This is a genomic window from Paenarthrobacter nitroguajacolicus (assembly GCF_007786235.1).
GTDB classification, from domain to species: domain Bacteria; phylum Actinomycetota; class Actinomycetes; order Actinomycetales; family Micrococcaceae; genus Arthrobacter; species Arthrobacter nitroguajacolicus_A.
In genome coordinates this window covers 115,344-171,703 of the sequence record NZ_VNFK01000008.1, presented here as the reverse complement: position 1 = coordinate 171,703, position 56,360 = coordinate 115,344, and the positions used below count along the sequence as shown (strand labels likewise).

At 63.3% G+C, this 56,360-nt stretch carries 54 protein-coding genes and 1 pseudogene (2 of these 55 cut by a window edge); 34 read left to right on the top strand and 21 right to left on the bottom strand.

The features are described 5' to 3' along the window. The 9 genes from FQP90_RS12520 to FQP90_RS12480 form a co-directional block, all read left to right on the top strand. On the top strand, positions 1-365 hold the 3' portion of the coding sequence (locus tag FQP90_RS12520; RefSeq protein WP_144650817.1) for a TlpA family protein disulfide reductase. The gene continues 241 nt to the left of window position 1, outside the view; 365 of the gene's 606 nt are visible here — the last part of the coding sequence; the start codon falls outside the window, past its left edge; it ends in the stop codon at positions 363-365. A 5-nt stretch (positions 366-370) separates the two neighbouring features. After that, a complete protein-coding gene (locus FQP90_RS12515; protein ID WP_144650814.1) occupies positions 371-1,126 on the top strand; it encodes a cytochrome c biogenesis CcdA family protein in 756 nt (251 codons plus the stop codon). Beyond that, the gene (resB, locus tag FQP90_RS12510; protein ID WP_144650811.1) at positions 1,126-2,835 is read left to right on the top strand and encodes a cytochrome c biogenesis protein ResB; all 1,710 of its coding nucleotides are present in this window, start codon (positions 1,126-1,128) and stop codon (positions 2,833-2,835) included. Before FQP90_RS12515 ends, resB begins: the two co-directional genes overlap by 1 nt. Beyond that, positions 2,835-3,902, top strand: coding sequence for a c-type cytochrome biogenesis protein CcsB (gene ccsB, locus FQP90_RS12505; RefSeq protein ID WP_144650808.1), 1,068 nt, complete (start codon positions 2,835-2,837; stop codon positions 3,900-3,902). The genes resB and ccsB overlap by 1 nt, the downstream gene beginning before the upstream one ends. A 174-nt stretch (positions 3,903-4,076) precedes the next feature. Further along, on the top strand, positions 4,077-6,077 hold the full coding sequence (locus FQP90_RS12500; protein WP_144650805.1) for an Hsp70 family protein: 2,001 nt from the start codon (positions 4,077-4,079) through the stop codon (positions 6,075-6,077). Between the two features lie 3 nt (positions 6,078-6,080). Next, complete coding sequence (locus FQP90_RS12495) at positions 6,081-8,153, top strand: LuxR C-terminal-related transcriptional regulator (protein WP_144650802.1); 2,073 nt, start codon at positions 6,081-6,083, stop codon at positions 8,151-8,153. Positions 8,154-8,328: 175 nt separating this feature from the next. Continuing rightward, positions 8,329-9,525: an IniB N-terminal domain-containing protein gene (locus tag FQP90_RS12490; RefSeq protein ID WP_144650799.1), complete on the top strand. Its 1,197-nt coding sequence runs from the start codon at positions 8,329-8,331 to the stop codon at positions 9,523-9,525. A 130-nt stretch (positions 9,526-9,655) separates the two neighbouring features. Continuing rightward, positions 9,656-11,545, top strand: a complete 1,890-nt coding sequence (locus tag FQP90_RS12485) for a dynamin family protein (protein ID WP_244296748.1) — start codon at positions 9,656-9,658, stop codon at positions 11,543-11,545. After that, on the top strand, positions 11,542-13,017 hold the full coding sequence (locus FQP90_RS12480; protein ID WP_144650797.1) for a dynamin family protein: 1,476 nt from the start codon (positions 11,542-11,544) through the stop codon (positions 13,015-13,017). Before FQP90_RS12485 ends, FQP90_RS12480 begins: the two co-directional genes overlap by 4 nt. Here FQP90_RS12480 and FQP90_RS12475 read toward each other — a convergent pair. Both FQP90_RS12475 and FQP90_RS12470 read right to left on the bottom strand, forming a co-directional pair. Beyond that, positions 12,998-13,600, bottom strand: coding sequence for a hypothetical protein (locus FQP90_RS12475; protein ID WP_144650794.1), 603 nt, complete (start codon positions 13,598-13,600; stop codon positions 12,998-13,000). The genes FQP90_RS12480 and FQP90_RS12475 overlap by 20 nt on opposite strands. A gap of 6 nt (positions 13,601-13,606) precedes the next feature. Beyond that, positions 13,607-14,011, bottom strand: coding sequence for a PLDc N-terminal domain-containing protein (locus FQP90_RS12470; RefSeq protein ID WP_144650791.1), 405 nt, complete (start codon positions 14,009-14,011; stop codon positions 13,607-13,609). Positions 14,012-14,098: 87 nt separating this feature from the next. Here FQP90_RS12470 and FQP90_RS12465 point away from each other — a divergent pair, with 87 nt between their 5' ends. Next, positions 14,099-14,410 carry a DUF4229 domain-containing protein gene (locus tag FQP90_RS12465; RefSeq protein WP_144650788.1) on the top strand — a complete coding sequence of 104 codons (312 nt, stop codon included), beginning with the start codon at positions 14,099-14,101 and terminating at the stop codon, positions 14,408-14,410. Positions 14,411-14,470: 60 nt separating this feature from the next. Here FQP90_RS12465 and FQP90_RS12460 read toward each other — a convergent pair whose 3' ends face one another. From FQP90_RS12460 to FQP90_RS12440, 5 genes are all read right to left on the bottom strand, one after another. Further along, on the bottom strand, positions 14,471-15,352 hold the full coding sequence (locus tag FQP90_RS12460; protein ID WP_144650785.1) for a 1,4-dihydroxy-2-naphthoate polyprenyltransferase: 882 nt from the start codon (positions 15,350-15,352) through the stop codon (positions 14,471-14,473). A 60-nt stretch (positions 15,353-15,412) separates the two neighbouring features. Continuing rightward, entirely contained in the window at positions 15,413-16,552 is a 1,140-nt protein-coding gene (locus FQP90_RS12455; RefSeq protein ID WP_144650782.1) for an AMP-binding protein, read from the bottom strand. A gap of 9 nt (positions 16,553-16,561) precedes the next feature. Further along, on the bottom strand, positions 16,562-17,524 hold the full coding sequence (locus tag FQP90_RS12450) for a 1,4-dihydroxy-2-naphthoyl-CoA synthase (protein ID WP_144650779.1): 963 nt from the start codon (positions 17,522-17,524) through the stop codon (positions 16,562-16,564). Positions 17,525-17,545: 21 nt separating this feature from the next. After that, positions 17,546-17,983, bottom strand: a complete 438-nt coding sequence (locus FQP90_RS12445) for a VOC family protein (protein WP_144650776.1) — start codon at positions 17,981-17,983, stop codon at positions 17,546-17,548. A gap of 67 nt (positions 17,984-18,050) precedes the next feature. Beyond that, entirely contained in the window at positions 18,051-18,779 is a 729-nt protein-coding gene (locus FQP90_RS12440; protein WP_144650773.1) for a CPBP family intramembrane glutamic endopeptidase, read from the bottom strand. Positions 18,780-18,830: 51 nt separating this feature from the next. Here FQP90_RS12440 and FQP90_RS12435 point away from each other — a divergent pair, with 51 nt between their 5' ends. Genes FQP90_RS12435 through FQP90_RS12425 form a run of 3 tightly spaced genes read left to right on the top strand, consistent with a single transcriptional unit; the run spans position 18,831 to position 21,372 of the window. After that, a complete protein-coding gene (locus FQP90_RS12435) occupies positions 18,831-19,775 on the top strand; it encodes a metal ABC transporter substrate-binding protein (RefSeq protein ID WP_144650770.1) in 945 nt (314 codons plus the stop codon). Beyond that, complete coding sequence (locus FQP90_RS12430; protein ID WP_144650767.1) at positions 19,772-20,506, top strand: metal ABC transporter ATP-binding protein; 735 nt, start codon at positions 19,772-19,774, stop codon at positions 20,504-20,506. Before FQP90_RS12435 ends, FQP90_RS12430 begins: the two co-directional genes overlap by 4 nt. A 2-nt stretch (positions 20,507-20,508) precedes the next feature. After that, positions 20,509-21,372, top strand: coding sequence for a metal ABC transporter permease (locus FQP90_RS12425; RefSeq protein WP_144650765.1), 864 nt, complete (start codon positions 20,509-20,511; stop codon positions 21,370-21,372). Between the two features lie 15 nt (positions 21,373-21,387). Here the strand turns inward: FQP90_RS12425 and FQP90_RS12420 are convergent, their stop codons facing one another. The 4 genes from FQP90_RS12420 to FQP90_RS12405 are packed head-to-tail and all read right to left on the bottom strand — an operon-like array spanning position 21,388 to position 24,563. Next, on the bottom strand, positions 21,388-22,176 hold the full coding sequence (locus FQP90_RS12420; protein ID WP_144650762.1) for an ABC transporter permease: 789 nt from the start codon (positions 22,174-22,176) through the stop codon (positions 21,388-21,390). Continuing rightward, the gene (locus FQP90_RS12415) at positions 22,173-23,147 is read right to left on the bottom strand and encodes an ATP-binding cassette domain-containing protein (protein WP_144650759.1); all 975 of its coding nucleotides are present in this window, start codon (positions 23,145-23,147) and stop codon (positions 22,173-22,175) included. Before FQP90_RS12415 ends, FQP90_RS12420 begins: the two co-directional genes overlap by 4 nt. A 43-nt stretch (positions 23,148-23,190) precedes the next feature. Continuing rightward, entirely contained in the window at positions 23,191-24,054 is an 864-nt protein-coding gene (locus tag FQP90_RS12410) for a DUF4097 family beta strand repeat-containing protein (protein ID WP_144650756.1), read from the bottom strand. After that, positions 24,054-24,563 (bottom strand): histidine kinase, encoded by a 510-nt coding sequence (locus FQP90_RS12405; RefSeq protein WP_144650753.1) that lies wholly within the window; start codon positions 24,561-24,563, stop codon positions 24,054-24,056. The genes FQP90_RS12410 and FQP90_RS12405 overlap by 1 nt, the downstream gene beginning before the upstream one ends. Positions 24,564-24,765: 202 nt before the next feature. On the opposite strand from FQP90_RS12405, the gene FQP90_RS12400 reads away from it, so the two are divergent. The 5 genes from FQP90_RS12400 to FQP90_RS12380 all read left to right on the top strand — a co-directional run bounded on the left by FQP90_RS12400 (position 24,766) and on the right by FQP90_RS12380 (position 31,360). Then, positions 24,766-26,415: an ABC-F family ATP-binding cassette domain-containing protein gene (locus tag FQP90_RS12400; RefSeq protein WP_144650750.1), complete on the top strand. Its 1,650-nt coding sequence runs from the start codon at positions 24,766-24,768 to the stop codon at positions 26,413-26,415. A 137-nt stretch (positions 26,416-26,552) separates the two neighbouring features. Further along, positions 26,553-26,900: a molybdopterin oxidoreductase gene (locus tag FQP90_RS12395; RefSeq protein WP_144650748.1), complete on the top strand. Its 348-nt coding sequence runs from the start codon at positions 26,553-26,555 to the stop codon at positions 26,898-26,900. Further along, the gene (locus FQP90_RS12390; protein WP_244296747.1) at positions 26,900-27,856 is read left to right on the top strand and encodes an NAD(P)/FAD-dependent oxidoreductase; all 957 of its coding nucleotides are present in this window, start codon (positions 26,900-26,902) and stop codon (positions 27,854-27,856) included. The genes FQP90_RS12395 and FQP90_RS12390 overlap by 1 nt, the downstream gene beginning before the upstream one ends. Before the next feature lie 128 nt (positions 27,857-27,984). Continuing rightward, a complete protein-coding gene (locus tag FQP90_RS12385) occupies positions 27,985-29,679 on the top strand; it encodes an FG-GAP-like repeat-containing protein (protein ID WP_144650745.1) in 1,695 nt (564 codons plus the stop codon). Between the two features lie 217 nt (positions 29,680-29,896). Next, the gene (locus FQP90_RS12380; protein ID WP_144650742.1) at positions 29,897-31,360 is read left to right on the top strand and encodes an amino acid permease; all 1,464 of its coding nucleotides are present in this window, start codon (positions 29,897-29,899) and stop codon (positions 31,358-31,360) included. Between the two features lie 130 nt (positions 31,361-31,490). Here the strand turns inward: FQP90_RS12380 and FQP90_RS12375 are convergent, their stop codons facing one another. Next, positions 31,491-32,261: a DUF559 domain-containing protein gene (locus FQP90_RS12375; RefSeq protein ID WP_244296746.1), complete on the bottom strand. Its 771-nt coding sequence runs from the start codon at positions 32,259-32,261 to the stop codon at positions 31,491-31,493. A gap of 324 nt (positions 32,262-32,585) precedes the next feature. Between FQP90_RS12375 and FQP90_RS12370 the strand changes: the two genes are divergently transcribed. The 10 genes from FQP90_RS12370 (at position 32,586) to paaZ (ending at position 42,431) form a co-directional block, all read left to right on the top strand. Then, a complete protein-coding gene (locus FQP90_RS12370; protein ID WP_144650737.1) occupies positions 32,586-33,044 on the top strand; it encodes an SRPBCC family protein in 459 nt (152 codons plus the stop codon). After that, positions 33,044-33,700, top strand: a complete 657-nt coding sequence (locus tag FQP90_RS12365; protein ID WP_144650734.1) for a pentapeptide repeat-containing protein — start codon at positions 33,044-33,046, stop codon at positions 33,698-33,700. Before FQP90_RS12370 ends, FQP90_RS12365 begins: the two co-directional genes overlap by 1 nt. Positions 33,701-33,840: 140 nt before the next feature. Then, positions 33,841-35,067: a thiolase family protein gene (locus tag FQP90_RS12360; protein WP_144650730.1), complete on the top strand. Its 1,227-nt coding sequence runs from the start codon at positions 33,841-33,843 to the stop codon at positions 35,065-35,067. Next, a complete protein-coding gene (locus FQP90_RS12355) occupies positions 35,067-35,870 on the top strand; it encodes an enoyl-CoA hydratase/isomerase family protein (RefSeq protein WP_144650727.1) in 804 nt (267 codons plus the stop codon). Before FQP90_RS12360 ends, FQP90_RS12355 begins: the two co-directional genes overlap by 1 nt. Then, entirely contained in the window at positions 35,867-36,733 is an 867-nt protein-coding gene (locus FQP90_RS12350) for a 3-hydroxyacyl-CoA dehydrogenase family protein (RefSeq protein WP_144650725.1), read from the top strand. The genes FQP90_RS12355 and FQP90_RS12350 overlap by 4 nt, the downstream gene beginning before the upstream one ends. A gap of 26 nt (positions 36,734-36,759) precedes the next feature. Further along, positions 36,760-37,356 carry a GNAT family N-acetyltransferase gene (locus tag FQP90_RS12345; protein ID WP_144650722.1) on the top strand — a complete coding sequence of 199 codons (597 nt, stop codon included), beginning with the start codon at positions 36,760-36,762 and terminating at the stop codon, positions 37,354-37,356. 145 nt (positions 37,357-37,501) lie between these two features. Next, positions 37,502-38,398, top strand: a complete 897-nt coding sequence (locus tag FQP90_RS12340) for an SGNH/GDSL hydrolase family protein (RefSeq protein WP_144650719.1) — start codon at positions 37,502-37,504, stop codon at positions 38,396-38,398. 53 nt (positions 38,399-38,451) lie between these two features. Beyond that, the gene (locus FQP90_RS12335; protein ID WP_144650716.1) at positions 38,452-39,180 is read left to right on the top strand and encodes a tyrosine-protein phosphatase; all 729 of its coding nucleotides are present in this window, start codon (positions 38,452-38,454) and stop codon (positions 39,178-39,180) included. Then, positions 39,177-40,193, top strand: coding sequence for a glycosyltransferase family 2 protein (locus FQP90_RS12330; protein ID WP_244296745.1), 1,017 nt, complete (start codon positions 39,177-39,179; stop codon positions 40,191-40,193). The genes FQP90_RS12335 and FQP90_RS12330 overlap by 4 nt, the downstream gene beginning before the upstream one ends. Positions 40,194-40,331: 138 nt before the next feature. Further along, entirely contained in the window at positions 40,332-42,431 is a 2,100-nt protein-coding gene (paaZ, locus tag FQP90_RS12325; protein WP_144650713.1) for a phenylacetic acid degradation bifunctional protein PaaZ, read from the top strand. 39 nt (positions 42,432-42,470) lie between these two features. On the opposite strand, the gene FQP90_RS12320 is transcribed toward paaZ, so the two are convergent. The 5 genes and pseudogenes from FQP90_RS12320 to FQP90_RS12300 form a co-directional block, all read right to left on the bottom strand. Further along, on the bottom strand, positions 42,471-42,692 hold the full coding sequence (locus tag FQP90_RS12320) for a hypothetical protein (RefSeq protein WP_144650710.1): 222 nt from the start codon (positions 42,690-42,692) through the stop codon (positions 42,471-42,473). A gap of 23 nt (positions 42,693-42,715) precedes the next feature. Next, a pseudogene (locus tag FQP90_RS12315) lies at positions 42,716-42,923 on the bottom strand (transposase); the annotation flags it as partial. 245 nt (positions 42,924-43,168) lie between these two features. Then, positions 43,169-43,771 carry a TetR/AcrR family transcriptional regulator gene (locus FQP90_RS12310; protein WP_144650707.1) on the bottom strand — a complete coding sequence of 201 codons (603 nt, stop codon included), beginning with the start codon at positions 43,769-43,771 and terminating at the stop codon, positions 43,169-43,171. Between the two features lie 37 nt (positions 43,772-43,808). Continuing rightward, on the bottom strand, positions 43,809-45,158 hold the full coding sequence (gene paaK, locus FQP90_RS12305) for a phenylacetate--CoA ligase PaaK (RefSeq protein ID WP_144650704.1): 1,350 nt from the start codon (positions 45,156-45,158) through the stop codon (positions 43,809-43,811). A 7-nt stretch (positions 45,159-45,165) separates the two neighbouring features. Next, the gene (locus FQP90_RS12300) at positions 45,166-45,624 is read right to left on the bottom strand and encodes a hotdog fold thioesterase (protein ID WP_144650701.1); all 459 of its coding nucleotides are present in this window, start codon (positions 45,622-45,624) and stop codon (positions 45,166-45,168) included. Positions 45,625-45,732: 108 nt separating this feature from the next. Between FQP90_RS12300 and FQP90_RS12295 the strand changes: the two genes are divergently transcribed. Then, complete coding sequence (locus FQP90_RS12295; protein ID WP_144650698.1) at positions 45,733-46,311, top strand: GNAT family N-acetyltransferase; 579 nt, start codon at positions 45,733-45,735, stop codon at positions 46,309-46,311. Here the strand turns inward: FQP90_RS12295 and FQP90_RS12290 are convergent. Both FQP90_RS12290 and FQP90_RS12285 read right to left on the bottom strand, forming a co-directional pair. Beyond that, a complete protein-coding gene (locus FQP90_RS12290) occupies positions 46,304-47,857 on the bottom strand; it encodes a putative bifunctional diguanylate cyclase/phosphodiesterase (RefSeq protein WP_144650695.1) in 1,554 nt (517 codons plus the stop codon). The two genes, FQP90_RS12295 and FQP90_RS12290, sit on opposite strands and share 8 nt — an antisense overlap. Before the next feature lie 2 nt (positions 47,858-47,859). Further along, a complete protein-coding gene (locus FQP90_RS12285; protein ID WP_144650692.1) occupies positions 47,860-48,912 on the bottom strand; it encodes a hypothetical protein in 1,053 nt (350 codons plus the stop codon). A gap of 107 nt (positions 48,913-49,019) precedes the next feature. On the opposite strand from FQP90_RS12285, the gene FQP90_RS23305 reads away from it, so the two are divergent. Next, complete coding sequence (locus FQP90_RS23305; protein ID WP_017199100.1) at positions 49,020-49,190, top strand: hypothetical protein; 171 nt, start codon at positions 49,020-49,022, stop codon at positions 49,188-49,190. A gap of 157 nt (positions 49,191-49,347) precedes the next feature. Here FQP90_RS23305 and FQP90_RS12280 read toward each other — a convergent pair whose 3' ends face one another. Next, positions 49,348-50,988 carry an ATP-binding protein gene (locus FQP90_RS12280; RefSeq protein ID WP_144650689.1) on the bottom strand — a complete coding sequence of 547 codons (1,641 nt, stop codon included), beginning with the start codon at positions 50,986-50,988 and terminating at the stop codon, positions 49,348-49,350. 213 nt (positions 50,989-51,201) lie between these two features. Between FQP90_RS12280 and FQP90_RS12275 the strand changes: the two genes are divergently transcribed. Beyond that, positions 51,202-51,585 carry a DUF7793 family protein gene (locus tag FQP90_RS12275; protein ID WP_144650686.1) on the top strand — a complete coding sequence of 128 codons (384 nt, stop codon included), beginning with the start codon at positions 51,202-51,204 and terminating at the stop codon, positions 51,583-51,585. 19 nt (positions 51,586-51,604) lie between these two features. Further along, on the top strand, positions 51,605-52,417 hold the full coding sequence (locus FQP90_RS12270) for a class I SAM-dependent methyltransferase (protein ID WP_144650683.1): 813 nt from the start codon (positions 51,605-51,607) through the stop codon (positions 52,415-52,417). Between the two features lie 4 nt (positions 52,418-52,421). On the opposite strand, the gene FQP90_RS12265 is transcribed toward FQP90_RS12270, so the two are convergent. Beyond that, positions 52,422-54,641 (bottom strand): S9 family peptidase, encoded by a 2,220-nt coding sequence (locus FQP90_RS12265; protein WP_144650680.1) that lies wholly within the window; start codon positions 54,639-54,641, stop codon positions 52,422-52,424. A 196-nt stretch (positions 54,642-54,837) separates the two neighbouring features. Here FQP90_RS12265 and FQP90_RS12260 point away from each other — a divergent pair, with 196 nt between their 5' ends. Next, positions 54,838-55,635: a glycosyltransferase gene (locus FQP90_RS12260; RefSeq protein ID WP_144650677.1), complete on the top strand. Its 798-nt coding sequence runs from the start codon at positions 54,838-54,840 to the stop codon at positions 55,633-55,635. Continuing rightward, positions 55,632-56,360, top strand: the 5' portion of a protein-coding gene (locus tag FQP90_RS12255) for a glycosyltransferase family 4 protein (protein WP_144650674.1). The gene runs 714 nt beyond the window's last position; only the first 729 of its 1,443 coding nucleotides appear in the window; its start codon is at positions 55,632-55,634; its stop codon lies beyond the right edge, outside the window. Before FQP90_RS12260 ends, FQP90_RS12255 begins: the two co-directional genes overlap by 4 nt.

The window sequence follows — 56,360 nt, the reverse complement described above, 5'->3', positions numbered from 1 at the left end:
ACCTGCAGGGCAAGGTCACCGTGCTCAACTTCTGGTTTGCCGCCTGTGCTCCCTGCCGCATCGAAGCCCCTCAACTTGAGGCCCTCCACCAGGACTTCAAGGACCAGGGTGTGCAGTTCTTCGGGGTAAACCTGCGCGACGAGCAGGCCACTGCCGAGGCTTTCGATAAGACCTTCAACATCACCTACCCGAGCTTCAACGACAAGGACGGGGCAGTGCTCCTGTCCGTGTCCGGCATCGTTCCGCCGGGCGCCGTGCCCACAACCCTCGTCCTGGACAAGGAAGGCAGGGTTGCCTCCCGCGTGCTCGGCGAGATCGAGAAGGGCACCCTGAAAGCCCTCATCACCTCAGCCGTGGCCGAGTAGCACCCATGAACAGTCCCTTCGCCGAGACGATCCTCAATGGATCACTGCTGCTGGCTGTGCCGGTGGCTCTGCTGGCCGGGCTGGTCTCGTTCCTTTCGCCGTGTGTGCTGCCCCTGGTCCCCGGTTACCTGGGCTACGTCACGGGGCTGACCGGCGTCGACCTTGAGAAGCAGCGGCGCGGCCGCATGCTGGCCGGCATCGGCCTGTTCGTCCTGGGATTCTCTGTGATTTTCGTCCTCCTGGGCGGTGCCTTCGGACAGCTCGGAACCCTCCTGACCGGTCCGCAGAACGCGTGGATCACCCAAGTGCTGGGCGTCCTGGTGATCATCATGGGCGTTGTGTTCATGGGCGGGTTCGGGTGGCTGCAGCGCGACGCGAAGATCCACGCCAAGCCACCTGCAGGGCTCTGGGGCGCTCCGCTCCTGGGGCTGACCTTTGGCCTCGGCTGGGCGCCCTGCATTGGTCCGACGTACTCCGCGGTACAGTTGCTGAGCTTGTCCGGCGGTTCGTCGGCAGCGAAGGGCGCACTCCTGGCGTTCGTTTACAGCCTTGGCCTGGGCATTCCCTTCCTCCTGATCGCCCTGGCAGTCCGCCGGGGCATGGGGGTCATGTCCTTCTTCCGCAAGCACCGGCTGGCAATCCAGCGGATTGGCGGAGGCATCCTGATTTTGCTCGGCATCCTGATGACCACCGGAGTGTGGGGAACCTGGGTGACCGAGTTGCAGTACTGGTTCCAAAACGATGTGAAGTTGCCAATCTGATGAGCGAGTCCGTGAAAGCCAAGAAGAAGTCACCAGCCGCTGAAGGCGCCAACACAGCGGATGGAAAACTCCAGCAGGCCAAGTCCGAAGCCGCGCTGCCCGCGCTCGGTTTCAAGGGCATGCTCAGGTGGGCCTGGACCCAGCTGACCAGCATGCGTACCGCGCTGTTCCTGCTCCTCCTGCTCGCCGTGGGCGCCGTGCCGGGATCATTGTTTCCGCAGCGTGCCGCCAACCCGGTAACGGTGACGGACTGGATTAAGAACAACCCGGCGACCGGACCGTTCCTGGACGCCCTGCAGATGTTCGATGTCTACTCGTCGGCCTGGTTCTCGGCCATCTATATCCTGCTGTTCATCTCTCTGATCGGTTGCGTCACGCCTCGCGCGATCGCCCACTACAAGGCGATGAAGTCGCAGCCGCCACGCACTCCCAAGCGCCTCTCGCGACTGCCGGAGTACGGCACGCTGGCGCTGCCCGCCGACGCCGGAATCCCGGCGTCGAAGGCCATCAACGATGCCGCCGGGCTGCTCAAGAAGCGCGGCTACCGCGTTGAGGTCAGGGACGCCGACGGCGACCTGCCGTCCCTGGGTGCCGAGCGCGGCTTCCTGAAGGAAGTCGGCAACCTGGTGTTCCACACTTCGCTGATCGGCGTGCTGGTGTCAGTGGCCATCGGTGGGCTGTTCGGGTACAGCGGCCAGCGCATCCTTGTGGAGGGCGATACGTTCGTCAATACCCTGGTGGGCTACGACCAATTCACCCCTGGCACAAACTTCCAAAGCAGCTCACTTCAGCCGTATTCCGTCCAGCTGGACAAATTCGAGGCCAAGTTCGATCGCGGCGAGTCTCCGGGCAAGGCCGGCCAGCCCATCGACTACACGGCCGAGGTCACCACCAAGGAGACCCCGGATTCACCGGCCAAGAAGGAAGTCCTGAAGGTTAACGAGCCCGTATCGCTTGGCGGCACCAGCCTCTACCTCACCGGCAATGGCTACGCGCCCATGGTGACGGTCCGGGACGGTGAAGGCAACGTTGCTTTCCAGGGCCCCGTCACGGCCAAGGTCCAAGGGGATAACTACTACTCGTCGGTGGTCATCAAGGTCCCGGACGCCAAGCCGGAACAGCTGGGTTTCCAGGGCTTCTTCCTGCCCACGTCCATAAAGAACGAGGCCGGTATTTCCTATAGCGCGGCCCCTGAGCTGTTCAAACCGGAACTGACGTTGGACTCGTACTATGGCGACCTTGGGCTGGACAAGGGTGTGCCGCAGAATGTCTTTGAAATGGACGTCAGGGACCTCACGCAACTGAACGGCCGCAAGCTTGAAGCCGGCGGCATCACCCTTCTGGTGGGTCAGAGCCAGGAACTGCCAGACGGCAAGGGCAGCATCACCTTCGACGGCGTCAAGAAGTACATCGGCGTGGACATCCACCACAACCCCGGCCAGCTGTACGCCTTGATCTTCGGTTTCCTCGCGGTGGCCGGCCTGGTCATGTCGCTCTACATCAACCGCCGCCGTGTCTGGGTCCGTACCGGAACCCACACGGACGGCCGCACCATGGTGGAATACGGCCTGCTGGCGCGCGGTGAAGACCACCGCCTCGCCGGCGAAGCCGCAGCCCTCCGGGAACTCTTTGCCCGGGAATGGAATGTCCCGGAAACGCCGGACACTGACACTAAAACAGTCTCTTCCTCAACCTCGAAGGACCAGTAATGCCCGTCATCAACGAAACCCTGGGCCAATACAGCGAGCTGTTCATGCTGTTGGCCGCCGGCACGTACACCGTGGCGTTCATCGCGTTCGCCTGGGACCTGGCGAAGAGCAGCAAGATGCTCCGGGCTGTGGACCTGAAGGCCGCAGCCAGCTCCGCCACCGAAAAGGTGACTGTTGCAGCGGGACGGGCCGGCGGCAGCCTCAGCGCTCCCGACGCCGGTGGGCCGGCTGGCCGCGCCGAGCGTCCGACGTCGGGCCTCACCGTTGAAGGCGGCACCGCCGCAGGTGACATGAAGTACGGTGCGGAACGCCGTGCACCTGCCCGCGTTGCGGTGGCCCTGACGGTGCTGGGTGTCCTGATCCACGGCGCAGGTGTCGTGACACGTGCACTGGGCGCCGGCCGCGTGCCGTGGGGCAACATGTACGAGTTCCTGACAACTGGTGCTTTTGTGGCCGTCGCTGTGTTCTTGATCGTCCTGATCCGCCGCGACCTTCGCTTCCTGGGCACATTCGTGATCGGCCTGGCCATCATCATGCTGGTGGCGGCCTCCGCTGCTTTCTGGACCCCGGTAGGCCACCTGGTCCCGGCACTGCAAAGCTACTGGCTGATCATCCACGTTTCCATCGCAGTGCTGTCCTCAGCGTTGTTTACGTTGACATTTGCCATGTCGGTGCTGCAACTGCTGCAGTCGCACCGGCAGAAGAACCTGTCCACAGGCGGTGCGGACAAGCTTGGCTTCATGCGCCTGGTTCCGAACGCGCTGAGCTTGGAAAACCTGTCCTACCGCATCAACGCCATTGCCTTCATCGGCTGGACGTTTACGCTCATGTTCGGCGCCATCTGGGCAGAAAAGGCCTGGGGGCGGTTCTGGGGCTGGGACCCCAAGGAAGTCTGGACGTTCGTGATCTGGGTGGTCTACGCGGGCTACCTGCACGCCCGAGCCACCCGTGGTTGGACCGGAACCCGTGCTGCATGGTTGTCGATTGTTGGTTACGCCTGCGTGATTATCAACTTCACGCTGGTGAACACGGTTTTCAACGGACTGCATTCCTACTCGGGGCTCTAAGCCTCAAACCGGCCTGAGCAGGGGCGTTACCTCCGACTCAGGCGAACCGCCTCGAAAACGGCCAGTCGGTCCAGCAACTGAGCCTTTTGCCGGTCCTGAGCAAGTGCTAACTTGTTGAGGACCCGCTTGTGATGCAGCCCGCTAGCGCCGCGCCGTGTTCTTTTCGAGGTAGCTATGAACTATGTTCTCGCCATTGACGTCGGGACAAGTTTTACCGCAGCAGCCCTGGTTAAGCCTGACCAGAGTCCAACCCCTACACCTGAAATCCTTCCGTTGGGATTGCATGGCAGTGCCGTGCCTTCAGTGCTTTTCTATGCGGACGACGGCCGGACACTGGTAGGTGAGGCAGCCGAGCGACGCGGATTGGACCATCCCCAGCGGATGGTCCGGGAATTCAAGCGCCGCATAGGTGACTCGGTTCCCTTGGCCGTGGGTGAGGACTGGCTGGCCGCTGAGGATGTCTACGCCACCATGGCCAGAAGGGTGGTGGACAGGGCCGAAGAGCGCGAGGGAAGTTCGCCGTCGTCGATCATCATGACGCACCCCGCCGCGTGGGGTCAGCACCGCACCTCGCTGGTTCTCGCAGCGCTGAACGTGGCGGGCCTGCATGACGTCACGCTGATCAGCGAACCCGAAGCAGCTGCCCTGCACTATGCCTCCCAAACCCGTGTGGAGAACGGCAGCACCATTGCGGTGTACGACCTCGGCGGCGGTACGTTCGACACTGCGGTCCTCCGCAAAGTGGGCGCCGGGAACTTCGAACTGCTCGGCCGTCCCGACGGCATTGAAACTTTGGGCGGCGCCGATTTCGACGCCGCTGTATTGCGTCACGTCCTGGGTCACCTTGGTGATGCCGCGGATAACCTGGATCCCGGCTCGCCGGAAACGCTGGCAGCTCTTTCGCGCCTGCGCCGGGAGTGCCGGGAGGCCAAGGAAGCGCTCTCCATGGACAGCGAAGCCAGCGTGGCTGTGGCCTTGCCGGGAACCCAGCAGTCCGTCCGGTTGGTGCGGTCCGAGTTTGAGGCGATGATCGAATCACCCCTTCGGGACACCGTGGATGCCCTGGAGCGAAGCTTGCGGAGCATCAACGTTGAGGTGCAGGATCTGAGCGCTGTGCTGTTGATCGGCGGGTCCTCGCGGATTCCCCTCGTAGCCGAGATGATCTCGGTGGAATTGGGCAGGCCAATCGCCGTCGACGCCGATCCCAAGTCCTCCATTTGCCTGGGTGCGGCGGTGGCTGGGTTGCGCTCAACAGGGGCCGGGGTTGTGGACGCGGCCGACGCCGATGTCGAGGCCGTTTCGGCGGGCTCCACTGTGGAACGGCCACACGTTGTCAGGTCCGCGCCTGCGTTGACCGCGCTGAAGGCAACCTCCGACAAGCCCGGGAGGCATGCCCCTCGGCCTCGTGTGCGGATGGCAGCGGCCGCGGCGGTGGCCGCAACCGCGTTGACCATTGCTACGGCAACGGCAGCCCAGAGTCCTGAAAGCACCGGCCTGCTGGCATCGATGTTCGGCAACCAAGCTGCCGACGTGATGCGCGACGACGGTACGCAAGGTGCGGGGCCACAGACCGCCAAGTCCCAAGGCGGCGCTGCCGCTGCCGGCAACCCGGCTGCCGGACTTGAAGCCAGTGTTGGTGCCGGCGTCACAAGGGCTGGGACGGGTGCAGGGAAGAGCCCGGCTCGGCCAGGAACTGCGAATACCGGGAAGGGCAGTGCCGGGACGGGATCGGGGTCGGCGGCAGGGGCGGCCGGAGGGCCAGCCACCAGCACCACCCCGAGTGGCGGTGGGACAGGCAGCACCGCGCCTGCTGTGCCCGGAACGGGTAGTCCCACGACTCCTGGGACGCCAGCTACGTCGCCTCCCACCCCCGAACCCACAGGAGGCGCGGCTACCGGACCGACTCCTCCTCCGGTGACGACGCCGCCCACCACGCCGCCCGTTTCCGAACCGACAACACCCCCCACCACCCCGCCCGATCCAGTCACCCCGCCGCCGTCACCGGAACCAACCGTGCCCCAGCCGGAGCCTTCGGTCACCCAGGACCCCCCGCCGCCGTCGCCGGAACCCGCCGTGACCCAGGAGCCCACACCGCCGCCGGCTACCCTCGACCCCACGCCCCTGCCAACGGAAACAAGCCCGGTTCCGGACCCAGCGCTGCTCTCGGCGGTATAGCCCATGACGGGACATGGCCATAAGCCCGGGCAGTCGCCGTCCGGTGCCGACGATCACCCGCTGAAGGAAGCCGACCCTGGGGATCCGGCAGATTCCCGCCGGGCCACGGCCCCGGAATCGATGGGTGATTCCGCGGCGGTCCGCGAACTGCTTCTTGCCCTGTCCGTGGGTTTCACCATTCCGGCGCCGCTGCCTGCGGCTTTGGCAGAACATGACGGGCTGGACTCGATGATCGCCTCAGCCAAGGACGCAGGTCTGTTGTTACCGGACGGAACTGTGGTTGGGACCGCCCAATATGCCTTGCTGAACGGCACTCCGGTGCGTCGAATCCATGCACTGCAGAGGGAACTGGTGGACAAAGTCCTGGAAGAGGGCCGATCCCTGGGTGACCTGGCCCGGGACCTCGCCCGGAGCGGGCTGCAGGATTCCCGTGTTGCCGACGAGCTGGAGCGGTCAGCGGACAAGATCTTGGAAGCGGACCCGCGGATGGCGGCGGATCTCTACGCCGAAGCAGTCATGGCGGGCGGAGAGGATCTCGCCAATGCGGCAAGGCGCGCCCAGGCGGCAGCGGCCACTGGTGATTTGGACGCAGCCGGCAGGTTGGTGGACCGGCTCCTTGCCCTGCCTGAGCCACCGGAGCTTCGCCTGGGTGTGGATGTGGCAGCTGCTGTGTGGGCCCAGCGCGGAATGCTGTCCCGCGGCGCGGATACCTATAAATGGTTGGGACCGGACAGAATAGAGGGTTCGGCCCCGTTGGCTGCGGTGGCCATGATTGGTTCAGGCAACGCGGCTGCAGCGGAAGAACTCTTGGCAGCCCAGACTCCGGCCGGTTCGCCCACGCTCCTGGCGGTGGCATTATCACTCACCCAGGAAGGGCTTCGTCGGACCCTGGGAGACGCACCGCAACTGGCGCTGCCGGAACTCATCAGGGCCTCGGACATGATGAACGCGGCAGGCGCACCGATACCCATGCCCGAGACCCCCGCTGCCTTGGCTGCCTTGTGCGCCCTTCACCATGGCGAGCCCGCCGTAGCGGAGAGCGTGCTCAAAGCTGCGTTGGCGTCAGGGCAGGGCGGGGATGCTTCCCGCCCCAGACTGTTCCTCCTGCAGGCATGGTCCGGGATGCAGCAGGACAATCCCGACGAAGCACGGTTGGCTATCAACGAGGCCGTGAAGGCCAACCATTGGTCCCTGGCGCCGCGGGATGCGTTCCTGTTGGCCGCCTTGGATGTAGGCCTGGCCCGCCGCGGCGGCGAAGTCCACGAACTGGTGCTTGCGTGGGATCGGGCCCGTGAAGCCATGATGCACGTGGCTGTGGATCTTTACAGTCTCCTGCCTTGGGGCGAACTGATGATTACGGCGGCGCGACTGCGGGAAACCCGCCATGTTTCCCATTACATTGACGGTGTCTGGGACCTGTTGGGACGGCTGGGAAATCCGCCGTTTTGGTCGGTGTCCTTGCACTGGGCGGCGGTGCAGGCTGCCCTGCTCAGTGAAAGCCCCGCGGAGCTTGCCCCGCACGCTGCCGCGCTGGTCCGTGCCTCCGAGCGCAGCCATCTGGCATCCGTCCTCGCCGCGGGCGGCAAGGCGTGGGTTTCCGTGCTGGCCGGCAGGTTTGAAGCGTCCGACGTCGAAACAGCGGCCCGTGGGTTGGCCGCCGTCGGAATGCCGTGGGAAGGGGCACGCTTGGCGGGTCATGCCGCCGCGCATGCTGACGAGCGGCGCGACATGGTGAGGCTGCTGGCATGTGCCAGGGACATCCATCCGCAAGCCGCTGCCCCGATGGCAGGAATTTCCGAGCGGGTGGAAGATTCACTCGCGGCAGGACAGGGGCCGGTGCTTGCCGAAAACGCCGGGGGTCCCGAACCGTCGGGGCTCAGTGCCCGGGAACGTGAGGTGGGGCGGCTGCTCCTGGAGGGCAAGACGTATAGGGAGATAGGGGAAGCCATTTACATCTCCCCCCGGACGGCGGAGCACCATGTGGCACGGATGCGGCGGCGCCTGGGGGCAGAGAACCGCTCAGAACTGCTGGTCCGCCTGCGCCTTGCCTTGGGGGATGGGTACCCACCCCCGTGAGTCGCAATCCCCTCCACCCCCTAACGGAAACCCCCGGCACCCCCTAACCACCGGGCGGACGGTAGGGGGGCCACCCCCGATGCCCGGTCCGGAGGCCCGGCAATACGTTGAATGGGAGCCCGGCAAAGGCGCCGGGCCATTTACCATCCATCACAGAATTTGAGGGAGCAATCCAATGCCTACACTCGCACAACAGCTCGTGCAGTTCCTGATGAGCCTGTTCAACGATCCTGACGCAGCCGAAGATTTCGTGCGTGATCCGGAAGCGGCCCTCGCCGCAGCTGGACTCCGGGACGTTTCCTCGGCAGACGTCGACGCAGCTCGTCCGGTGGTCCTGGACTATGCACCCATCAACGCACGTTCGTCGTTTGACCGGGAATACAACACCGGCGGCAATCACGGCTCCACTGGCGGCGGTGGACGTCCCGATGACGATCATGGCCACGGCGGTGGCGGCGGTGGCTGGGACGGCCATGATGACGACGACGATCACGGCCATGGCGGTGGCGGTGGCGGCGGTGGTGATTGGGACGACCACGCTCACGCTGTTCAGCAACTGGTGCACGTGGTGAACAACTACTCCTACACCACCAACATCGACGACCGGGACACCATCACCGATCAGTCGGTCAACCAGAATATCTGGGCCGACGGTGATGTCACGCAGCTCTTCAACCAGGACGCAGTTGTTGCCTCCGGTGACGGAGCCATCGCTGCCGGCGACGACGTCAAGGACTCCGGCAACACAACCACCACCAACAACGATGACCACTCAACGGACAACTCGGTGAACGTCAACGAGTCGGGCGATGGGGACGTCGAAATTGGCAACACCGACATCGAGGTCAAGGATTCGTTCAACGACGATCACTCGGTGACCAAGGACTCCTACAACACGGACGACTCCTACAACACGGACGTTGACGTTGACGTCGACATCGAGGACTCCTTCAACGAAGACAACTCCACCAACACCGACAACTCGGACAACTCCGTCAATGTTTCGGATTCGTTCAATGACAACTCGGTGGACAATTCGGACAACTCGGATAATTCGGACAACTCCGTCAACGTGGCCGACTCGTTCAACGACAACTCCACTGACGTGGACGTCGAGGACGTTCAGCTCATCAACGAGTCCATCGTGGTCCAGGACAACGAACTGGAAATCGACAACTCCAAGGAAATCGACGTCGAAGACGTGCAGGTCAACTACGATTCCACGGTTATCCAGGACAACGAGTTGGATGTGGACTACACCAACGTGGAGGACAACACCGTCATTGCCGACAACGAGCTCGATGTTGATGTCGAATACAACGACATTGACGATTCGATCGTCGTGGCCAAGAACGACGTGGACATCGACTAGGAACACCGTGTTCCAGATGGCGTAGCGATCTACGACGCGACACCCCAGCAGTGCCCGGCAGGCGGAAAACCGTTTGTCGGGCACTTCGTGGCCTCCCGGAAGCACACCGGCAGCGAGCAAAGGACAGACCGTGGCGGAACCAGTAAACATGACCACGTTGGTGCAGCAGGCCATGGCCTTGGTGGGGGAGAGGAACGACCTGAGGCGGCGGTTGGAGAACACCCTCAAGCGCCTGCAGGATCCCAGCGTCCGCGTGATCGTGGTGGGAGAGTTCAAGCAAGGCAAGAGCCAGCTCATCAATGCCCTGGTCAACGCCCCAGTGTGCCCGGTGGATGACGACATTGCCACCTCCGTGCCCACGGTCGTACGGCAGGGGGACCCGGCGTCGGCCGTAGTCCTGGTTCCCGGCCAGGACGGAAACCGGGCCGATGGCGGGGTGGAAGGTGACGTCGCTGGAGCCGAAGCCGGGCTTGAACGGCAACCCGTCCAACTGGACGACCTCGCGGAGTATGTGTCGGAGAAGGGTAATCCGGGAAATACGAAAAACATCGTGGCGGCCGAAGTCTCGCTCCCGCGAAAGCTGCTCGCAGGCGGATTGTCCATTGTGGACTCTCCAGGCGTTGGCGGCCTGGGTTCAACGCACACCCTGACCACCCTGACGGCACTGCCCTCAGCGCACGCAATGGTGTTCGTCTCCGACGCTTCCCAGGAATACACCGAACCGGAAATGCGATTCCTTGGCCAGGCCATGCGCGTCAGTCCCAACGTTGTCTGCGTGCTGTCCAAAACCGATCTCTATCCGAGTTGGCGGCAGATCGCGGATCTGGATAAGCGGCACCTGGCCGATGTGGCGCCGGAGGTGCCGTTGTTTCCGGTCTCCTCCGAGCTGCGGCTCCAGGCAGCGCGGCTCCAGGACACCGAACTCAACGAAGAATCCGGCTTTCCCGCATTGATCGGGTACCTGCGGAACACAGTGGTGGGCGGTGCCGCACGGATTCAGCGACGCTCCGTTGGCCACGACATCCTGTCTGTGACGGAGCACCTGAGCCTGGCCCTGCAATCGGAGCTCGGAGCCTTGGAGAATCCCGAGGGAACCCCGCAAATGATCGCGGGCCTTAAGGCTGCGAAGGAGGACGCCGATGCCCTCCGCAAGCGTTCCGCCCGATGGCAGATCACCCTCAACGACGGCATCGGAGACCTCATAGCAGACATGGAATACGACTTGAAGGACAGGCTTCGCCGGATCCAACGCGAAGCCGAAACAGCCATAGACAACGGCGACCCCGGCCCGGCCTGGGAACAGTTCACCCAGTGGCTGGAACAGAGCACAGCCGCGGCAGTGTCCGAAACGTTCGTATGGACAAGCGAGCGGTCCCAATGGTTGGCCGGCCAGGTTGCGGAGCATTTCTCTGAGGAAGAGGTTGCCCTTCCGGCACTGAATGTGGCCGACACGGGAGGGGTGCTGGACCCGGTGGCCGATCTGCAGGGCATGGAGGACGGGCGACTGGGTCCATTGCAGAAGGTGCTGATTGGCATGCGAGGGTCCTACGGTGGAGTCCTGATGTTCGGCCTCCTGACCGGTATTTTTGGAATGGCCCTCATCAACCCCCTGTCTGTGGGTGCGGGGCTCCTACTGGGCAGGAAGGCCTACAGGGAGGAACAGGAAGCCCGGTTGAAGCGGCGTCAGGCGGAGGCTAAGGTCCTGGTCCGCAAACAGGTGGATGACGTGGTGTTCCAGGTGGGAAAGCAACTCAAAGACAGGCTGCGGATGGTCCAGCGCGCCACACGTGACCACTTCACCGAGATCGCCGAAGAGCATCACCGCTCCCTCACGGAATCCGTGGCTGCCGCCCAGAAGGCTGCAGCGACGTATGCCGTGGAACGGGACCTGAGGATCAAGGAGATACGAAGCCAACTCAAGTCCGTGGACGCGCTGGGCAAGGCCGCGCAGCAACTGCAGGACGTTCCACCGGCGCAAAAAGGTGCGCCCACCACGCAATCGGCGGTACCGGCGGGATGACTGAGGCAGGCATCGCCGGAGCCTCAGACCTGCTCCGGCAGGCAAGGGACGTCTTCCAGGACGATGCTGCAGCGCTGGCCGTGCTGGACGAGCTCGACGACAGGCTTGCGGGGCCGCTCCGCATTGCCGTGGCGGGCATGGTCAAGGCCGGCAAGTCGACCCTCCTCAACGCGATCATCGGGGAGGAAATAGCACCCACCGATGCTGGGGAGTGCACCAGGATCGTCACGTGGTATCGGTATGGGCACACGTCCCGCATTACGCTCTATCCCTTCGTGGGCGGGCCGCAGTCGCTGCCGGTGACCCGCGAGAACGGCCGCTTGGTGTTTTCCTTGGGGGGATACCAAGCACGGGACGTGGAGCGGCTCGTTGTTGATTGGCCATCGGCCGGCCTGCGTGACCTCACGCTGATCGATACCCCTGGCATTGCCTCGTTGTCGCAGGACGTGTCCAGCCGGTCCACGGCATTCCTCCTCCCGGAAGATGCTCCCGCGGCGGCAGACGCCGTCATCTACCTCATGCGACACCTGCACGCTTCCGACGTTCGCTTCCTGGAGTCCTTCAAAGACACCGCCGCGGGGCAATCCGGTACCGTGAACGCCTTGGCCGTCCTCTGCAGAGCGGACGAGATCGGTGCCGGAAGGATCGATTCCCTGATCTCCGCGGCCGTCATCGCCGACAGGTACAGCCGGGACCAGAACCTCAAGCCCCTCGCACTGGGTGTAGTCCCCGTAGCCGGACTGTTGGCGCAAAGCTCACGGACCATGCGCCAATCGGATTTTGAGGCGTTGATGCTGTTGGCACAGCTGGACAGGAACCAGCGGGAACGCATGATGCTGTCCGCAGACCGTTTTGTGCGAATCACGGAGCCTGCAGGACTCGACCCCGCCACCAAAGCCTCCTTGGTCCAAAGGTTCGGACTGTTCGGGATCCGCCTTGGCGTTGCCCTGATCCGGGGCGGAACCAACAATCCCACTGAGTTGGCCCACGATCTCGCACGGCGCAGCGGCTTGGGCGTACTGCTCGACACCGTGGGGTACCTCTTTCAATCGCGGGCTGGCGCGCTCAAGGCACGGGCCGCCGTCGTTGGTTTGGAGTCATTGCTGCGCGACTCACCCAAGGAGCGCACCGCACCGCTGGAAGCGGCGTTGGAGCGGCTTCAAGCCGGTGCCCATGAGTTCAGGGAGTTGAAGCTCCTGGCGACGCTGCGCACAGGTGGCGTTGGGCTGGGTGAAGAACGGGAGGCGGAAGCCGAACGCTTGGTGGGTGGACGCGGCAGCGGCCCAGCCCTGCGGCTTGGCTTGGCACCGGAAGCTGGTCCCGTCGACATTAGCGACGCGGCGCGGAGCGCGCTGAACCGTTGGCGGTTGATCGCAGAAAACCCGCTGACTGAGCCGACGGCGCTGGACGCCTGCCGGGTGGTCCTTCGCAGTTGCGAAGGGATGTTGGCAGCTATGCCCGCCGCTCGCTGAGCAACCAGGTGGTGGTTGACGGGAGGAACAGCAGGATCAATCCGGCCGCGGCAAGGATGAATTGGGCCGCCAGCAGCGCAATTGCCAAAACTCCGTCGGCCCCTGGAGCCACCACGAAGTCCGCGGTGATCACGGTGACCACAGCATGCAGGAGCACCAACGGAGCCAAGGCCCACCGAGCCCATAGCCGGCGTTTGAAGAGCACCGCCAGCAGGACGGCTTCCATCGCCACCACCAGGGCAAGCATGGCGAGGCTTCCCAGGAATACGACGGCGGTGGTGCCCTCGACTGCCTCGGCGCCGCCGTCGGGAACCATGGTTCCCAGGACGCCCTTGAGGCGTTCAAACTGGGCGTCACGGCCCAGGAAACCAGTGACCACCACGGCGATCCCTGCCACGAAGCTCGCCACCCACAAGGACCGGGACAGGCGTGCAGGACCCGGCGGCCTGACCACGGCGGCTATGGGCGGCGGTGAGGACAGGGACATCCCGGGGCGGGGCGGTGGTGCGGGGGGCATGGCTGGCCCGCTGGCTGATGGTGTTGAGGAAGGTGACTGCCGGGAACCATCAGCTTGCTGGGCCATGTTTGCCTACTTCAGCTCGTCGGTATCGTGAGGGTCCGGCTCGCCACGCTTGGCTTCGCCTGTGCCGTCGGAAGACTTGCCGTCGCGTTCCTTGGCATCGTGTTCGGCTTTAAGCTTCTTCAAGCGCTCATCCTCCGCCTGCTGGCGTCGGCGAATTTCCAAGTTGCGGAGGAACTCGGGGTCGTCGTCCGGGGCGGTGGGATGGCGGCGGATTGGCTGGGCCGTGGGCCGGCCATAGGGGCGTCCGAAGATGAACCAAAGGATGGCGCCCAGCAACGGCAAGAGGATCATCACAATGATCCACGCGGTTTTGGAAATACCGCGGGTTTGGTGACGGTCCGTGCGGATGACATCCACCAGGGCATAGACGAAGATGACCAGGACTACGACGACACCTATAACGCGGGGCATGCACCAAGTCTAGTCGCCGGAGAGCATTCACCGGATGCCCTCTTGCGGCCGTGATCAGAGTGCAACCATCCGGGCGGCTAAACTTGGATGGTGGCTTTCCTGAAGTATTCCCTCATCCGTCTGGCGCTGTTCGTGCCGTTGTTCATTATCTTCGCTCTCTTGCAGGTGGGTCTGCTGCCTGCGGCCATCTTCGCAGGACTCATGGCCTTCGCCATCAGCTACCTGTTCTTCCAGAAACAGCGCGACGCCGCCACGGCTGCCATGCGCGAGCGCTTCTCCGGGCGGGCCAAGCCCATCCGGACCGCCGGCGAGGTTGAAGACGCCGCTGCGGAGGATGGCTTGGTGGAGAAGAACCCGGATATCGCCGTCAACAACGACAAGCGTCCGGGCAAAGCCTAAGGATGTTAACCAGCGAACGCCCCCCAGAACATTTCTGAGGGGCGTTCGCTGTTGTGAAGTTTAGAAGCCGTGGCTCAGGATCAGGCCCAGCGAGAAAAGCAGGCTGTAGCCGAGGTTGATCAGGCCGGTTTGCTTGAGCACCGGAATGAGGCTCTTGCGCTTCTTGCCGTTCACCATGAGCCAAGCCGGCATCAGGCACGCGGGGATCAGCAGCAGGACGATCAGCATCCACGGCTTGGTGGGTGCCAGGACGATCACCAGCAGGATGGCGACGGCCAGCATCAGCACGTAGCTCTCGCGGGCGTGCCGGTCTCCGAGCCGCACTGCCAGGGTCCGTTTTCCAGCAGCCGTGTCCGTGGGAATGTCCCTGACATTGTTGGCCATCAGCAGGGCGCAGGCGATCAGCCCTGTACCAATGGCGCCAATGACCGCCGCCAGGCTCACCTGACCGGCCTGCGTATAGGTGGTGCCGAGCGTGGCCACCAGTCCAAAGAAGACGAAGACAAAGACGTCGCCCAAGCCCATGTAACCGTAAGGGTTCTTGCCGCCCGTGTAACCCCAGGCCGCCAGGACACAGCCGATGCCCACCAGGATCAGCCACCACGTCTGGGTGATGATCACCAGGATGAGGCCACAGACCATGGCCGCTCCGAACAATGCAAACGCAGCCCACTTCACCTGCTCCGGCTTAGCTGCACCGGACCCGACCAGTCGCAACGGTCCCACGCGGTCTTCGTCGGTACCGCGGATGCCGTCGGAGTAGTCGTTGGCGTAGTTGACGCCGATTTGGAGCAGCAACGCCACCAGTGCAGCCAGGATCGCGTTCGGCAACCTGAACGCTTGGAGCTCGTACGCCGCTGCCGAACCGATCAGGACGGGCGCGATGGCCGCGGGCAGTGTGCGGAGCCGGGCTCCTTGAATCCATTGTGCAGCTGTCGCCACGTGTAGTACCTCGTGTATTTCGCGTTTGATCTTAGTCAGGTTCGGGAGGGGAGAACGTGTCTATTGTCCCTGATGCAGGGTGGAAAGCAGGTCAATCATGGCCAGCCGGTCCGGTTTTCCGTTGGGCAGCATGAGCAATTCCTTCTCAGAGAGCACGGTCTTGGGCGCCAAAACACCCAGTGCGGCCTCTCGGCGGGCCGTGAAACCCTTGATGCCTTCCGGGCTGGGGTCGGTCACGGCCACATAAGCCGCAACGGCTTGGCCCCACTCGCGGGACGGAACGCCGGCCACGAAAGCCGCGGTGACGCCGTCGAGCTCTTCAAGCTTGCTTTGGATGTACGCAGCGGAAGCCTTGACGCCGCCGGTGATGATGACGTCGTCGGCGCGGCCAAGGACGGTGAGCTTGCCGTCGTCGGACAGCTCACCGAGGTCCCCGGTGATGTACCAGCGGACGCCGTCCTCCTCGAAGAACGCAGCTTTTGACGCGCGGGCAGCGTCCAGGTACCCGGCAGCAACAGTGTCGCCACCCAGCAGGACGCGGCCTTCCAGTTCGCCGTCACCGATGCGGACTTCGACGCCGTCCAGCGGGTCGCCGTCGTACACGCACCCGCCGCACGTTTCGGCTGAGCCGTAGGTGGTGACCACCTTCAGTCCCTCCGCATGGGCGGCTGCCAGGAGGTCGGGCGATGCTGGTGCGCCGCCCAGCAGGATGGCGTTGAAGCGGCGCAGCACGGCGAGGGTTTCGGGCGCGGGGGAGTCCAGGAGCCGTTGCAATTGCGTGGGTACCAGCGACGTGAACCGGATCTTGTCCGTCAGTTCCTCGGCTGCGGCTGTGAACGCCTCCGGAGTGAAACCGTTGGTCTGGTCCATCACCCACGGCCGGGTTCCCGCGTAGAGCGAGCGGACCAGGACCTGGATGCCCGCCACGTACTGCAGGGGGAGCGCGAGCAGCCACTGGCCTTCGCCGCGCAGCGCCATGGCGGTGGACACGGAAGACGCCGCGAGGGCGTCGACGGTCAGGACCGTGGCTTTGGGCGTCCCAGTGGAACCGGAGGTACGGACCACCACGGCCGCCTCTTCGACGCCGGTCTCTACCGGGACCGCCCGTGGCTCGCCGTTATCATCCAGGACGATTTCGACGGCGGGGCCCTCGCCGTGGAGGGCAGCCATCAGGGCTTTCAGTACGGGATCGATGTCCACGGAGGAGTCCTAGAAATAGTAGGGAAAGTTGGACCAGTCGGGGTCGCGCTTCTGGAGGAACGCTTCCTTGCCCTCCACGGCCTCATCGGTCATGTAGGCCAGGCGGGTGGCTTCGCCGGCGAAGACCTGTTGACCGGCCAGTCCATCATCGGCCAGGTTGAAGGCGAACTTGAGCATACGGATGGCCTGCGGGGATTGGCGGGCGATGTCGGCGGCGTACTCCAGGGCGACTTCTTCGAGGCGTTCGTGGTCCACGGCCTCGTTGACGGCACCCATGCGGACCATATCCTCGGCCGAGTATTCGCGGGCAAGGAAGAAGATCTCCCGCGCCGCTTTCTGCCCGATCTGGCGGGCCAGCAGCGCGGAGCCGTATCCGGCGTCGAAACTTCCTACCGTCGCGTCCGTTTGCTTGAACTTGCCGTGCTCGCGGGAGGCGATGGTGAGGTCGCTGACGACGTGCAGTGAGTGGCCGCCGCCTGCTGCCCAGCCGTTGACGACTGCGATGACTACCTTGGGCATGGTCCGCATGAGCCGCTGGACTTCAAGGATGTGGAGGCGACCGGCGCGGGCGGGGTCTATAAATTCCGCAGAGTCTCCTGGGGCGTCTTCTACTGCGTACCTGTAACCATCACGGCCCCGGATCCGCTGGTCGCCACCGGAGCAGAACGAGTGCCCGCCGTCCTTCTCGGAGGGCCCGTTGCCGGTGAGGAGCACGGTGGCGACGTCCGGCGTCATGCGCGCGTGGTCCATGGCCCGGTAGAGCTCATCGACGGTGCCGGGACGGAACGCGTTGCGAACTTCGGGACGGTTGAAGGCGATGCGGACTGTGGGAAGGTCCTTGACCGTGCCGTCCGATGAACGCTCAACCTGCCGGTGGTAGGTCATGTCCTTGAAGTCGTCGAAGCCGGAAACAACACGCCAGCGCGAGGGGTCAAAGATGTCGGAAACCTTGGCAGGAAGATCAGTGTTCACAGTCCGAGTCTAGTAATGGCCTCAGCTGATGCAGAACTCATTGCCCTCGGGGTCGGCCATGGTGTGCCACTCATGCGGCCCTTGGTTGGCGGTCCACAGGTGCTTCGCCCCGCGCGCTTCCAGTTCCTTCCGCACCACGTCCTTGTCCCGACCATCCAGTCGGACGTCCCAGTGAACCCGGTTCTTGACGGTCTTGGGATTGGGATCGGTCTGGAAGAGGATACGGCGGCCCGTCTTGGGATCGGTGTCTTCGGCGGGCACGATCGCACAGCCTTCGGCCCAGACGAGCTTGCCGTTGTGCGTGATGGTCTGGTCCTCGGTGGCAAATCCTTGCTCGATCATGGACCGGATGAACGCCTCGTCCTGGGGTTCCACGGTCCACTCGAGTGTCTCGGCCCACCAGTCGGCGAGTTCGTGGGGCTTCTTGCAGTCGACGGCTATCTGGATGTTGAGTGTCATGCCCTGACGCTATGCCGACGGCGGGCGGCTGGGTAGCGTGATGCGGTCACCTTCCGTCCGGGTTCCCCTAGCTGGGCAGGAGCTGGGGTGGGATTGCGTAGATGAGGACCACGGCCATGAGGTTCTTGGCGGCGTGGACAAAGTAGGAGAACATCAGGTTCTTGCCCGTCCACACATAAACTGCCACCAGCACAACGGCCATTCCCAGGTATGGAGCCAACGCGGACAGCACCAGTCCTTCGCGGCCTATCACGTGGATGGATGCGAAGACCACCACCGAAATCACGCAGCAGATCCAGATGTTCACATAGCGCGAGAGCTTGCCGATCAGGAGATGACGGAACAAGTACTCCTCGACGAAGGGCCCCAGGACCACCAGCAGGGGAACCATGAGCCAGGCGGGCACTTGTTGCAGCAGGCCCTGAATGCCCAGTTGGTTTTCGGAGCTCTGGGCAGTCCCGAAGGCAGCCACCAGGATTGCCGTGAGGATCAGCATCACTACGATGGCCAGTGGAACCATGCCCAGGGTGAACCAGGGCCGAGTGCCCAGGATCTTCAGGTCGCGGCCAGCCACCCGCCACGCTGAGGCCAGCGCAAATATTCCGACGCCGACATAGAAGACCGCGTTGACGGCATAGGACGCTGTGGCCGGGTTGGCGAAGAGCTGCAGCATGAGTCTTTCGACAGTCTCCCCGGCCAGGGTGAAGTAGGCGGTGAAACCCAAGTAGGCGATCACCGCGATGGCGTCGAGGGCAGTGAATCGGTAGAGAGGTGCCGTGCCGGAAAGAGTGCCCATGTGACCAGCCTAGCTTTGCTGGCCCGCCCTCGCTTGGTTACACTTTTCGGTATGCCTAACTTTTCGTTTCGGCGCGCCAAAGACGTCCGCCGTTTCGCTGCTGCCCTCATTGCCATTGCACTTGCCCTGGGCGTTTCCGCCTGTGGCGGGAACTCCCCCGCCGGAGGTGATGACAAGCCAGTAGTGCTCACAACATTCACAGTGCTGGCAGACGTGGCCAAGAACGTAGCCGGGGACAAACTCCGGGTGGAGTCCATCACCAAGGCCGGCGCGGAAATCCACGGCTATGAGCCCACCCCTGGGGATATCCGGAAGGCCGCCCAAGCGGACCTCATCCTGGACAACGGACTCAACCTTGAGGCGTGGTTCGCCCAGTTCGTGGAAGACCTGGACGTGCCCCACGCAGTAGTCAGCGATGGCGTGGAGGTCATGCCGATCGCCGAGGATTCCTATCAGGGCAAGCCCAATCCGCACGCGTGGATGTCGCCCAAGAACGTCCAGATCTACGCCGACAACATGGCCAAGGCGTTCGCCACGTTGGATCCCGCCCACGCCTCCGAGTTTGAAGCCAACGCCAAGGCCTACAACGCCCAACTCCAAACCGTGCAGGACGAGATGGTGTCCAAGCTCTCCGTCCTTTCGGAAAAGCAGCGGGCCCTGGTCACCTGCGAAGGCGCCTTCTCCTACCTCGCCCGCGATGCAGGACTCAAGGAGGTGTACATCTGGGCAGTCAACGCTGAGCAACAAGCAACGCCGCAGCAGATTACCCGGGCCATCGAGTTCGTGAAGGACAACCAGGTTCCGGCCGTGTTCTGCGAATCCACGGTCTCTGACGCCCCCATGCAGCAAGTGGTCGGGGCAACCAACGCCAAATTCGGCGGCGTTCTCTACGTCGATTCATTGTCGGAGGCGGATGGGCCGGTTCCCACCTACCTGGACCTCATGCGCCACGACGCCAAGGTCATCACCACGGCACTCACAGGAGGAACATCATGAGCACCCCCGCGATCGCTGTAGAGAACGTCACCGTCCACTATGGCGAGGTCCTGGCCCTGGACTCCGCTTCACTGACCTTGGAACACTCGCGGATCTGTGGCCTCGTGGGCATGAACGGCTCAGGCAAGTCCACGCTGTTCAAGGTGATCATGGGCATGGTTAAGCCGGATTCCGGACGTGTGCTGATCAACGGAGAACCGCCTGTGAAGATGCGCAAGGATGCCGGCATTGGCTATGTCCCCCAAAGCGAGGATGTCGACTGGGCATTCCCCTTGTCCGTCCGCGACGTGGTGATGATGGGCCGGTACGGGCACCTCGGCTTCACGCGCCGGCCGCGAAAGGCGGACCGGGAAGCCGTGGACCATGCCTTGGAGCGCGTGGAACTAAGCGAGTTCGCGGACCGGCAAATCGGGCAGTTGTCCGGCGGACAGAAAAAGCGGGCCTTCGTGGCTCGCGGCATCGCGCAAGGTGCCACCATGATGCTGCTGGACGAACCATTCGCGGGCGTTGACAAGCGCTCAGAGGCAACCATCACCAGGCTCCTGCGCGAACTGGCGGACAATGGCGCCACCATCCTCATCTCTACCCATGACCTCCACGCGCTTCCGCAACTCTGCGACGAAGCCGTGCTCCTGATGCGCAAGGTACTTATGCATGGCAGTCCGGACACCGTCCTTCAACCAGAAAACCTGGCCATGGCCTTCGGCCTCGACGTCATGAACAGGGGCTAGCCGTGGACTTCCTGCTGGAACCGCTCACCTACGACTTCATGGTCCGGGCCCTCGCAACCACCGCCATAGCCGCCGTCGTCTGCGCCGTGCTCAGCTGCTGGCTCGTCCTCATCGGCTGGTCCCTCATGGGTGACGCCGTCTCGCACGCGGTGCTTCCCGGCGTCGTGCTGGCATACATCGTAGGGGCGCCGTTCGCCCTGGGTGCGCTGGTCTTCGCACTGATTGCGGTGACGTTGATCGGCGTGGTCCGGAATACCAGCCGGGTTAAGGAAGACGCGGCGATCGGGATCGTGTTCACGTCGCTGTTCGCGCTCGGGCTGGTGCTGATCTCCGTGACGCCAAGCCAAACGGATCTGAACCACATCATCTTCGGCAACCTGCTGGGCGTCAGCGTTCCGGACCTCATCCAAGTGGTGGTCCTGGGCGTAGTGGCTTTCGCCATCCTGATCCTCAAGCGCCGTGACCTCACGCTCTACGCTTTCGATCCCACACACGCCCACGCCATCGGCCTCTCACCCAAGAGGCTCGGTGCGTTGCTCCTGGGCCTGCTGGCCCTGACCTCAGTGGTGGCGCTGCAGACCGTGGGCGTGGTGCTGGTGGTGGCCATGCTGATCATCCCGGGCGCCACGGCCTACCTTCTGACGGACAGGTTCTCCCGGATGCTGGTCATCGCCCCTGTCATCTCGGTGGTGTGCTCCATGGCAGGCATCTACCTCAGTTATTACTTGGACACGGCGTCGGGGGCCATGGTGGTGCTCACCCAAGGTGTGGTGTTCGCCGTCGTGTATTTGTTCAGCCCGCGCCAGGGGCTCATCGGAACGCGTCTGGCCAAAGCCCGCCGGAAGCGGGCCGTCGCTGCGGTGTAGCGGTGGCGGCCCGAATCAGCCGCGCACCGATTTCCGGTTGTAGAGCCACAGCGCACAGAAGTATCCGCCAAGGCTGATGACGGCGCACCAAACGAGCGTCGCCACCATGGTCCAGCCGGCTACCGGCGTGCCCATCAGCATGCCGCGCACGCTCTCGATGAAGGGCGTGAACGGCTGAACATCGGCGAACCAGCGCAGGCCATCCGACATGGAGTCCGTGGGGACAAAACCGCTGCCCAGGAACGGCATCAGCATCAGGAACGTGGGCTGGTTGCTGGCAGTTTCCACGCTCTTGGCGTTCATGCCCATTGCCACGGTCAGCCATGTCATGGCCAAGGCGATGAGTGTCAGGATGCCGAAGGCACCCAGCCAACCTGCGGGGGATCCCATGGGGCGGAAGCCGATCAGCACAGCCACGGCTGCCACCAGAAGCACGGCGGCCATGGTTTGGATGAGGCTGCCCAGCACATGTCCGGTGAGTACCGCGCCGCGGGAAATCGCCATGGTGCGGAAGCGGGCAACGATCCCTTCCGTCATGTCCGTCGCCACCGAGATCGCCGTTCCCTGCGCGCTGCCGGTTAGGGCCAGCATCAGGATGCCCGGCACGATGTACGCAATGTAATCGTCCCGGGTCCCGCCCATGCCTGATCCCAGGGTCCCACCCAGGACGAACACAAACAGGAGCAGGAAAACAATCGGGATCCCGGCCACGAACAGGGGGATGGACGGGTAGCGGACCACGTGCTTGAGGTTGCGGCGAAGCATGGTGGAAGCGTCGGCGGCGGCGAAGCCGAGGGAACTCATTGCAGGACATCCTTCCGGTCGGTTGAGGCTGGATTGGTGGGAGCCTGGCCTGTCAGGGCGAGGAAAACGTCGTCGAGATTGGGAGTGTGGACCGATAGGTCCACAACCTCCACGGAAGCCCGCTCCAATCGGTCCAGCACGTCTTTCAGGGCACGGACGCCGTCCTCGCCCGCAACGTCCAAGGTGAGGGAGTCGTCGTCGCGGCTTTGAGGTTCAAGCACGACGGCGGCACGCTCCAGCGCTGGCAGGTCACCGAAAGTGAGGCGGAAGTGACCGCCGGGCACCAGTCGCTTCAGCTCTGCCGGAGTGCCCTCGGCAACGATCCTGCCATGGTCCAGCACAGCGATCCTGTCGGCCAGTTGATCGGCTTCTTCCAGATATTGGGTGGTCAGGAAAATAGTGACGCCCTTGGCCGCCAGGGTACGGATGATGTCCCACATGGTGCGGCGGCTGCGCGGATCCAGGCCCGTGGTGGGTTCGTCCAGGAAGATGATGTCGGGGTCGCCCATGAGCGTCATCGCCAGGTCAAGGCGCCGTTGCATTCCACCGGAGTACGTGGCCAGGGGCTTCCGGGCTGCCTCTTTGAGATCGAAACGGTCCAGCAGCTCCGCCGTCCGGCGCTTGATGTCATCCGGCGGGAAATGCCTGAGCCGGCCCATAAGGGTGAGGTTTTCTTCGCCCGTCAGCAGGCTGTCCACGGCCGAAAATTGTCCGGTGAGTCCGATCTTGCCGCGCACCGCATCCGCCTGTCCCACCACGTCGAAGCCACCCACGGCAGCCTCGCCTCCGTCAGCGCGAATGAGGGTGGAGAGGATGTGCACCATGGTGGTCTTACCGGCACCGTTGGGGCCAAGGAGGGCGTAAATGGCGCCGGCCGGGACGGTGAGGTCCACGCCGTCGAGAACTTGTTTGGTCCCATATGACTTACATAGCCCGGTCACGCTGATGGCTGCGGGGGTGGTGCCTTGCATGGTGGCTCCTTTGCTCGAAGTGGGTCCGCCCGCTGGAGCCGCCCTAGCTGACTGGGGCGGGCGAGCGCGTTACTTTGATGTCGCCGTAGGCGTTGCGGGCGCGGATCTCCACTTGGTCCGTAGACCCGCCCGGTCCCTGGGTGGCGTCGAGGGCGTTGCGTACCCGTCCATATTTGGTGTTGAGGTCCAGCCAGGCCGCAGTGCCTTCACGCACGCCGATGGACAGCGTGCCCGCTGCGGTTTGGACGGTGAGGGTGCCTGCAGAAACTTCGCCAACCGTGATGTCACCGTTGGATGCCTTGATGATGGTGGATGTTCCTGCCCGTTCCAGGGCGACGTCGCCATTGGCGGCGCTGACGCTGAGCTCGCCGGCGGCGTCCACGATGTAAGTGCTGCCATTGCCATTCTTGATCGTGGCAACACCGTCGATTTCCCGAATGCGGATCTTGCCTGAACCAGTCTTGATCCTTGACCGTCCTGAGGCGCGTTCCACCGTGACGTCCCCCATACCCGTATGGGCACGGAGCTCGCCGCAATGGTCGATGCGGATGTGGCCCAAGTCGGTCTTCAAGTCAGCGGTGCTGAATTCGCCTTCGCAGTGGAGATCGCCCATGCCGGACTTCAACTCCAGGCTGCAGCCGACGGGAACTTCCACTGTGACTTCCACGGCGCCACCGTCGCTGAACCACGTGTGGCGGATCGCGGGATGAAGCCGGACCTGCAAGCGACCGTCCGAGTAGTCCACTGTGGTCTGCTCAGCCATCTTGGCGTCCAGGGCGCGTTTGGCCTTGCGTGGCTGGACAGTGACTTCGGTGTCTGCGCGGTCCCGTGCCACCACCCAGATGTCGGCGCGGACGGAAACATCAACCACGACGGCGATGGGTCGCGGAGTCTGGAAGGTTGCCATCAGCGTGCCCATCCTGTGAAGTTCTGTTCGCCGGGTTCGTGGCGCTCTTTCCGCTGGGCTGGCCGGCCATTGAGGGCATCTGCGACAGCTCGGATCAGCCACGAATTCACGGACAGCCCCGCTTTGCCCGCTGCATCTTCGACTTGCTGCTTGAGGTGGTCGGGGAGCCGCAACGTGGTGCGGGAGGTGCTGGTGCCGTCAAGATCCTCAGCCGTAGGAGTGGGCTGTCTTGGTTGTTCGGTCATGGCTTCGAAGTCGTTGGCCGTGGCGGGATTGCTCACCACGAATTCCGGCTCGCGGCCGCGCAGCCTGACCTCCACCGAGCCGGGGGCCAGCTCCAAGGTGATTTCGTTCGCCGCGTCGGAGAGGGCCTCCAGGAGGACCAGCCTGATGGTGGATTCCAGTGCTGCGGTCAGGCGTTCGCTGAGCGCACGTGCCTCGGGGCCACCGGCCTCTGCGGCGGTGTCCAGTTGGCGTTGGACTGCGGTGACATATGGGTTCAGCTGCATGACACCATAGTGACACCATAGTGGTGTCACTGCAATGGCATTTCGTGACAAATGGTGCCACAAGTGGTGTCCCTGCTTGACGCGCCTGCTTTTCGCGGGCAGGCTGGACCGATGAAGTCTTGAGCGCAGCCCCTACCTTCGGCTGCATCCCCAGTACCCACATGGCTTTCTGCCACCCACTGCGGACTTGCGAGGATTCCTCTTGACTGACCACCTTTACCTTTCCGGCGTTTCCCACGGCTACGGGGACCGCGAACTTTTGAATGCCGTTGACCTCGTCATCCATCACGGCGAGCACGTGGCCATTGTTGGCGAGAACGGTGCCGGCAAATCCACCCTGCTCCGCCTGATGGCCGGTGTGGAAACGCCCGACGACGGCACCGCGGGTTTGTCGGGCAACCCCGGCTACCGCGTTGGTTACCTCGCCCAGACGCACGGGCTTGCTGAGTCGTTGACCGTGGGGGATGCCATCGACGCCTCCCTCGGTGCGCTGCGCTCGCTGGAAGACCGAATAGCGGAACTCGAGCGGGACCTGGCCGATGCCGACTCCGAGGCGCTGGACCTCTACGGCAGCCTGCAAACCGAATACCAACTGCGCGAAGGGTACGCCGCCGAATCCCGGGTGGAAGCAGCGCTGGACACATTGGGGCTGGGAGGCCTGGACCGCCGTCGAACGCTTGGATCCTTGTCCGGCGGCGAGCAGGAGCGGGTAGCGCTCGCCTGCCTGCTCGCTGATCCCGCTGAGGCGTTGTTGCTGGACGAGCCCACCAACCACTTGGACGCGAACGGCACCGCCTGGCTGGAGTCGAGGTTGGCCGCGCATCGCGGGACTGTAGTGGTGGTCTCGCACGACCGTGTTTTGCTCAGGAAAGTCGCCACCACCATCATCGAAGTGGACGCTGAGCGGCGGTCCGTGAGCCGCTACGGCAGCGGCTATGAAGGTTACCTCCGTGAGAAAGCGGCCGAACGGGCGCGCTGGGTCCAGCAATACGACGAATGGCTCAATGCCATGGCCGCCGAGCGCCTGCAAGCCGCCACAGTAGCCGATGGTATGGGCTACGGCCGTAAGCGCGACAACGACAAGATGGCCTTCGGCTTCAAAACCGGTACGTGGCAAAGCGCGGCAGCCAGCAAAGTCCGCAACGCCCAGGAGCGGCTGCGCAGGCTCGAAGAGAACCCGGTGGACCGGCCTCCGGTTCCACTAAAGCTGGCAGCTCCGGTGGGAGCCGTGGCTGTGGCGGCGTCCCTGCCGGCGTTGGAGGCCCACAGGGTCAGTGTGCCCGGGAGGCTCCAGCCCACCGACCTCAGGGTGGAAACCGGGCAGAAAGTCCTCATCACCGGCCCCAACGGCGCCGGCAAATCCACGCTGTTGTCAGTGCTGACGGGCAACCTGGAGCCCGCCGCGGGATCCGTGACCGTCAACGGCAAAGTGGGCTACCTGCAACAGGAACTTGAGGTCCCCGCCCGGCCGGGACTGCGCCTGCTGCCGGCGTTCGCCGCGGGACTGGGCGGCAACATTGACGAGCATGCTGAAGGCTTGCTGAGGTTGGGGCTGTTCCGTCCTGCCGAATTCCATGTTCCGGTTGGCGGGCTCTCCGCTGGCCAGCAACGTCGCCTGGCTCTGGCCCGCCTCCTGCTGGGCGGCTACGACACCATGATCGTGGATGAGCCCACCAACCATTTGGCGCCTGTGCTGGTGGAACAACTGGAAGCCGCGCTCGCATCCTTTGCCGGGACGGTGGTGATCGTCAGCCACGACCGCGCACTGGGTGAGTGGTTTGACCGTTGCGCGCGTCCCGCGCCCGTTGGCGCCTGGGTCCGCTACGGCATGCAGGGTGGCGAACTGTTATAGGGCTCAACCTGAGCTCCACCGTGTGAGCTGTTAGCAAAGCGATCGTTACGCTTTGTCCTGCGGGATGAAACATGCGGCAGCGCGCCCTGAAACAACGGCGGAGCACCATGGGAGGAAGACGGCCGAAAGGACTTCCCGTGATCGCCAAGAATCTCTTCCTGCAGGGCATCTACCACTTCGAAGGCACCGGGCTGGACAAGCCCGTGCCCATTCACAGCGAGCTATCGCACTTTGTCCCGGACGGCGTCGTCAACCAGACGTTGTACTTCCGCGGCGGCAACTCAAGCCCGGAGCTGATCACTGTGGTGCTGATGCGGGACCGTATTCCCATGCGGTACTTCCCCATCGGGGCCAAGGGTGACGTTCATGTTCCGCTCAGGGTGGTGGAAGACACCGAAGGCGGGTCGGTGATCGAGCTGTTCATCGTGGCGCCACCCGGGGTGCGGGGAACTGTCGTGGTGGATCTTGGCATGGTGGAGCACTGATGAAGCAGCGACTGGTGGTGATCGGCAACGGCATGGCTGATGCCCGGGCCGTGGAAGAGATCCTCGCCCGGGGAGGGGCAGATCTGCTGGAGATCACCATGTTCGGCGACGAACCCTACGGAAATTACAACCGCTCCATGCTTAGCCACGTGCTCTCCGGCGAGGCAAACGCTTCGGACATCATCCTCAATGCCTTGACGTGGTACCGGGAAAACAACATCACCCTGCACGCCGGGGTCCGCGTGGATCGCGTGGACAAGTTCAGCAAGCACGTCTTCGCCAGTGACGGCAGGGTGGTGGCGTACGACATCCTGATCTTGGCTACCGGGGGACGATCCCACCTTCCACCCATGGAAGGCCTGTACACACCCAGTGGCACGCTCCGGCCCGGGATCTTCACTTTCCGGACCATGGACGATACCCGCAGGATGATCCAGTTCGCCCAGCAGGATCATCACCGCAGGGCCGTGGTGATTGGTGACGAAGTGCCCGGTCTTGAGGTGGCAAGGGGGTTGCAGGCCAGGGGCCTGGACGTCGCTGTGGTCCACTCGGGGAGCAGAGCTACCGGGGTCCTGGGCTCAGATCGGGTGAGTGGGGTTCGGCTGCATGGCGGCAACGAGCTTGACTGCGACATGGCGGTGGTGACTTCCGGCATCAGGCCGAACGTCGACGTCGCGGTGGTGAGTGGTTTGGCAGTGGAGCGGGCCGTCGTCGTGGACGACTACTTACAGGTCATGGACGAAGAAGACATCTACGCGCTGGGGGAGTGCGTCCAGCACCGCGGTGAGGTTTACGGGCTTGCGGCGCCAGCGTGGGATCAGGCAGCTGTCGTGGCCGACCACATCACGGGTGTGGATCGCTCTTCCGTTTACTTGGGGTCCCGGAACGCCGCCAAGCTGAAGGTGGCCGGCGTCGATGTCCCTTCATGGGCCAGCGCGGCCGGGACGGGACACTAACGAGCGCCAGACGCTCACCGGTACCGGCGTCTTCGAGCCCATGCTGACCCGCGACAGCTAGATGATGGGGCGATGGCGTGCGCTGAGTGGAGCCGATGAGGTAGCCGGCAACTGTAGGCTTTGCTTTTATGCGAATCCTGACCCGCGGCCGCGCGTGGCCCGTTGCCCTTGCCGTGATTCTGACCGTTTCGACCATGTCAGCCGGCGGTGCTTCGGCTACACCGGATGTGACGGATACGATCAACGTCGGTGGTACTCCCGTAGGTGCTGCCGTTGATCCTCAAACAGGAACCCTCTACGTGAGTGACGACGCGAGCGGCACGGTAGCTGTCATCAACGGGAGCACTATCACAGCAAGGATTTCGGTTGGCCGGGAGCCACGCAACATCGCTGTGGATCCAAGCACTCACACGGCGTATGTGACCAACTGGGGTGACAACTCTGTCTCCATCATCAACGGGACCAAGGTGACGGCAACAGTGGCAGTGGGTGGGCATCCCTACGGCATAGCGGTGGACCCTGCGACTCACACGGCATATGTCGCAAACTCCCAATCCGGCAGTATTTCCGTCATCAAGGGGACTACGGTGACCTCGACTATTGCAGTCGGGCATGACTCGTGGGGCGTCGCCGTGGACCCGGGAACCCACACTGTCTACGCCCCAAGTGGTGATGGCAGCCTCTATGTCATCAATGGCGCCTCCGTCACAGGCACCATCAAGGTCAGCAGCTACTCGCTGCAAGGGGTGGCGGTGGACCCGCAGACTCACGACGTATTCGTTACAGCTCCATCCGCCGGCGGACGCCTCTATGTCATCAATGGCTCCAAGGTCGTCCAGGAAAAGATGATCACAGGCGGTGCTCCAGAGTGGATCGCCGTGGACCCTGGGACCCACGCTGTCTACATGACGACCTTGTATGCCAACAAGTTGTCTGTCACCAGCGGCCGCGGTGTCAACACCGCCGTCCCCGTCGGAGAGACGCCAGTAGGCATAGCGCTGGACCCCGTCAGGCACATTACATATGTGGCCAACGCCAGCGATGGCACCGTCTCCGTGGTGAGGGATCACGCCAATAAAGACTTCAATAGCGACGCGCACCCGGACATCATTGCCAGGGATGGGAGCGGCTTGCTGTGGCTGTACCCCTCCGATGGCTCAGGCGGCTGGCTTTCGCGGATTCAGGCCGGTCAAGGATGGAATGTCATGAATCACTTGATGACGGCAGGAGACTTCAACACTGACGGGCACGCAGATGTTTTGGCTCGCGATGCCGGTGGGGTGCTGTGGTTGTACCCGGGTAACGGCAAGGGTGGCTGGCTTCAGCGGGTCCAGGTTGGCTCGGGGTGGAATGCAATGTCCGAGCTGGTCGCGCCGGGCGACGTCAGCGGCGATGGAAAGCCTGATGTCTTGGCGCGGGACGGCAGTGGCAATTTGTGGTTGTATCCGGGCAATGGCACGGGTGGCTGGCTTCAGCGGGTCCAGGTTGGCTGGGGCGGGAACGGACTGTCAGAGCTCGTCGGGCCGGGAGATTTCAGCGGGGACGGCAAGCCGGACGTTCTGGCCCGCGATGCCGGGGGTGCTTTGTGGTTGTACCCCGGGAACGGTCGTGGCGGTTGGCTCAATGCCGTCAGGATCGGTTCTGGCTGGAACGGCATGTCTGAGCTGTCAGGGCCAGGTGACTTCGACAGCGACGGCCATACCGACATTCTTGCCCGTGACGGTGGCGGGTCTCTTTGGGTGTACCCCGGCAACGGCCAAGGAGGCTGGCTGGCTCCCGCCAAGGTGGGTTCCGGTTGGAATGTCATGAGTGCTCTTCTCTAGCGACGAGCCTTTTCCCTCGCCTCTTGTTGCCTGCGTCACGGGCATTCGGGTTAATCCCGTAAGATAGACGGGTTGCGCGAACCTTCGGTGTTCTGCGTTCTTTGTCACACTTCGGGTCCTCAAACGAGGAAAAGCTCGAATTTTGTGTGCCAAAGCCGCCCGTGTTCCGGCACTGGCGTAACCCCTACAGCAATACCCCAACCCACAAGGAACAGCTGTGCCGCAAAGTACTCCCACAGATCTCCAGAGCCCCAAGGCCTCATCCGCAGCCGCGGGCTCCACCCTCAGTGCCGAGGGATACCAGAAGACCCTGAGCCGCCGCCACGTCACCATGATCGCCATGGGTGGCGCGATCGGCGTCGGCCTGTTCATGGGTGCCGGTGGCCGTCTGGCCTCCACCGGCCCTGCCCTGATCTTCTCCTACGCCATTGCCGGCGTCATCGCTTACCTGCTGATGCGCGCCCTCGGCGAACTCATCATGTACCGCCAGACGTCCGGCTCTTTCGTGAGCTACGCCGGTGAAATGTTCGGCAAGAAGGGCGCCTTCCTCTCCGGGTGGATGTACTTCATCAACTGGGCCATGACAGGCATCGCCGAGCTCATCGCGATCGGCCTCTACTTCCAGTTCTTCTTCCCGAACGTGCCCATTGAACTGTCCGCCATCGCAGCGCTGGTGCTGCTGGTGGCCGTGAACCTGTTCAGTGTCAAGGCGTTCGGCGAATTCGAATTCTGGGCCTCCTGCCTCAAGGTTGCGGCGATCGTGATCTTCCTGGCTGTTGGCACGTTCATGGTGGTCACCAACGCGAAGGTGGGCGAAGGCAACGCGTCAGTGGCCAACCTGTTCCACGAAGACGGCGGAATGTTCCCCAAGGGTGGCCTGGTGATGATCCTGGTCCTCAACGCCGTGATCTTCGCTTACAACGCCATCGAACTCGTCGGCATTACCGCAGGTGAGATGGAGAATCCGGAACGTGAAGTTCCCAAGGCGATCCGCGCCGTCGTGATCCGTATTGTTGTCTTCTACGTCGGCTCGGTGACGCTGCTTGCAATGCTGCTGCCGTCCGACCAATACGTTGCCGGCACTTCGCCGTTCGTCACCGTGTTCGGCCAGATGGGCCTCGGCTGGATGGGTGACGTCATGAACATGATCGTCATTACCGCTGCGTTGTCCTCCTGCAACTCGGGCCTGTACTCGATCGGCCGCATCTTCCGCACCATGGCCAACAACGGCCACGCTCCGCAGTGGCTCACCAAGATGTCCACCCGCCACGTTCCTTACGCGGCAATTTTGGCCATCGGCGGCGTGTACCTCGTGGGCATCCTGCTCAACATCTGGCTGGGTGGTTCGCACGCGTTCGACCTCGCACTGAACACGGCTTCCATCGGCGTGATCTTTACATGGGGATCCATCTTCGCGAGCCAGATTGCCTTGCGTAAGAAGCGCGGCAATGTCTCCAGCTTGCCGATGCCCGGTTCTCCGTGGACCAGCTGGCTTGGCCTCATCGCACTGCTGGCCATCACCGTGCTGATCGGCTTCGACACCATGACCAACAAGGAAACCGGCGAGGTCTTCCTGCTGGGCCTCTGGACGCTGGCCACCATCCCGTTCTTCGCCCTGATCCTGTGGCTGGGCTGGCAGAAGGTCAAGAACAACGAGCCCAAGAGCGAGCTGTTCAGCTAAGCCTCTCCACTCGTCAAAACGCTCGACGGCGGGTGCCTCCTTTTCGGAGGCACTCGCCGTTCGCGTACCCGTACCCAACTGACTGGCATTAGTGGTTGTTTTGAGCGCTCAAAACAACCACTAATGCCAGCTACTTGGGCGTCCAGCCTTGGCCAATCAGCGCATTCCGGACTTTGGACACGGCTGAGCGAGCGTCGTTTCTCATGTGGCGTTTTGAAATGCGGACAAGTGTCCATCCGGCGCGACTAAAGTCCTCTTCCCGCTCAATGTCCCGGACAATCTGGGCAGCATCTGAGTGGCCCTCGCCTTCGTATTCCACCGCCACCCGGAGCTCGGGACAGGATAGGTCGGGTTGACGCACGACGCCGGAACCCAGTTCGGTGGGCCGGTTCACCTCCACCTGTGGCAGCCCTGCCCGCTCAAGTGCCAGGCGAAGCCGCGTTTCGGGCCCGGAATCGGCTCCGATGCGGGCCTGCTCCAGTGCAAGGCGCGCCTTCCGGATTCCCGGTGTCCCTTTATGGCGGTCAAGCATGGTTTCAAGATCTTCACGCGTGCAGTAAGGGTCGCTGCGCCCCTCGAACTCAGCCCTTGGCGCCCGCAGGAGGTGATCAGCCACCACGGTGATCTCGTCAATGCTCATCTTCCGGGCGCAATCGAGCCACGTCCGTGCACGGCTGGTGACGAGCAAGCCGTTGTGGTTGGCAATTTCGTCCTCGAAGAACTGCCCTACATGTCCCACCACACCCTTCCTTCGCGGGATTGCCATGGTGTCCGGCCGTGAAATGTGGATGACAGATTCGTGGCTGCCCGGCAGGAAACCAGGGAATTCCCAGAGCACGAACGCCGTAGCGTGGGAGGCCGCGGAAAACGGTGTAATGACCGTGTAAGGCCGGATCGTCATGGCTAGTTCGGTCGCTTGGCCGGTGGTGGGGCTCCGTATCCCTCGGCTTGGTGAGTCAAGCCCCCAGTGCCTCCACCTCTGACGGGAGACGCCGGCGTCGAGCGCTTCTTGCCAGGTGAAAGGGGCGCCTCCAAGGCGATCGGGCAGCTGCTTGGGGATACGCATTTTCCCATGCTGGCAAATCCTTGAAGCGGGCGGGCGGTTATCCACAGGCCGCACGTACTCGCTCCCAACTGACTGGCATTAGTGGTTGTTTTGAGCGCTCAGAACAACCACTAATGCCAGTCAGTTGGGAGTGTCGGGGGTCGGGTCTAGGCTCGATGTATGGAACACACCACCACCCTGACGCAGCACGTCAACGCCAGTCCGGAGAAGGTCTGGGCGGTCCTTTCGGACATTCCAGGATCGGCCGGCACGCTTTCCGGCATCAACGCAATCCAAATGCTCAGCGAGGGTCCGTACGGTGAAGGCACCCGCTGGAAGGAAACCCGCACCATGATGGGCAGGCAGGAAACGGTCGAAATGTGGGTGTCGCACACGGACCCGCCCCGCAGCACCACCATCAAGGCCCTCCAAGGCGGCGCGGACTACACCACGCGCTTCAACTTGAGTGAGCGCGACGGCGGCACAGACCTCACCATGACGTTCGGCGCCGAGATGATCAACCCCTCCCTTCTCAGCAAGGTGGGCATGGCCTTGTTCGGCAAGATCGGGATGAGCATGACCCGGAAGGCCCTGGCCAAGGACTTGTCCGAGATCGCAGCCAAAGCGGAATCGCTCTGATGGCGGCTGTGAAGGTAGCGGCCCCTAAAATTTCGCCGGTGCGGTTGGACGAACTTCGCGACGACGACGCCCCGGACTTCCAGCGTGGCGAACGGTACGACGGCGTCAGGTTCACCAAAGTGTCCGCTGACGGGGAAGAGCTGAGTGGCTCGGATTTCATCGAGTGCGAGTTCAACGGCGTGTCCTTCAATGAGGCCCAATTGCGCGGAGCCACCTTCCGTGAGTGCATCCTCGCAGAGCCGTACGCCCCGGTCTTCACTGCGGCACGGAGCTCCTGGCAGGACGTGGAGATCAGCAATCCACGCTGGGGGTCTGCCGAACTTTATGAGGGCAATTGGCGATCAGTCCGAATCGACGGCGGCAAACTGGACTACGTGAACCTGCGTGGCTCCAAGCTCATGGACGTCCAGATTTCGGACTGCATCATCAACGAGCTCGACCTCGGAAACTGCGCAGGCACACGCGTGGCCCTGAAGAACTGCACCATCGGAACCTTGGATGTCACGGGAGCCAAGCTGAAGGACGTGGATCTCCGGACGTCGGAATTCCGCGGAATCAACGGTTTGGCGGGGCTGGCAGGCGTAATTATTGACGACTACCAGTTGAGCCTTATGGCGCCGCTGTTGGCCGGTCACTTGGGGATCCGGGTGGTCTGATGTTGTGGCGGGCCGGGCGGGTTGTCCCTTGCTGAGGGCTTCATCTGTTGACCGGCCCGCTGCGCCGTGTAATCTTTATAGAACGAACGGTCGGTATATTATTCGCGACCGGTCCCTTTCACTTCGCGAAGGATGTTCTCATGGTCGAGGCTTTTCTTGTTGGCGGCGCACGCACGCCTGTAGGTCGCTACGGTGGGGCTCTGTCCTCAGTCCGCCCGGATGATCTCGCCGCATTGGTGGTCCGGGAAGCTGTGGCGCGTGCCGGCGTCGATCCTGACTCCATTGACGAAGTCATCCTGGGCAACGCCAACGGCGCAGGCGAGGAAAACCGCAACGTCGCACGCATGGCCACCATCCTGGCCGGACTTCCCCTCCACATCCCCGGCATCACCGTGAACCGCCTGTGCGCCTCGGGCCTGAGCGCCATCATCATGGCGAGCCACATGATCAAGTCCGGTGCTGCGGACATCGTGGTGGCCGGCGGCGTCGAGTCCATGAGCCGTGCGCCGTGGGTCCAGGAGAAGCCGTCCACGGCCTTCGCCAAGCCGGGCCAGATCTTCGATACCTCCATCGGCTGGCGTTTCGCCAACCCGCTCTTCACCAAGGGCGAGCTCTCCCGCGACGGCAAGATGACCTACTCCATGCCTGAAACGGCCGAGGAAGTAGGCCGCGTGGACAGCATCTCCCGTGAGGACGCCGACGCCTTTGCCGTCCGTTCCCATGAAAGGGCCTTGGCAGCCATCGCCGGCGGGCGCTTCAAGGACGAGATTGTTCCCGTCACGGTCAAGAATCGGAAGTCCGAGACCGTGGTGGACACCGACGAGGGCCCCCGCGAGGGCACCACCATGGACGTCCTGGCTGGGCTGCGGCCTGTGGTTCCCGGTGGATCCGTGGTGACGGCAGGCAACTCTTCCACGTTGAACGACGGCGCCTCGGCCATCATTGTGGCCTCCGAAGCCGCCATCAAGAAGTTCGGCCTGACTCCGCGCGCCCGCATCGTCGACGGCGCCTCTGCAGGCTGCGAGCCGGAAATCATGGGCATCGGCCCGGTCCCGGCCACGCAGAAGATCCTGTCCCGCACCGGCCTCACCGTGGACCAGCTCGGCGCCGTGGAACTGAACGAAGCGTTCGCCACCCAGTCGCTGGCGAGCATGCGTCGCCTGGGGCTGGATCCGGACATTGTGAACAACGACGGCGGTGCCATCAGTTTGGGGCACCCGCTGGGTTCCAGCGGCTCACGTATTGCGATTACGCTGCTGGGCCGCATGGAGCGCGAACTGGCCTCCACCACTGGACCGAAACTTGGCCTGGCGACCATGTGCATCGGCGTTGGGCAAGGCACCGCGATGCTGCTGGAAGGCGTGTAATGGCTCTGAATCCGGACGACTTCACCACTCTCCTCCTTGAAGAACGCGAAGACCGCCTCACGGTTCTGTTGAATCGCCCCGAGGTCCGCAACGCGATCGATCAGACGATGGTGGATGAGCTCCATCAGGTGTGTGCCGAGCTGGAACGCAACCCGAAGGTGCTGATCATCGCCGGTACCGAAGGTGTGTTCGCTTCTGGTGCCGACATCGGCCAGCTGCGGGAGCGGCGCAGGGACGACGCCTTGCAGGGGATCAACTCCACGATCTTTGTCCGCATCGCCAAGTTGCCCATGCCTGTCATCGCGGCTTTGGACGGATACTGCCTGGGCGGCGGGGCCGAGCTGGCTTACGCTGCCGATTTCCGTATTGGTACGCCGAGCGTGCGTATCGGCAACCCGGAAACGGGCCTGGGAATCCTCGCCGCCGCCGGTGCAAGCTGGCGTCTCAAGGAACTGGTGGGAGAACCGAAGGCCAAGGAGATCCTCCTGGCCGGAGCCGTCCTGCGCGCAGAGGAAGCACTGCGGATCAGCCTCATCACTGAGATCCATGAGGCGCCCGAGCTCATGGATGCAGCGCACAAGCTGGCGGACCGGATTGGCCGCCAGGATCCCTTGGCCGTGCGCATCACCAAGTCCGTGTTCCATGCCCCCGCCGAGGCTCACCCGCTGATCGACACACTGGCCCAGGGAATCCTCTTCGAGTCCCAAGCCAAGTTCGACCGCATGCAGGCCTTCCTCGACAAGAAGTCGGCCAAGGCTTCGAAAGATTCCGACGCTTCCACGCAAGACAGGACCCAGAAATGACGACCACAGCTCCCGCCATTCCGCACGTCGTCGGTGTCCTCGGTGGTGGCCGGATGGGCGCCGGCATCGCACACGCATTCCTCACCAAGGGCGCAACGGTGATCGTGGTGGAACGCGACCACGAAGCAGCAGCAGGAGCCCAAGGCCGAGTAGCTGAGGCAGTTGCCAAGTCCGCAGCCCGCGGCACCCTGGGCGAAACTCCAGAAGAGGCGCTGTCCCGCTTCAGTACCTCCACGGATTACGAATCCTTCATTCACTGCGGACTCGTGGTGGAGGCCGTGCCCGAGGACTACGAGCTCAAGGTCACTGCACTAAAGGCTGTGGAGGAGCACTTGTCCGCGGACGCTTTCCTCGCGTCCAACACCTCTTCCTTGTCCGTGACCGGCCTTGCCAACGAGCTCCGCCGTCCGGCCAACTTCGTGGGGCTCCACTTCTTCAACCCGGTGCCGGCTTCCACCCTCATTGAAGTGGTGCTGGCCAAGGAGACGTCTCCCGAACTCGCTGTTGCGGCGAAAAGCTGGACCGAGGCACTCGGCAAGACCGCCGTCGTCGTTAATGACGCTCCTGGCTTTGCGTCCTCCAGGCTGGGCGTCGCGATTGCCCTTGAGGCTATGCGCATGGTGGAGGAAGGCGTGGCTTCGGCGGAGGACATCGACGCCGCCATGGTGCTCGGGTACAAGCACCCCACGGGTCCACTGAAGACCACCGACATTGTGGGCCTGGATGTTCGTTTGGGCATCGCGGAGTACCTTCATTCAACGCTGGGCGACCGCTTCGCTCCGCCGCAGATCCTCCGGGACAAAGTGGCGCGCGGCGAACTGGGACGCAAGACGGGCAAGGGCTTCTTCGACTGGAACGACTGACGCCCACGGGCGGTTAGGCTATCCGGGTGACTTCAATCGAACCCATCACCCTGACCGGAAAATTCGTGACGCTGGAACCGTTGAGCCAGGAACACCACGACGGGCTGGTTGATGCAGCCCGTGACGGTGATCTCTGGAAGCTCTGGTACACCTCGGTTCCGACGCCGGAGGGCATGGCGGCTGAGATCGATCGGCGCCTGGACCTGCAGGCAAAAGGCTCCATGGTGCCGTTCGCCACGCGGTCCAACGCGACGGGCAACCTCATCGGTATGACGACATACATGAACATTGATGCGGTGACGCCCCGGCTGGAGATCGGCTCAACCTGGAACGCTGCGTCGGCTCACGGCACGGGAACCAACCCGGATTCCAAGCTGCTGCTCCTCCGGCACGCGTTTGAAACCTTGGGCTGCCCGGCCGTGGAGTTTCGTACGCACTGGCTCAACCAGCAGTCCCGCGACGCTATTGCACGGCTCGGTGCCAAACAGGACGGAGTGCTGCGGAACCACTCACGCAGCGCAGATGGTGCCCTCCGGGACACCGTGGTGTTCTCCATCCTGGAGCACGAGTGGCCCGCGGTGCGGAACGGCTTGGAGTTCCGGTTGGCCAAGTACGGCGCGTAGCGCCTGTCAAGGTCTTTTCACCACACAGCCGTAGGCGTAACCTTGCCCACACATTGCCCCGGTACGCGGCCGACTGGTGGGCGAGCCGCAACTTCCGCACCTGCGGGAGGCCGGAGCCCCACGGAGCGTTATGAAGGGGAACATCATGGCAACTCATCAAGCACGACGGCGGCACACGGTTCTGGCGAGCGGGCTCGCCGCCCTGGCACTCGTGGTGGGATTCACGGCGAGTCCGGCGACTGCCGCACCACCTCCGCCCGTCAACTATGTCGCCTTGGGTGATTCGTACACGGCGGGAACGGGTGCAGGGGATCTTGCCGGACCTATCCCAGCCATTCCTTGCTGGCAAAGCGCCGGCGGATACGTGGACATCGCCGGTGCCTCCGCTCGGGTAGCCCTTATTGATAACGCCGCCTGCCACGGTGCGTTCCTGGGCCCTATTGGAACTTCCACGCCGGTCGTGCAGCAGATCGCGGAATTGAGCGGGGCTGCCCTCAACAGTGAGACCGACTTGGTGAGCATCACTGCCGGTGCCCTGGATGCGGGAAGTGGGCTCGCGTTGCAGGCGTGCGCCTCGCCCGATACACAATCTTGTGCGGTCATCGTTGCCGGGATCATCCAGAACCTGGGTATCGTCGAAGCCGCCTTGGAAGGTACTTACCAGTCCATCCAGTTTGCTGCGCCGAATGCCACCATTGCTGTCCTGGGATACCCCCGGCTTTTTGATCCCTCGGAGGGCGACATCGTGTTGGGCGGGGCCACCGTGGTCCCGGTAGCCAACCAGATCCTCGTCAACCAAGCAGTGGATGCCCTCAACGCCACCATCGCCAAGGCTGTAGCGGAGAGCGGCACCAATGCTGTGTTCGTCGACGTCGCTAAGCGGTTCACAGGCCACGCGGTGAACTCGGACAACCCATGGATCGTGCTGGACCTGACCCAGCCGTTGTTGGACGCGAACTTCCACCCCAACGACGCCGGGCACCGAGCCTACGCATCAGCCCTGCTTTCTTCAGTAAAGCTGACCCAACTCGCCAAACGGTAGGGTCTCGGCGGCAGGCTCACCCGCAGACCTGCCTTTGTGCTTAGCTGGCTCCTATGGAAGGGACAACCAAGGTCCACTGGGACGGTGCAGTGAACGCGTGGATGATTGCCGGGGACGTGTATCGGATGGGCCGGCACGAATGGGTCACCGAGGCCGGGTGGCAGCAGATGTACGACGACGGCGTCCGCACCGTTATCGATCTCCGCGCCTCCCGCGAGCGGAAGCAGCGCGACACCGATCCCCAGGTGCGGGACGATGTGAAGGCGCGCATCGACGTCGTACATTGCCCAACGGAAGACCCGGACCATAGCGACTTCAGCGAGCTGTTCGGCCCGTATCTGAAGGATCCTGAGCACTACGGGGCTTACCTGGAGCTCTTCGGGGACAAGATTGCGGCGGTCTTCAAAGCCATCGCGGCGTCGCCGGGCAAGGTGGTGGTTCACTGTTCCGCGGGCCGGGACCGCAGCGGCGTGATCGCGCTGATGCTCCAGCAGTTGGCGGGCCTCGGTGACGACGAGATCGTGCGCGGCTATGAGCTCGCTGCCAGGGGCATCAACGAGCGGCACCGCACCCATGGGGCGCCGCACGCGCACGATCCGTACCTGTCCGATGAGGACCTCGAGGCGGTACTGATACGGCGGCGTGCGAGCCTGCGGGAGTTCCTTGGTTCGCTGGACGCGGCCGGTTTCCTGGCGGCCAACGGCGTATCAGCCGAACAACTTGCTGCACTCCGGGCCAAGCTGGGGGAGCGGGCCGGAAGCGCTGCTAACATGCAGGATTGATCACACTTCCCGAATGGAATGGACGAGCCATGACCGCCGGTGCCCGCATCACCATCGTGACCCGAACCAAGAACCGCCCGATTTTCCTGGCTCGTGCGCTGGATGACATCTTCGCCCAGACCTCGCAGGACTTCGAATTGGTGGTAGTCAACGACGGCGGAGATCCGGCCGACGTCGAACGCCTCACCTCCCAGCGGTCGGACGCGGAGCAGGCCCGCATTACCACCCTCCACCATTCGGAATCCGTGGGCATGGAAGCCGCGTCGAACGCCGGGATCAAGGCCGGCAGCGGCGAGTTCGTCGTGATCCACGATGACGATGATTTCTGGGCACCGACGTTCCTGGAACGCACGGTCGCGTACCTCGACGACCCAGCGCACGCTGCACAGGCCGGCGTTATGGTCCGGACGGAGATCGTCATCGAGGAGTTGGTGGAGGACAGGATCGAGCCCGTCCGCCGCGAGATCTTCTGGGCGGACATGCGCCAGATAACCCTCGCGGACATGCTCAGGATCAACCGTGCGGTGCCTATTTCCTTCCTATACCGTCGCAGCCTCCATGACGCCGTGGGCTACTACAACGAGGATCTGCCGGTGGTGGGCGACTGGGAGTTCCACTTGCGGGTCCTCAGCCACTCGCGCGTAGGGTTCCTGGACGGTGAACCCCTTGCGTTCTGGTCGCAGCGGCCCGAATCCGAGGGGCATGATGGCAACAGCATCTTCGCCAAGGCCGCCGAGCACGCCCACTACGATGCCTTGGTCCGCGACGAACATCTCCGCGACGGCGTGGCCCAGGGTGGGCTGGGCACGGTGTTGTACCTGTCCCGCATCCTTGCGGAGCAGGAGGAGCTGATCCGCGCCCAGCAACGCCGCCTCGACGAATCCGCGGCCAAGCTCGACCACGTTTTGGAACGCTTGGACGCCCTGAACCAGACGCTGATTTCCCGCACCAGCGTGGGGGAGTTCCTCAAGAAGCCGTTGCTGTTGGCGAAGAAGCTGGGTGGTCGGGGCTAGGCCCCCAGGAAATAACTGCTGTACTCCTCCGGGCATTCATGTACCCTGTATATATTACCGAACGGCCGGTCAGTAATGTTGGCTCCAGTCACACTCTGACCGTGCCGATTTCCTGTGCCTTGGAAGGACCCGTCGACGATGACCACTACCGCAGTCGCCCCGGAAACCACAGCCGTTGCCACCGTCCCCAGCTACGTCCAGGATGCCTGGTGGACCCCGGCACCTGATGCGAAGAAGGTCCCGGTTCGTGACGCCAGCACCGGAGAAGTCCTGGCGAACGTGAGCACCGACGGCCTGGACCTGTCCGCCGTCGTGAACTTTGCCCGGACCACAGGCCAGGCAGAACTTGGGAAGCTGACGTTCCACCAGCGCGCGCTCAAGCTCAAAGAGCTTGCCATGTACCTGAACGGCCGGCGCGAGGAACTGTACGCGTCGTCGTCGCAGTCAGGCGCCACCAAGATCGACAACATGATCGACATCGACGGCGGCATTGGCGTGCTCTTCACCTTCGGTTCCAAGGGCCGCCGTGAACTGCCCAACTCGCAGGTGGTGGTGGACGGCCCCATGGAAACCCTGTCCAAGGATGGCTCATTCGTTGCCGAGCACATCTACACCCGCATTCCGGGCGTCGCCGTGCAGATCAATGCCTTCAACTTCCCTGTTTGGGGCATGCTGGAGAAATTCGCACCGTCCTTCCTGGCCGGTGTCCCCACCATCGTGAAGCCGGCTACGCCCACGGGCTACGTTGCCGCTGCGGCGGTCAAGGCGATCATCGAGTCCGGCATCCTTCCGGCAGGCTCCCTTCAGCTGATCTCCGGGTCCGCCCGAACCATCCTGGACGAACTCGACTACCGCGACCTCGTCTCCTTTACTGGTTCCGCGTCCACCGCAAACTCCCTCAAGAGCCACAACAACGTGGTGCAGGGAGGCGTCCGGTTCACTTCCGAGACCGACTCCCTCAACGCCGCAATCCTGGGCCCCGACGCCGTCCCCGGCACTCCCGAGTTCGACGCTTTCATCAAAGCCGTCGTCACCGAGATGACCGTCAAGGCAGGGCAGAAGTGCACCGCCATCCGCCGCATCATCGTTCCACAGGAGTTGACCGCTGATGTCGCGGCCGCCGTCGGAGCCCGCATCACCGAGCGCGTGGTCGTCGGCGACCCGCGCGCCGAGGGCGTCACCATGGGCGCCCTCGCGTCGCTGGAGCAGCTCGCCGACGTCCGCGCTGCCGTTCAGTCAATGCTCGACGCCGGCGGTGAGCTTGCGTACGGATCTCTTGATGCGCCGTCGGTCACCTCGGTTGGCGGCACCGTAGGCGTGGTGGAGGACGGCGCGTTCATGTCGCCGGTCCTCCTTAGCTGGGCTGATGCCGAAGCCGAGGAAGTCCACTCCCTTGAAGCCTTCGGTCCTGTTTCTTCGGTGATCGGCTACTCCGACGTTGCCGATGCCGTCCGACTGGCCGCCCGCGGCTCCGGTTCGCTGGTAGCCTCCGTCTGCACCAACGATCCCGCCGTGGCCCGCGAGCTGGTCATGGGCATCGCCGCCCACCACGGCCGCGTGCACATGCTCAACCGCGAAGACGCACGCACATCCACCGGCCACGGCTCGCCCGTCCCGCACCTGGTCCACGGTGGTCCCGGCCGCGCCGGCGGCGGCGAAGAACTGGGCGGTATCCGCTCGGTCCTGCACCACATGCAGCGCACCGCCATCCAGGGCTCGCCCAACATGCTCACCGCGGTGACTGGCCAGTGGCACACCGGCGCCGACCGCAACTTTACTGTTGAGACAGAAGGCGAGCACCCGTTCCGGAAGCACCTCTCGACCCTCCGCATCGGTGACGCCGTGCGTTCGGAGCTGCGCCAGGTGACCCTCGAGGACATCACCGCCTTCGCCAACTCCACGGGAGACACGTTCTACGCGCACACCAACCAGGAAGCTGCCGAGGCCAACCCGTTCTTCCCCGGCATCGTGGCCCACGGTTACCTGCTGCTGAGCTGGGCAGCCGGACTCTTTGTGGAGCCCGCGCCGGGTCCCGTGCTGGCCAACTACGGCTTGGAGAACCTGCGCTTCATCACCCCCGTTGCGGCCGGCGACTCCATCCGCGTCACGCTGACGGCCAAGAAGATCACCCCGCGTGAGACCGACGAATACGGCGAGGTGGCCTGGGACGCCGTCCTGACCAACCAGAATGACGAGATCGTGGCCACCTACGACGTCCTGACCCTCGTGGAGAAGTAACCCTCTCTCACCTCCCGTGGGGTTTGGGGTGGCGCTCTCTCATGTCCCGTGGGGTTTGGGGTGGCGCTCTCTCACTTCCTCGCGTATGACTTTTCTGATCGCGACGTCGTAGCCCAGGAAGAGCATGAACTCGCTCCAGGCGTCGTGCCAGAGTCGGGTCCGAACCACGGCTGGGGGCCAGGCTGTATTGATCGCGTCGATGGACATCGCCGCGAGCACACAGTCCACGCGAGCACACAGTCCAGAGGATGGTTTTGCCACTCGGTCATTTCCCCTACGACCTACACGGTGATCCCGGAGATGGTGTCCTTGGAAACCGTCGCGCCGGACACGTCGGCGAAATGCACCGCAATCTCCGCGGTAGTGAGCCCTTTCGCGCTCAAGGACAGAACGATTCCGTCGACGACGGTCGTCCGACGCTGTCGCTTCTTCATCGTTTGGGGGATCGAACGTGGACCCAGTATCCCGGGGCACATCCATCTCCACCGGGCCAATCTCGGTCACCAACTCTTGCTGATCCACCTCAGTCGCCCTGGGACCCATGGCCTCGCTCATGATCAGTCCTCCCCGCAGGCCAACGTTTGGCGTGTCAGGCCAACCCCGGATCCATCGTTATGAAGACACCCCCAGGAAGCCGTCACGGCGGACCCGAGGACTGGTGTTTGCTCTCTGACGGCCGGTCGGGTGTGGGATGTGAGTGAGGGTTGGCGGGTTGGGGTGTGGGAGGTGAGAGAGGGTCAGGCGGCCGTGTGGAGCCCGTCGAAGGCCATGGTGATGACGTCGTCCGCGAGCTTTTCAGGGGACAGGGAGCCTCCGGGCTTGTACCACTCAACGATCGAGTTGATGGTGCCGAACAGCAGGCGCGTGACCGTGCGGGGATCGATGTCCTGGCGCAAGGAGCCGTCCTCACGGGCAGCCGAGATCAGCTCAGCCACCTTGTGGTCGAACGCACGCCGGCGTTCCAGTGCGTCCCGCTCGATCTCCGTGTTTCCGCGCAAGCGCAGGAGCAGGGTCACGAACGGCAACCTGTCCACCAGCACAGCGATGGTTTGCCGCACCACGAACTCGAGCCGCGCGTCGGCCGGCCCGGACGTGGCTGAAGGCTCTTCCAGGATGGCCTCCAGGCCGCCCAGCGCGTGGTCCAGGGCGAGCTTCAGGAGATCGCCCTTGGACGGCACGTGGTGGTAGATGGCTGACTTCGAGATCCCCAGGTTCTCGGCCAGGATGCCCATGGACGTTGCATCGTACCCGTGGCGGTTGAACACGTCGACGGCGATGCGGAGCACCGACTGCTGGTCGTAACCGGGCCGTCCGCGCTTGGTGGTGGTCTCAGTAGGCATGCTGGCATTTTCTCACGATCTCAACGGCGGAAGGCGCTCAGCCCTTGGGACGCATGTCGTAGATGCGGCGGAGCTTGCCGTTGGAGCGCTCAAGGGAACCGGGCTCCACCACATCAACGACGCAAGATGACCCGACGTGAATCTTGATCTGCTCACGCAAGGTGTGTGCCGCCGTCGTGCCTGCCTCGGACGGAACGTTCTCGCGGCGCTCAATCTTCACAGTCAGCGAATCCATGCGCTTGCCCTCAGGGCGGGTGATTTCGAGCTGGAAGTGCGGGCTGAGCTCCGGGATGCGCAGGGCGATTTCTTCGATCTGCGACGGGAAGAGGTTCACGCCGCGGAGGATGATCATGTCGTCGCTGCGACCGGTGATGCGGCCCATCCGGCGGTGAGCGGGGCGTGCGGTGCCGGGAAGCAGGCGGGTAAGGTCCTTGGTGCGGTAGCGGATGATCGGCAGCGCTTCCTTGGTCAAGGATGTGAACACGAGTTCTCCGGGTTCGCCGTCGTCCAGGACCGTGGAGTGATCGAAGGGGTCGATGATTTCGGGGCGGAAGTGGTCTTCCCAGATATGGCAGCCGTCCTGCGTTTCAACAGCCTCGCCGGCAACGCCCGGGCCCATGACCTCGGAGAGCCCGTAGATGTCCGAGGCCTTGATGTTCATGGTGACCTCAAGTTCGTGGCGCATCTCTTCGGTCCACGGTTCGGCGCCGAGCACTGCGTACTTGAGCGAGGTGGAGGTGGGGTCGATGCCCTGGTGTGCCATGGCGTCCGCAATGGTCAACAGGTAGGTCGGCGTGGCCAGGATGGCGTCCGGCTTGAAGTCCTGGATGAGCTGGATCTGGCGTTCAGTCTGGCCGCCGGACATCGGAATAACGGTGCAGCCGAGCGCTTCGGCGCCGGCGTGAGCGCCCAGGCCGCCGGTGAAGAGGCCGTAGCCGTAGGCGTTGTGGACCTTCATGCCGGGCCGGACGCCGGAAGCGCGGAAGGAACGGGCCACCAGGGTTGCCCAGTTGGCGAGGTCGTTCTTGGTGTAGCCCACCACTGTGGGACGGCCGGTGGTGCCGGAGCTGGCGTGGATGCGCGCCACCTGGTCCTGCGGGACGGCGAACATGCCGAAGGGGTACTCCAGGCGCAGGTCTTCCTTGGTGGTGTAAGGGAACTTGCCAAGGTCGCTCAACTCGCGGAGGTCCGACGGGTGCACGCCGGCTTCGTCGAACTTGCGCTTGTACAGCGGAACGCGATCGTACGCGTAGGCCACCGTGTGCTGGAGGCGGCTGAGCTGCAGGGCCTCCAGTTCGTCGCGGGAGATGGTCTCTTCACGGTCCAGCACGGGAGCAGTTGCCTTCGATGGGGAAGCTGTGGGTGCGGCCACGGTGTTCTGGGTCATGAGGTTCCTACTTCTTGGAGATAGTGCGGCTGCGGCCTCGGAACTCAGCAATGAGTTCGCCGGGCGCGGTGTCCGGGGTGGCATCGGCGTCGGCCGCGTAGATCTGGATGTCGTACAGGCCGCTGCGGCCGGTACTCGCGCGGCGGTCTGCGACGGCGGTGATCACCTGGCCTTGGAACGCCGGCTTGATGAAGTTGATGTCGACGCCGGACGCCACAGTGATGTTGGCAGCTTGCTTGGGCGTGGGGTTGGCCGGGTTGCAGGCCAGGGCAAAGGCGGTGTCACCGAAGGCGAAGATCATTCCGCCGTGTGCCATGCCGAAACCGTTGAGCATTTCCTGGCGGAGGTGCATGCGGATGGTGGCATGGCCGTCGTCGATCTTGAGGACTTCGATGCCCATCCATTCGGACGCGTAGTCGTTCGTCAGGATGTGGTGCGAAGCACCGGAGAGGGTTGTTTCAACCATGCGTCATTGCCTCCAGCTTTATTTACCGAATGTTCATTAGGTAATCCCAGATCGCGCCACGTGTCAAGACTGGACCACGATTCAGCCATAGCTAGTAGCCTCGAGTGCATGCCCGAAATTGAGCTTCCCATCATCACTGATCGACTTGTCCTGCGGCGCTTCGAGGCTGAAGACCTCGACCGTTTCCACGGCTACCAATCGCTGCCCGAGACTGCGCGGTTCCTTTTACGCAATGAGCTGACCAAGACCAAGTCCATGGAAGTCCTTGGTCGGTACGCGAATTTCGAGTTCAACCAGGAAGGGGACTGGGTTTGCCTGGCTATCGAGCGCAAGGAGCAGCCGGGCCTGTTGGGTGAGGTGGTGCTGAAGTGGCTGGAGGGGACCGGCCAAGCCGAGCTGGGCTGGATCCTGCACCCGGACGCCCGCGGCCACGGCATTGCCACTGAGGCGGCCGAGGCCGTGCTGAAGCTTGCGTTCGAGCAGTTTTCCTTCCACCGCGTTGATGCGAAGCTGGATGCCTTGAATGTAGGGTCGGCCGGTATTTGTCAGCGCTTGGGCATGCGGCTCGAAGCAACCTTGGTGGACAACTGGCATTACAAGGGCCAGTGGGCCACCGAGAACATCTACGCCATTCTGGACTCGGAGTGGCGCACGCGGCACCATCCATGGACCCGGACCATCAGCTGACAGGCCACGCCTTATGGTGCTTCAGCTGGTCGGTCAGCTGCTCCTCGGGCAGCGGCCGGCTGAAGTAGTATCCCTGGCCGCTGGTGCAACCGATGCTCAAGAGATACTCGGCCTGCCCGGCGTCTTCGATGCCCTCCCACACGGCATTCAGGCCGCATGCCCGGATGAGTTGCAGCACGGCGGCAAGCAGGGCGGGCTGCGACGGGTCGCTGCCCAAGGCCGAAAGAAGCGTCCGATCCACCTTCACCGCGTCTACGGGCAACCGCCGGAGATAGCTGATGGAGGAGTAGCCCGTGCCGAAGTCGTCGATTTCCAGTCCCACGCCCAGGCGGCGCAGGCTCATGAGCGTATAACGGTCCAGGTCGTTGCCCTGGATGACGGCGCTTTCGGTCAGTTCAAGGACCAGGAGCGAGGGGTCCAGATCGGCGGAGGCCAAGGCGTCCCGCACGTCTTCGATGAACTCCAGTCGCTGCAAGTCTGCAGCCGATACGTTGATGCGCATGGTGAAGTCGTGGCTCGCCGTCAGGGGGTCGCTGCGCCATTTCTTCAACTGTTCGACGCCGGTGCGGAGCACCCAGCCGCCCAGGTCGGAGATCATTCCCGTTTCCTCGGCGATGGGGATGAACTCGTCCGGCATGATGATCCCACGGGAAGGGTGGTTCCACCGGACCAGGGCTTCCACACCTTCGATTCCGCGGGTGTCCAGGCGGATGATGGGCTGGTAGTAGAGCACCAGTTGCGAGCCCGCGATCGCGTCTTTGAGCTCGCCCACCAATTGGTTCCGCATCTGCCGGGCATGCAACATGGCCGGTTCAAACACTTTGAGCTTGCCGCGTCCATCAGCCTTGGACTCGTACATGGCGATGTCTGCTTCCATCATCAGCTCTTCCGCCCTCTGGCCGGGGTCGGCCATCCGGAGGCCCATGCTGGCACCACAGCGGAGATGCTGACCCTCAATCTCCATGACGCCCACCACTGCAGCGAGGATGCGGTTGCCAATGGAGGCCGCCACCGCAGGGGTCACGTCCGGGATCAGGACAGCGAATTCGTCCCCGCCCATCCGGGCCACCATGTCTTGGCCGCGAACGGCCCCGCTGATGCGATTGGCTACGGTTTCCAGGACTTTGTCGCCGATGGTGTGGCCCAAGGAGTCGTTGATGGCCTTGAATCCGTCCATGTCCAACAGGAGTATGGCCGCACGGGTGCCGCGTTCCTCCCCAACAGCTTGGGCTTCGCTCAAGGCGGAGGCGAAGGCGGAGCGGTTGTGCAGGCCGGTCAGCGGATCAGTCATAGCCATGTGTTGCATCGCCAAGTGGGCTTCGTTGAGCTGCTGCGTCCGGGCCTGCACCCTTTGTTCGAGCTCTTCGTACACGATCTGGAGGTCTTCGGCCAGGAGGTTGGTTCCCATGATCACAGCATCGATTTCATCGCGTGCGTCCGAGACTTCGATCCTGGTGTTGAGATCCCCAGCGGCCAGCCTGACGATGCCTTCCAAGAGCAACCCCAAGCGGGGGTCGTCGCCGGAGTACATTTTCTCTTCGGACATGCTCACTCCCCGTGTGGCCGGCCTCTTTGCTCATCGACATGGCGCAGATGCTCCCGGACAGCCACACTGCGTTCGGGCAAAGCTGCTTGTTCGAACAACGCGGCTGCTTCTTCGAATGTAGCAAGCGCTTCCTCTCGCCGCCCGGACGCCAGCAATGTCCGGGCAAGCAGGAAGTGTGCCTCAGCGGAAGTTTGCTTGGCTAATATCGAGGACCGTGTGCAGAGGGGTTCAAGGATTGCCGCAGCCTGCTGCATATCCCCACTGAGGAAATACCAACGGGCGCGGACCAGGGACATTTCCAAATGGTCGCGTTCGGAGCCACCCACAATGTCCGTGGCGAGCTCGGCCCTTTCAATGCAGCGCAGGGTCGCGGCGTCACTGAGTTTCGCCTGAAGCCGCATTTCAGCGGAAGCCCGGTTGAAACGCGCCCATAAATCAACGTCTTTTGACGGCGAGAGCCTCTCGGCGGCAAGGTCGTGATAGAGCCCTCCGTCAGCCACGCGGTCAGCCAGGAAAGCAACGTTTCCAATGACCCAATAGCCTTTGCCCGCGGTGTCTTCGTCAACATCGTCGGTCAGCAGTGTTTCCAGGACCAGGCACTCCCGCCAAGCATCGTCCAGGAGTCTGCTTTCGGCCAGGGCGGCGATCAGGGCGCGTTGGGCAAGGATCTGGACGTAGACCAGGTCGGATTCGCGTGCAGCCAGCTTCGCCGCGTCAGCAGCCATGGTGGCGGCCTCGGCAAGTCGGCCAAGGCCTTGGAAAGCTATGGCTACCATGGTGCCTGCCTTGGCGCCGAGTTCGGGCGACGTGGCAGTCAGGCTGTGGTCGTTGAGCTCCACTGCCAGGCTGAGGTACTCCTCAATCCGGCCTTGATCCCGGAGGCATTCGGCTTGGAGGTACCGCATGTTCCACCAGGATTCCTCATCCCCGGCGAGGGTGGAGAGCTCTGCGGCGTCGCCTGCCAGGCGAAAGGCTTCATCGAAGTCCCGTTCCTTCCATTTGGCGCGCGCCGTGAGACCGGCAACGTGGTGGGAGGCTAACTGGGGACTGTGCATATGCCCATTATCCATGTCATTGAAGAAGAAAAGCTCGTATAGTTTGCCCCGTGACTTTATTCAAGTCACAGTCAACAAATTCGCATCAGTACGAAAGGGCATAGCGGATGAAAAAATTTGCGGCAACCCTGCTCATGGCGGCGGTTCTGGCAGTAACGGGATTCGCTGCTCCGGCTAATGCCGAGCCTACGCAGGACAGCACGGCAATCGGCTGGTGGCCGAACAGCACCACCACAGGCAAGACGAACACCACCAGCATCGGATGGTGGCCGAACTAAACATTGGGGGAGCGCCCCTCAAGGGCCACTTGACGTAAATTGATGCCCCGGGCTCCAGTCCGGGGCATCAGTTTTGTTTCGCTGCATGTCGCGCTTTAGTGACGGCAGAACACATGAACGGGCCAGGCATTGACACAGTTGTCACAGGCCGACGGAGTTACGGTCCGCCCACGGGTAGCTCCACGGATACCGTGGTCCCGGATCCCAAAGTGGAATCCAGGAGCAGGCGCCCCATGTGGCGGCTGATGATGTCGTGGGCGATCGCCAAACCGAGTCCGCTGCCGGGAACGGCGGCCGAGGTGGCATTTGAAGCACGGTAGAAGCGCGTGAAGATGTGCGGCAGATCGTGCTCGGGGATCCCCAGGCCATTGTCAGCAACTTTCACGAGTGCTGCCAGCCCGCCATCCTCGGCAGCTGACACCGTGCTGGTGATGCCCACGCGGCCGCCCTCGGGCGTGAACTTGATGGCGTTGGCCACGATGTTGGTGAAGACCTGTTCCAGTTTTGCTTCGTCGGCCGTCACTTCAATGTCCTCGGTTGCCTCCGTGAAGGACAGAGAGACGTGGCGGGACTCCGCCAGAGGTCGAAGAGTCGCGACCACCACTTGGAGTAGTTTGGCGATATCCACCGGTTTGAGGTCCAAGTTGCTGGCGTCCTGCATGGAGACCGTGAGCATGTCTTCGATGAGCTTGCGCAAGCGGTTCGAGTTGCGTGCGATGACGTCCAGCATCTTACCGATGCCCTCCGGGACCGGCCCGCCGGAACCGTCCTGGATCATGTCCAGGTAGGCGGTGATCGAGGTGAGCGGAGTCCTGAGTTCGTGGTTGACGGTGGCCAGGAACTCGGTCTTGGCTTTGTCCAACTGCCTCAGCTGGTGGAGTACCCGCTGTTGGGCGCTGATGAGGTGGCCTTGTATGAGGCCGTGGGCCACGTTGCCGGCCACGTGCTGCATCAAGGCGATCTCCGGGCGGGTCCAGTCGTGACGCTCTTGCACGGTGCTCAGGAGGATGATGCCCATGGCGGAGGCGCCTTCGCCCACGGGAAGCAGCACGGTGGAGACGGGCGTAAGTTCGCAGGACCACTCCCGGAGCGCCTTGGCGATTTCCGAGTCCGGGTCCTCGCGATGGTCTGTTACCGCCAGGACATCGGCTTCAGCCCATAGCTTGTTGGCCGTCTCGGTGATGATGTTCTCGCTGTCGCCCAGCTTCGCGGGAAGCAGGGGCACGTTGGCCGCGTTCCATTGCGCCCGGATACTCGGGACCCGTTCGTCGCGGAAGGTAGCGAACCACACGTGGTCCACGCCCAGGGCCTCGCCGAAGCCACGCACCACATGGTCCGCAATCAGTTGGGGGTCGTTTGTCTCCCGGATCGCAGAGGAGACATTTCGGAGGCTTTCCCGCAGCGCTTCGATTTCGCCACGGGAGCGTGCCCGTTCCTTGGCACGGCCGATCAAGGTTTCGACGCGATGGATGAGCTCTCCGTCACGTACCGGGCTGATGATGTAGTCCGCTACACGCCAGGACTCCATCTCGGCAAGGTCCACGGATTCTTGTGCCGAGAGGAGCAGCAGCACGGGAGCTCCAGGGTTGTGGAGCCCGTGTGCCAAGGAGCTTTCCGCCACCACGACGTCAGGGCTGTGTTGCGTGATGCGGGAGGCAATGGATGCGCTGTCCGCTGCCGGGAAAATGTCGAATCCCGCTGATGAGAGCGCAGCTGTGGTCCCGGCCAGGCGGTCCTCATCGGAATCCGCCACTACTGCGGAACGGGAATGCTGTACATCGGCACCGGTCTCGCCCACTGAGCCCCTTCCGTTCCAACGCTCATCCCACAGTAATTCCTGATGTGGCAACACCCTATCAGCGGCATTGCGGACAGGTGTGGCCGTGCACCAAATGAGCCGGATGAGTCGTGGGACACACCTTTACTTTGGGAGCCGGATTCGACAGCCTTAGGGGAATCAGCAGGGCAAGCATGTCCGCCTTCCCTGCAGGCGAAAGGCAAGAGGAGCAACGTGGACCACCCAGCAACACCTCAGGATCATCAGCAGGTGACGTTCCAGCTGGAGCTCGAAGAGCCGGGCATCCTGCGACTCACGTGGCCGCGCGGCGCCAGGATCCAGGAATCCGACGCGCAGCGGGCCATGGACCGGGTCAATGAGCTCTGCGGGGAGGACCGCCACCCGATGATCGTGGACATGGCAACCACGGACGACGTGACGAGGGGAGCCAGGTCCGTGTTCGCCAAACCATGCCAGGCCAACCGCATCGCCCTCTGGGGTTCATCGCCCGTGGATCGGGTCATTGCCAACTTCTTCCTGGGCATCATGAAGCCGCCCTGCCCCACCAAGTTCTTCACATCGGAAACGGAAGCGCTTGAGTGGTTGGTGGAGGCCTAACGCCACATATATTTGGAGGATGTTCTCCGCCTTCAGGAAGTACCTGCTGATTCCACGCCTCATCAGGCTTTCTTCGGCTGCTCCCAAGGATCCGCGAACTGCCTGGGACCAGTACTGGGGCAACATCCGTTCCACCGGTGCCACGGGCGATGTCCTGTGGGACTCGGGCAGCGATCACGAACTGAACGGCTACCTGCCTACGTTGGCGCACTTGGACCCGGCCCTGCCTGTGGTGGATGTCGGGTGTGGGAACGGCAGCTTCACCCGGCTGCTGGCGCAGCACTTCCCGCTGGCTGTGGGGCTGGACTACTCCGCGAACGCCGTGGACCGCGCACGGCTGGAGTCAGCGGATGTTACGACGGCGTCCTTCGCCGTGTGCGACATGACGGCACCTGACGCTGCGCAGACTGTCGCGGCGGCACTCAAAGAGGCAGGCTGGACCGGTGAAGCGAACGTATTCATCCGCGGAGTCCTGCACGTACTGGACCTCAACGGCCGTTCTGCTTTGGCAGTGAACCTCTTGCCCGTCGTCGGGACCCGCGGCGGCGTTTTCCTGGCGGAAACCAACTTCCCAGGCACCCCCGTTGATTACGTCAGCCATCTGGGTGCCACCCGGAAATCCATTCCGGCGCCGCTTGAGTGGGCCATCCGCGGGTTGCCCATGCCTGGGCGCTTCGGGGCTGCACAACGTGCCAAGGCGTTTCCGACGGCGGACTGGAACCTTGTGGAGGAGGGCTCAGCGAGCATCGAAACGCGGCCGCTCAGCAATCCGTCGGCCTCGGACGTGATCCCGGGCTACTACGCTTTGCTCCGGGCGCGCCAACCTGGGTGAGCAGCTATTTGAGCCCTGTCCCAGGCAGGAGTTCGGTAGCCCCTACGGAGTCGGCCACGAAAGCGTAGTCCCAGGCCCGCTCGCGCCACTGGACGTATCGTCCTGACGCACCTCCGTGCCCGCCGTCCATCTCGATCTTCATCACGATGGGCTCGGATCCTGTGGAGACGGACCGGAGCGCCTGAACCCATTTGGCCGGCTCGACGTAGAGCACGCGGGTGTCATTGAAGGACGTCACGGCAGCGATCTTGGGGTAGGCCACGGCCCCCACATTCTCGTACGGAGTGTAGGACTTCATGTAGGCGTAGGCCTCGGGATCCGTGATCGGGTTGCCCCATTCCTCCCATTCCAGGGCGGACAAAGGGAGCTCGGGATCCAGAATGGTGGTCAAGGCGTCCACGAACGGAACCTGCGCCACCACGGCAGCGTACTTTTCCGGAGCCATGTTGGCGACGGCACCCATGAGCAGGCCGCCGGCGGATCCGCCCATGGCGGCAACACGGGCAGGGTCCACCCAACCTGAGCCTGCCAGCCAGTCCGTGGCCGCAATGAAGTCCGTGAAGGTGTTCTTTTTGGTGAGTTTCTTGCCATCCTCGTACCACTGGCGTCCCAGCTCGCCGCCGCCGCGGATGTGGGCGATGACCATCACGATCCCGCGGTCCAGGAGTGACAACCGGGCAACGCCGAAGCCGGGATCCATGCTCATTTCGTAGGAGCCGTAGCCGTAGACCAGCCCGGCAGAGGTTCCATCCTGCTGCACCGACGCGTGCCGCAGCACTGACAGCGGAACCCGGGTGCCGTCGTCGGCGGTGGCCCATTCACGGGTGGCGACGTAATCCTGCGCGGAGTAGCCGCCCAGGACAGGGCTTTCCTTGCGGAGCAGCAATTGGCCGGCAGGCAGTTCGGCTGTCGGCAGGACAAAGTCGTAGACGCGGGACGGCGTGAAGTAGGACGTATAGCCCATGCGGATCACGGGAGCCTCGTAGTCCGAGCCGGAAACTCCGGCCGTGTAGAGCTCCTCGTCGAAGGCAGGCTCAACCGGCGCGGCCTGAGCGGGAGTGCCGAGCCCTGCCAGGGGGAGCACCTGCACGCGCTCTATGGTGTCCTTGCGGACGGAAAGGACCAGGTGGGTGGACGTCACGCCCGCGCCGTTGACGCGCACGTCAGAGGAATGTTCGACGACGGTCCGCCAGTCCTGCTCGTCGAGTGGCTTGGTGAGCTCTTCCGGGTCCACCAGGCTCACCATGGAGTTGATGGCGTCCTTGTTGTGGGTCAGGAGCAGTGTCTCCTTGCCATCCAGGAGGAAGGGCTCGGCCTCGTAGAGCACGTGGTGGTCGCGCGGGATGACGGTGCTGAGGCCCGCGGCGTAATCGTCGAAGCGGAGCAGCCGGGTTTCGCTGAACTCGGAGCAACCGATGCTGAGCACCAGGTGACGGCGGTCGGAGGCGAGGTCGAAGCCCAGCCACATGGCGACGTCGTCCTCCTGGTACAGAACCTCATCCTCGGTGACCGGCGTTCCCAGGACGTGCGCCTTCACCTGGTAGGGGCGCCAGGAATCATCCACCACGGTGTAGAAGAGGCGTGCGCCATCCGGGGAGAAAGCCACTCCGTAGAAGATGTCCTCGATGACGTCCGGGAGGAGTTCGCCGGTACGCAGGTCCTTGATCCGCAGGGTGAACCGCTCGTCTCCGGAGTTGTCCACGGCGTAGGCATAGAGGTTGCCGTCAACGGTCACGGCGGCGCCGCCAACGCTGAAGAAGGGCTGGCCTTCAGCTTCCACATTGCCGTCCAGGAGCACCTGCTCGCCGGGAAGTTCCACGCCGGCTTCAACGGGCGGGGGAGTCCAGTCCGCCACGGGGTCGCCGGTGTTCCGGGCCAGCACGCGGCACTGGATGGTGTATTCCTTGCCCTCTACCGAACGGCTGTAGTACCACCAGCCATCCTTCCGGCTGGGCACGGACAGATCCGTCTCCTGGGTGCGGCCCTTGATCTCCTGGAACATGGCCTCGCGCAATGGTTCCTGATGCGCGGTGACTGCCTCCTGATAGGCGTTCTCCGCCTTGAGGTGGTCTACAACCTCCGGCGATTCTTTGTCCCTGAGCCATTCGTAGTTGTCCACGAAGACGTCGCCGTGGTGTTCGCGGCGGGTGGGGACCAGTTTGGCGACGGGAGGCTGGACTGCTGATTCCGTGGCGGAGGCGGCGGCGGAAGACGTGTGGCTCATGGGGCCACTCTATCGACGGGCTCAGACACCGAACCACTGATTTCGCTCAGAGCGCCGGGGCTTCCCCGGATTAGTGAGAGCCGTCGATGACTTGAATCTTCAACCCAGATTGCCGTCATGACTTGCGTGCTGCGCCCACTCCTTAAATTGCGAGCACGATTTCGTACCGTTCCCGAATAGACAGTAGGAGGTTCAGATGGCCCTGCTTCACTCGCACAGCGTTCACATCGGAAAGAGGGGAGGCCTTCAAGCACGTCGACGTTCAGACTCTTTGCGCCGATCCCAGGTGGATCTCGAAGTTGTTATTCCGGCCTACAACGAGGCCGCAAGGATTCCCAACACCTTGACGCAGACCGTCGATTTTCTGGCCAACCAGCCTTGGTCCTCCCGCATCGTGGTGGTGGACAACGGCAGCGTGGACGAGACCGCGGCTGTTGTGCGCCGGATATCCCGTGAAAAAGGGGACGAGGTTCCCATTTCCGTTGTGGGGTGTTCCCGTCGCGGGAAGGGGGCAGCCGTCCGCCGCGGCCTCCTCAGCGGTACCTCCCGGTTCACAGGCTTCTTTGACGCGGATCTCGCCACGCCGTTGGACACGCTTACGGAAGTCATGACGCACCTTTCCGACGGAGCAGCTGCGGTCATAGCCTCCCGCCACGCCCCCGGCTCCAGATTGGTCCGACCCCAACATTTCGGGCGCCGTGTGGGTGGTAAGGCGTTCCGGGTCTTGACCAAGTCAAAGGTCAAGGGCATCCAGGACACACAGTGCGGTTTCAAATTCTTCGAACGGGACGCCCTCACTGCCGCCATGGTTCAGTGCCGCAGCACAGGGTTCGCCTTTGACGTGGAGCTTTTGCTTCGACTGCAGGACAACGAGGCCAGCATCATAGAGCTTCCTGTCGCTTGGACAGACGGTGCCGAGTCAACATTCCGTCCGTTCCAGGACGGTGTCGCCAGCTTCGCGTCGGTGATCCAACTTCAGAAAGCAACACTATGACGGATGCGTTCACCGACCTGAATTCCCCAACCAAACTCGCCGGAAAACACGTACTGGTTCTCAACTGGCGCGACATCAAGCATTCACAAGCAGGCGGCGCCGAGCAGTACATGCATGAGATTTCCAAGAGGTGGGTGCAAAACGGAGTTCAGGTCACGTGGTTTACTGGGCGCGACTCCGGCCAGTCCATGGAGGAAGTCATTGACGGCATCCGAATCCTTCGCGGAGGCGGGCCGCTATCCATCTATGGACAATCCGCTGTCAGGCTTCTGCGCACCAGCGGTCAGTTTGATGCCGTGGTGGATTGCCAAAACGGCATCCCGTTCTTTTCCCCGTTGTTCCTGCCGCGATCAATTCCCATCATTCAATTGGTCCACCACGTTCACCAAGAGCAGTTCCGCACCCGGTTCTCCCCGCCGCTGGCCGCAGTGGGTCGGTTCCTTGAGAACACCGGAGCCAAAACGGTATACGGGCAGCGGGCCATCGTGGCGGTGTCACCTTCCACGCGGCTGGAACTGCGGAAGCTAGGATTCTCGGGAGCCATCCATGTGGTGCCGAATGGCACTATCGATATTCCCCGGGTAGTGGCGCCCCGTACGCCTGAGCCCACCATCGCCGTCGTCAGCCGTTTGGTGCCTCACAAACGGCTGGACCTGTTGCTGGGCCAGTTCGCTGTGGCTGCCCGCAGCGTGCCGAACCTGCGGCTGGACATCGTCGGCGATGGC

What these genes read in the sequence shown, in the direction of transcription:
- ccsB (WP_144650808.1), top strand. Translation starts at nt 2,835, where the DNA reads ATGCCCGTCATCAACGAAACCCTGGGCCAATACAGCGAGCTGTTCATG.
- FQP90_RS12365 (WP_144650734.1), top strand. Translation starts at nt 33,044, where the DNA reads ATGGCGGCTGTGAAGGTAGCGGCCCCTAAAATTTCGCCGGTGCGGTTG.
- FQP90_RS12290 (WP_144650695.1), bottom strand. Translation starts at nt 47,857, where the DNA reads ATGTCCGAAGAGAAAATGTACTCCGGCGACGACCCCCGCTTGGGGTTG.
- FQP90_RS12415 (WP_144650759.1), bottom strand. Translation starts at nt 23,147, where the DNA reads ATGCAAGGCACCACCCCCGCAGCCATCAGCGTGACCGGGCTATGTAAG.
- FQP90_RS12295 (WP_144650698.1), top strand. Translation starts at nt 45,733, where the DNA reads ATGCCCGAAATTGAGCTTCCCATCATCACTGATCGACTTGTCCTGCGG.
- FQP90_RS12470 (WP_144650791.1), bottom strand. Translation starts at nt 14,011, where the DNA reads ATGCCCCGCGTTATAGGTGTCGTCGTAGTCCTGGTCATCTTCGTCTAT.
- FQP90_RS12335 (WP_144650716.1), top strand. Translation starts at nt 38,452, where the DNA reads ATGGAAGGGACAACCAAGGTCCACTGGGACGGTGCAGTGAACGCGTGG.
- FQP90_RS12270 (WP_144650683.1), top strand. Translation starts at nt 51,605, where the DNA reads ATGTTCTCCGCCTTCAGGAAGTACCTGCTGATTCCACGCCTCATCAGG.
- FQP90_RS12445 (WP_144650776.1), bottom strand. Translation starts at nt 17,983, where the DNA reads ATGACACTCAACATCCAGATAGCCGTCGACTGCAAGAAGCCCCACGAA.
- FQP90_RS12360 (WP_144650730.1), top strand. Translation starts at nt 33,841, where the DNA reads ATGGTCGAGGCTTTTCTTGTTGGCGGCGCACGCACGCCTGTAGGTCGC.
- resB (WP_144650811.1), top strand. Translation starts at nt 1,126, where the DNA reads ATGAGCGAGTCCGTGAAAGCCAAGAAGAAGTCACCAGCCGCTGAAGGC.
- FQP90_RS12420 (WP_144650762.1), bottom strand. Translation starts at nt 22,176, where the DNA reads ATGAGTTCCCTCGGCTTCGCCGCCGCCGACGCTTCCACCATGCTTCGC.
- FQP90_RS12350 (WP_144650725.1), top strand. Translation starts at nt 35,867, where the DNA reads ATGACGACCACAGCTCCCGCCATTCCGCACGTCGTCGGTGTCCTCGGT.
- FQP90_RS12515 (WP_144650814.1), top strand. Translation starts at nt 371, where the DNA reads ATGAACAGTCCCTTCGCCGAGACGATCCTCAATGGATCACTGCTGCTG.
- FQP90_RS12435 (WP_144650770.1), top strand. Translation starts at nt 18,831, where the DNA reads ATGCCTAACTTTTCGTTTCGGCGCGCCAAAGACGTCCGCCGTTTCGCT.
- FQP90_RS12500 (WP_144650805.1), top strand. Translation starts at nt 4,077, where the DNA reads ATGAACTATGTTCTCGCCATTGACGTCGGGACAAGTTTTACCGCAGCA.
- FQP90_RS12340 (WP_144650719.1), top strand. Translation starts at nt 37,502, where the DNA reads ATGGCAACTCATCAAGCACGACGGCGGCACACGGTTCTGGCGAGCGGG.
- FQP90_RS12355 (WP_144650727.1), top strand. Translation starts at nt 35,067, where the DNA reads ATGGCTCTGAATCCGGACGACTTCACCACTCTCCTCCTTGAAGAACGC.
- FQP90_RS12300 (WP_144650701.1), bottom strand. Translation starts at nt 45,624, where the DNA reads ATGGTTGAAACAACCCTCTCCGGTGCTTCGCACCACATCCTGACGAAC.
- FQP90_RS12480 (WP_144650797.1), top strand. Translation starts at nt 11,542, where the DNA reads ATGACTGAGGCAGGCATCGCCGGAGCCTCAGACCTGCTCCGGCAGGCA.
- FQP90_RS12410 (WP_144650756.1), bottom strand. Translation starts at nt 24,054, where the DNA reads ATGGCAACCTTCCAGACTCCGCGACCCATCGCCGTCGTGGTTGATGTT.
- FQP90_RS12310 (WP_144650707.1), bottom strand. Translation starts at nt 43,771, where the DNA reads ATGCCTACTGAGACCACCACCAAGCGCGGACGGCCCGGTTACGACCAG.
- paaK (WP_144650704.1), bottom strand. Translation starts at nt 45,158, where the DNA reads ATGACCCAGAACACCGTGGCCGCACCCACAGCTTCCCCATCGAAGGCA.
- FQP90_RS12490 (WP_144650799.1), top strand. Translation starts at nt 8,329, where the DNA reads ATGCCTACACTCGCACAACAGCTCGTGCAGTTCCTGATGAGCCTGTTC.
- FQP90_RS12405 (WP_144650753.1), bottom strand. Translation starts at nt 24,563, where the DNA reads ATGCAGCTGAACCCATATGTCACCGCAGTCCAACGCCAACTGGACACC.
- FQP90_RS12475 (WP_144650794.1), bottom strand. Translation starts at nt 13,600, where the DNA reads ATGGCCCAGCAAGCTGATGGTTCCCGGCAGTCACCTTCCTCAACACCA.
- FQP90_RS12385 (WP_144650745.1), top strand. Translation starts at nt 27,985, where the DNA reads ATGCGAATCCTGACCCGCGGCCGCGCGTGGCCCGTTGCCCTTGCCGTG.
- FQP90_RS12430 (WP_144650767.1), top strand. Translation starts at nt 19,772, where the DNA reads ATGAGCACCCCCGCGATCGCTGTAGAGAACGTCACCGTCCACTATGGC.
- FQP90_RS23305 (WP_017199100.1), top strand. Translation starts at nt 49,020, where the DNA reads ATGAAAAAATTTGCGGCAACCCTGCTCATGGCGGCGGTTCTGGCAGTA.
- FQP90_RS12370 (WP_144650737.1), top strand. Translation starts at nt 32,586, where the DNA reads ATGGAACACACCACCACCCTGACGCAGCACGTCAACGCCAGTCCGGAG.
- FQP90_RS12495 (WP_144650802.1), top strand. Translation starts at nt 6,081, where the DNA reads ATGACGGGACATGGCCATAAGCCCGGGCAGTCGCCGTCCGGTGCCGAC.
- paaZ (WP_144650713.1), top strand. Translation starts at nt 40,332, where the DNA reads ATGACCACTACCGCAGTCGCCCCGGAAACCACAGCCGTTGCCACCGTC.
- FQP90_RS12260 (WP_144650677.1), top strand. Translation starts at nt 54,838, where the DNA reads ATGGCCCTGCTTCACTCGCACAGCGTTCACATCGGAAAGAGGGGAGGC.
- FQP90_RS12265 (WP_144650680.1), bottom strand. Translation starts at nt 54,641, where the DNA reads ATGAGCCACACGTCTTCCGCCGCCGCCTCCGCCACGGAATCAGCAGTC.
- FQP90_RS12285 (WP_144650692.1), bottom strand. Translation starts at nt 48,912, where the DNA reads ATGCACAGTCCCCAGTTAGCCTCCCACCACGTTGCCGGTCTCACGGCG.
- FQP90_RS12390 (WP_244296747.1), top strand. Translation starts at nt 26,900, where the DNA reads ATGAAGCAGCGACTGGTGGTGATCGGCAACGGCATGGCTGATGCCCGG.
- FQP90_RS12375 (WP_244296746.1), bottom strand. Translation starts at nt 32,261, where the DNA reads ATGACGATCCGGCCTTACACGGTCATTACACCGTTTTCCGCGGCCTCC.
- FQP90_RS12440 (WP_144650773.1), bottom strand. Translation starts at nt 18,779, where the DNA reads ATGGGCACTCTTTCCGGCACGGCACCTCTCTACCGATTCACTGCCCTC.
- FQP90_RS12465 (WP_144650788.1), top strand. Translation starts at nt 14,099, where the DNA reads ATGGTGGCTTTCCTGAAGTATTCCCTCATCCGTCTGGCGCTGTTCGTG.